The organism is Kitasatospora sp. NPDC034023, from assembly GCF_055575795.1.
This window is the reverse complement of the sequence record NZ_JBVIRY010000004.1, coordinates 113449-170406: the sequence shown is the minus strand read 5'-3', so window position 1 is coordinate 170406 and position 56958 is coordinate 113449. Positions and strand designations below refer to the sequence as shown.

47 protein-coding genes, 3 tRNA genes, 1 pseudogene and 1 riboswitch (2 of these 52 cut by a window edge) are annotated in these 56958 nt (G+C 72.9%); of the genes and pseudogenes, 34 read left to right on the top strand and 17 right to left on the bottom strand.

Annotated features, from left to right (window positions below; genetic code table 11):
• Nucleotides 1-616: the 3' portion of an MFS transporter gene (locus tag ACZ52R_RS07870; protein ID WP_465753097.1), read on the top strand. Its footprint begins 719 nt before the window's first position; only the last 616 of its 1335 coding nucleotides appear in the window; the start codon falls outside the window, past its left edge; the stop codon is at nt 614-616.
• Between the two features lie 54 nt (nt 617-670).
• Here the strand turns inward: ACZ52R_RS07870 and ACZ52R_RS07865 are convergent, their stop codons facing one another.
• Entirely contained in the window at nt 671-1267 is a 597-nt protein-coding gene (locus tag ACZ52R_RS07865; protein ID WP_465616700.1) for a flavodoxin family protein, read from the bottom strand.
• A 202-nt stretch (nt 1268-1469) separates the two neighbouring features.
• On the opposite strand from ACZ52R_RS07865, the gene ACZ52R_RS07860 reads away from it, so the two are divergent.
• The 5 genes from ACZ52R_RS07860 (at nt 1470) to ACZ52R_RS07840 (ending at nt 5582) form a co-directional block, all read left to right on the top strand.
• Nucleotides 1470-1931, top strand: coding sequence for a winged helix-turn-helix transcriptional regulator (locus ACZ52R_RS07860; protein WP_465753095.1), 462 nt, complete (start codon nt 1470-1472; stop codon nt 1929-1931).
• A 138-nt stretch (nt 1932-2069) separates the two neighbouring features.
• A tRNA-Thr gene (locus ACZ52R_RS07855) sits at nt 2070-2142 on the top strand.
• 163 nt (nt 2143-2305) lie between these two features.
• Nucleotides 2306-2974: a LuxR C-terminal-related transcriptional regulator gene (locus ACZ52R_RS07850; protein ID WP_465616704.1), complete on the top strand. Its 669-nt coding sequence runs from the start codon at nt 2306-2308 to the stop codon at nt 2972-2974.
• A 294-nt stretch (nt 2975-3268) separates the two neighbouring features.
• A complete protein-coding gene (gene galE / locus ACZ52R_RS07845) occupies nt 3269-4231 on the top strand; it encodes a UDP-glucose 4-epimerase GalE (RefSeq protein WP_360494225.1) in 963 nt (320 codons plus the stop codon).
• Between the two features lie 343 nt (nt 4232-4574).
• Nucleotides 4575-5582: a LuxR C-terminal-related transcriptional regulator gene (locus ACZ52R_RS07840; protein WP_465753093.1), complete on the top strand. Its 1008-nt coding sequence runs from the start codon at nt 4575-4577 to the stop codon at nt 5580-5582.
• A gap of 83 nt (nt 5583-5665) precedes the next feature.
• On the opposite strand, the gene ACZ52R_RS07835 is transcribed toward ACZ52R_RS07840, so the two are convergent.
• Nucleotides 5666-6163: a MarR family winged helix-turn-helix transcriptional regulator gene (locus ACZ52R_RS07835; protein WP_360494219.1), complete on the bottom strand. Its 498-nt coding sequence runs from the start codon at nt 6161-6163 to the stop codon at nt 5666-5668.
• A gap of 110 nt (nt 6164-6273) precedes the next feature.
• Between ACZ52R_RS07835 and ACZ52R_RS07830 the strand changes: the two genes are divergently transcribed.
• Nucleotides 6274-7065 carry a methyltransferase domain-containing protein gene (locus tag ACZ52R_RS07830; protein WP_465616708.1) on the top strand — a complete coding sequence of 264 codons (792 nt, stop codon included), beginning with the start codon at nt 6274-6276 and terminating at the stop codon, nt 7063-7065.
• 88 nt (nt 7066-7153) lie between these two features.
• On the opposite strand, the gene ACZ52R_RS07825 is transcribed toward ACZ52R_RS07830, so the two are convergent.
• Both ACZ52R_RS07825 and ACZ52R_RS07820 read right to left on the bottom strand, forming a co-directional pair.
• On the bottom strand, nt 7154-7756 hold the full coding sequence (locus ACZ52R_RS07825; RefSeq protein WP_045710789.1) for a TetR/AcrR family transcriptional regulator: 603 nt from the start codon (nt 7754-7756) through the stop codon (nt 7154-7156).
• Between the two features lie 188 nt (nt 7757-7944).
• On the bottom strand, nt 7945-8958 hold the full coding sequence (locus ACZ52R_RS07820; protein ID WP_465616710.1) for an acyl-CoA desaturase: 1014 nt from the start codon (nt 8956-8958) through the stop codon (nt 7945-7947).
• 250 nt (nt 8959-9208) lie between these two features.
• Between ACZ52R_RS07820 and ACZ52R_RS07815 the strand changes: the two genes are divergently transcribed.
• The 6 genes from ACZ52R_RS07815 (at nt 9209) to ACZ52R_RS07790 (ending at nt 14104) form a co-directional block, all read left to right on the top strand.
• A tRNA-Gln gene (locus tag ACZ52R_RS07815) sits at nt 9209-9279 on the top strand.
• 143 nt (nt 9280-9422) lie between these two features.
• Nucleotides 9423-10877 (top strand): bifunctional UDP-N-acetylglucosamine diphosphorylase/glucosamine-1-phosphate N-acetyltransferase GlmU, encoded by a 1455-nt coding sequence (gene glmU, locus ACZ52R_RS07810; RefSeq protein ID WP_465753091.1) that lies wholly within the window; start codon nt 9423-9425, stop codon nt 10875-10877.
• A 214-nt stretch (nt 10878-11091) separates the two neighbouring features.
• Nucleotides 11092-12069 (top strand): ribose-phosphate diphosphokinase, encoded by a 978-nt coding sequence (locus ACZ52R_RS07805; protein ID WP_465616714.1) that lies wholly within the window; start codon nt 11092-11094, stop codon nt 12067-12069.
• 283 nt (nt 12070-12352) lie between these two features.
• Nucleotides 12353-12940 (top strand): 50S ribosomal protein L25/general stress protein Ctc, encoded by a 588-nt coding sequence (locus tag ACZ52R_RS07800; protein WP_360494204.1) that lies wholly within the window; start codon nt 12353-12355, stop codon nt 12938-12940.
• A gap of 133 nt (nt 12941-13073) precedes the next feature.
• A complete protein-coding gene (pth, locus tag ACZ52R_RS07795; protein ID WP_363576128.1) occupies nt 13074-13652 on the top strand; it encodes an aminoacyl-tRNA hydrolase in 579 nt (192 codons plus the stop codon).
• 134 nt (nt 13653-13786) lie between these two features.
• Entirely contained in the window at nt 13787-14104 is a 318-nt protein-coding gene (locus tag ACZ52R_RS07790; protein WP_360494199.1) for a hypothetical protein, read from the top strand.
• A gap of 60 nt (nt 14105-14164) precedes the next feature.
• Here the strand turns inward: ACZ52R_RS07790 and ppc are convergent, their stop codons facing one another.
• Nucleotides 14165-16918 carry a phosphoenolpyruvate carboxylase gene (gene ppc / locus ACZ52R_RS07785; protein WP_465616893.1) on the bottom strand — a complete coding sequence of 918 codons (2754 nt, stop codon included), beginning with the start codon at nt 16916-16918 and terminating at the stop codon, nt 14165-14167.
• A 319-nt stretch (nt 16919-17237) separates the two neighbouring features.
• On the opposite strand from ppc, the gene ACZ52R_RS07780 reads away from it, so the two are divergent.
• Nucleotides 17238-18506, top strand: a complete 1269-nt coding sequence (locus ACZ52R_RS07780) for a sensor histidine kinase (RefSeq protein ID WP_360494196.1) — start codon at nt 17238-17240, stop codon at nt 18504-18506.
• 54 nt (nt 18507-18560) lie between these two features.
• Here ACZ52R_RS07780 and ACZ52R_RS07775 read toward each other — a convergent pair whose 3' ends face one another.
• Both ACZ52R_RS07775 and ACZ52R_RS07770 read right to left on the bottom strand, forming a co-directional pair.
• Complete coding sequence (locus ACZ52R_RS07775; protein WP_465753088.1) at nt 18561-19262, bottom strand: SUKH-3 domain-containing protein; 702 nt, start codon at nt 19260-19262, stop codon at nt 18561-18563.
• The gene (locus tag ACZ52R_RS07770; RefSeq protein ID WP_360494193.1) at nt 19190-19651 is read right to left on the bottom strand and encodes a YwqJ-related putative deaminase; all 462 of its coding nucleotides are present in this window, start codon (nt 19649-19651) and stop codon (nt 19190-19192) included. Before ACZ52R_RS07770 ends, ACZ52R_RS07775 begins: the two co-directional genes overlap by 73 nt.
• Before the next feature lie 330 nt (nt 19652-19981).
• Between ACZ52R_RS07770 and ACZ52R_RS07765 the strand changes: the two genes are divergently transcribed.
• The 5 genes from ACZ52R_RS07765 to mfd all read left to right on the top strand — a co-directional run bounded on the left by ACZ52R_RS07765 (nt 19982) and on the right by mfd (nt 30109).
• Nucleotides 19982-20185 (top strand): DegT/DnrJ/EryC1/StrS family aminotransferase, encoded by a 204-nt coding sequence (locus ACZ52R_RS07765; RefSeq protein WP_465616718.1) that lies wholly within the window; start codon nt 19982-19984, stop codon nt 20183-20185.
• 95 nt (nt 20186-20280) lie between these two features.
• Nucleotides 20281-21282, top strand: coding sequence for an HNH endonuclease (locus ACZ52R_RS07760; protein ID WP_360494187.1), 1002 nt, complete (start codon nt 20281-20283; stop codon nt 21280-21282).
• A gap of 94 nt (nt 21283-21376) precedes the next feature.
• Nucleotides 21377-24175, top strand: a complete 2799-nt coding sequence (locus ACZ52R_RS07755) for an SUKH-4 family immunity protein (protein WP_465753086.1) — start codon at nt 21377-21379, stop codon at nt 24173-24175.
• A 264-nt stretch (nt 24176-24439) separates the two neighbouring features.
• Nucleotides 24440-25894: a hypothetical protein gene (locus tag ACZ52R_RS07750; protein ID WP_465753084.1), complete on the top strand. Its 1455-nt coding sequence runs from the start codon at nt 24440-24442 to the stop codon at nt 25892-25894.
• A 585-nt stretch (nt 25895-26479) separates the two neighbouring features.
• Nucleotides 26480-30109 carry a transcription-repair coupling factor gene (gene mfd / locus ACZ52R_RS07745; protein ID WP_360509570.1) on the top strand — a complete coding sequence of 1210 codons (3630 nt, stop codon included), beginning with the start codon at nt 26480-26482 and terminating at the stop codon, nt 30107-30109.
• 96 nt (nt 30110-30205) lie between these two features.
• On the opposite strand, the gene ACZ52R_RS07740 is transcribed toward mfd, so the two are convergent.
• On the bottom strand, nt 30206-30454 hold the full coding sequence (locus ACZ52R_RS07740) for a hypothetical protein (protein ID WP_465616724.1): 249 nt from the start codon (nt 30452-30454) through the stop codon (nt 30206-30208).
• Between ACZ52R_RS07740 and ACZ52R_RS07735 the strand changes: the two genes are divergently transcribed.
• Nucleotides 30435-31058: a tetratricopeptide repeat protein gene (locus ACZ52R_RS07735; protein ID WP_465753081.1), complete on the top strand. Its 624-nt coding sequence runs from the start codon at nt 30435-30437 to the stop codon at nt 31056-31058. The genes ACZ52R_RS07740 and ACZ52R_RS07735 overlap by 20 nt on opposite strands.
• Before the next feature lie 171 nt (nt 31059-31229).
• Nucleotides 31230-32330, top strand: a complete 1101-nt coding sequence (locus ACZ52R_RS07730) for a nucleoside triphosphate pyrophosphohydrolase (RefSeq protein ID WP_465616728.1) — start codon at nt 31230-31232, stop codon at nt 32328-32330.
• Nucleotides 32331-32334: 4 nt separating this feature from the next.
• On the opposite strand, the gene ACZ52R_RS07725 is transcribed toward ACZ52R_RS07730, so the two are convergent.
• Entirely contained in the window at nt 32335-32760 is a 426-nt protein-coding gene (locus ACZ52R_RS07725) for an SDR family NAD(P)-dependent oxidoreductase (protein WP_360509565.1), read from the bottom strand.
• A gap of 266 nt (nt 32761-33026) precedes the next feature.
• On the opposite strand from ACZ52R_RS07725, the gene ACZ52R_RS07720 reads away from it, so the two are divergent.
• The 7 genes and pseudogenes from ACZ52R_RS07720 to ACZ52R_RS07690 all read left to right on the top strand — a co-directional run bounded on the left by ACZ52R_RS07720 (nt 33027) and on the right by ACZ52R_RS07690 (nt 41380).
• Nucleotides 33027-34433, top strand: a complete 1407-nt coding sequence (locus ACZ52R_RS07720) for a cytochrome P450 family protein (RefSeq protein WP_465616730.1) — start codon at nt 33027-33029, stop codon at nt 34431-34433.
• Between the two features lie 251 nt (nt 34434-34684).
• Nucleotides 34685-34852: riboswitch (cyclic di-AMP (ydaO/yuaA leader) on the top strand.
• Nucleotides 34853-34857: 5 nt separating this feature from the next.
• Nucleotides 34858-35790, top strand: a complete 933-nt coding sequence (locus ACZ52R_RS07715; RefSeq protein ID WP_465753079.1) for a LysM peptidoglycan-binding domain-containing protein — start codon at nt 34858-34860, stop codon at nt 35788-35790.
• Between the two features lie 256 nt (nt 35791-36046).
• Complete coding sequence (eno, locus tag ACZ52R_RS07710; protein WP_360509559.1) at nt 36047-37333, top strand: phosphopyruvate hydratase; 1287 nt, start codon at nt 36047-36049, stop codon at nt 37331-37333.
• Between the two features lie 175 nt (nt 37334-37508).
• A complete protein-coding gene (locus ACZ52R_RS07705; RefSeq protein WP_465616734.1) occupies nt 37509-37991 on the top strand; it encodes an FtsB family cell division protein in 483 nt (160 codons plus the stop codon).
• Nucleotides 37963-38496 (top strand): annotated as a pseudogene (locus tag ACZ52R_RS07700) (DUF501 domain-containing protein); the annotation flags it as partial. The gene ACZ52R_RS07705 and the pseudogene ACZ52R_RS07700, both read left to right, overlap by 29 nt.
• Before the next feature lie 152 nt (nt 38497-38648).
• On the top strand, nt 38649-39584 hold the full coding sequence (locus tag ACZ52R_RS07695; RefSeq protein ID WP_465661423.1) for a Ppx/GppA phosphatase family protein: 936 nt from the start codon (nt 38649-38651) through the stop codon (nt 39582-39584).
• 428 nt (nt 39585-40012) lie between these two features.
• Entirely contained in the window at nt 40013-41380 is a 1368-nt protein-coding gene (locus tag ACZ52R_RS07690) for an NAD(P)/FAD-dependent oxidoreductase (RefSeq protein WP_360509555.1), read from the top strand.
• 405 nt (nt 41381-41785) lie between these two features.
• Here the strand turns inward: ACZ52R_RS07690 and ACZ52R_RS07685 are convergent, their stop codons facing one another.
• Both ACZ52R_RS07685 and ACZ52R_RS07680 read right to left on the bottom strand, forming a co-directional pair.
• A complete protein-coding gene (locus ACZ52R_RS07685; protein WP_465616736.1) occupies nt 41786-44344 on the bottom strand; it encodes an ABC transporter permease in 2559 nt (852 codons plus the stop codon).
• Nucleotides 44345-44391: 47 nt separating this feature from the next.
• Nucleotides 44392-45201, bottom strand: a complete 810-nt coding sequence (locus ACZ52R_RS07680; protein WP_465661315.1) for an ABC transporter ATP-binding protein — start codon at nt 45199-45201, stop codon at nt 44392-44394.
• 257 nt (nt 45202-45458) lie between these two features.
• Here ACZ52R_RS07680 and ACZ52R_RS07675 point away from each other — a divergent pair.
• The 3 genes from ACZ52R_RS07675 (at nt 45459) to ACZ52R_RS07665 (ending at nt 47022) form a co-directional block, all read left to right on the top strand.
• Nucleotides 45459-45540: transfer RNA gene (locus ACZ52R_RS07675), tRNA-Leu, on the top strand.
• Nucleotides 45541-45680: 140 nt separating this feature from the next.
• On the top strand, nt 45681-46553 hold the full coding sequence (locus ACZ52R_RS07670; RefSeq protein ID WP_360506415.1) for a Bax inhibitor-1/YccA family protein: 873 nt from the start codon (nt 45681-45683) through the stop codon (nt 46551-46553).
• Nucleotides 46554-46638: 85 nt separating this feature from the next.
• The gene (locus tag ACZ52R_RS07665) at nt 46639-47022 is read left to right on the top strand and encodes a hypothetical protein (RefSeq protein ID WP_465616740.1); all 384 of its coding nucleotides are present in this window, start codon (nt 46639-46641) and stop codon (nt 47020-47022) included.
• Between the two features lie 120 nt (nt 47023-47142).
• On the opposite strand, the gene ACZ52R_RS07660 is transcribed toward ACZ52R_RS07665, so the two are convergent.
• From ACZ52R_RS07660 to ACZ52R_RS07650, 3 genes are all read right to left on the bottom strand, one after another.
• On the bottom strand, nt 47143-48084 hold the full coding sequence (locus ACZ52R_RS07660) for a hypothetical protein (RefSeq protein ID WP_465616744.1): 942 nt from the start codon (nt 48082-48084) through the stop codon (nt 47143-47145).
• 290 nt (nt 48085-48374) lie between these two features.
• Nucleotides 48375-49595, bottom strand: a complete 1221-nt coding sequence (locus tag ACZ52R_RS07655) for an acetyl-CoA C-acetyltransferase (RefSeq protein ID WP_465616746.1) — start codon at nt 49593-49595, stop codon at nt 48375-48377.
• Nucleotides 49596-49658: 63 nt separating this feature from the next.
• Nucleotides 49659-50729 carry an SGNH/GDSL hydrolase family protein gene (locus tag ACZ52R_RS07650; RefSeq protein WP_465616748.1) on the bottom strand — a complete coding sequence of 357 codons (1071 nt, stop codon included), beginning with the start codon at nt 50727-50729 and terminating at the stop codon, nt 49659-49661.
• A 227-nt stretch (nt 50730-50956) separates the two neighbouring features.
• Between ACZ52R_RS07650 and ACZ52R_RS07645 the strand changes: the two genes are divergently transcribed.
• The 3 genes from ACZ52R_RS07645 (at nt 50957) to ACZ52R_RS07635 (ending at nt 54663) form a co-directional block, all read left to right on the top strand.
• A complete protein-coding gene (locus tag ACZ52R_RS07645; RefSeq protein WP_465616750.1) occupies nt 50957-52357 on the top strand; it encodes a cystathionine beta-synthase in 1401 nt (466 codons plus the stop codon).
• A 511-nt stretch (nt 52358-52868) separates the two neighbouring features.
• Nucleotides 52869-53207, top strand: coding sequence for a hypothetical protein (locus tag ACZ52R_RS07640; protein ID WP_360506431.1), 339 nt, complete (start codon nt 52869-52871; stop codon nt 53205-53207).
• Between the two features lie 184 nt (nt 53208-53391).
• A complete protein-coding gene (locus ACZ52R_RS07635) occupies nt 53392-54663 on the top strand; it encodes a L,D-transpeptidase (RefSeq protein ID WP_360506434.1) in 1272 nt (423 codons plus the stop codon).
• A gap of 34 nt (nt 54664-54697) precedes the next feature.
• On the opposite strand, the gene ACZ52R_RS07630 is transcribed toward ACZ52R_RS07635, so the two are convergent.
• The 3 genes from ACZ52R_RS07630 to ACZ52R_RS07620 all read right to left on the bottom strand — a co-directional run.
• Nucleotides 54698-55060, bottom strand: coding sequence for a cupin domain-containing protein (locus tag ACZ52R_RS07630; protein ID WP_360506437.1), 363 nt, complete (start codon nt 55058-55060; stop codon nt 54698-54700).
• Nucleotides 55061-55180: 120 nt separating this feature from the next.
• Nucleotides 55181-55858 carry a peptide-methionine (S)-S-oxide reductase MsrA gene (gene msrA / locus ACZ52R_RS07625; RefSeq protein ID WP_396287768.1) on the bottom strand — a complete coding sequence of 226 codons (678 nt, stop codon included), beginning with the start codon at nt 55856-55858 and terminating at the stop codon, nt 55181-55183.
• A 127-nt stretch (nt 55859-55985) separates the two neighbouring features.
• Nucleotides 55986-56958 carry the 3' portion of a hypothetical protein gene (locus ACZ52R_RS07620; RefSeq protein ID WP_465616753.1) on the bottom strand. The gene runs 164 nt beyond the window's last position, so only the last 973 of its 1137 coding nucleotides appear in the window; the start codon falls outside the window, past its right edge; the stop codon is at nt 55986-55988.

Here is a 56958-nt window from a genome sequence, read left to right as displayed (position 1 = left end):
GGCGGGCGGCGGGGCGATCACGATGGGGTACGCGCTGTTCTACCTGACCACGACGTATTCGCTGGCGTACGCGACCTCGGGGCTCGGGGTGGCGAGCACGGTGGTGCTGACGATGCTGCTGGTCGGTGCGGTGGGCATGGCGGGGATGGTGTGGCTGAGTGCCTCGCGCAGTGACCGGTGGGGGCGGCGGCGGACGTTGGGGTGGGCGACGGGCCTTGCGGTGGGCTGGTCGCTGGTGCTGTTCCCGCTGTTGGAGACGGTGAGCCGGTCGCTGATGTTCGTCGGGCTGGCGGGTGCGATGGTGGTGTTGGGCTGCATGTTCGGGCCGGTGGCGGCGTTCCTGCCGGAGTTGTTTCCGACCCGGGTGCGGTACACGGGCGCCGCGTTGACGTACAACCTGGGTGGCGTGATCGGCGGTGCGGCGACGCCGCTGGTGGCGACGCGGTTGACCGGGGTGTACGGGACGGCGGAGCCGGTGGGCTGGTACCTGGCGGGGCTGGGCGCGCTGGCCCTGGGGTGTTTGCGGCTGCTGCCGGAGACGACCGGGGCCGAGCTCGGGGCGGTGGACGGCGGACGCCGCCGGGCGCCCCGGTGGGGGGCGGATCCGGCGGCGTAGGCCGTGGCGTTGGTGTTGGCGCGGTGCAGGTGTGGCGTGGGCGCGGCGGAAGGGTCAGCCGGCCAGGGCGGCCCGGCCGGCCAGGACCACGGCGGTGTGCTCGGTGACGCGGGCGCCCAGGTGCTCGGCGGTCGCGATGTCGGCCTTGTGGACGGCCTCCGGGCCGGCGTCGGACGGGGAGGAGGCGGCGGCGCCGCTGAAGAAGCCGAGGCGGTTGAGGTCGTTCTCGGAGGCGGTGGTGGCGTTCCAGCCGGGCTTGAGGCCGAGGTTGACCCAGCTCATGCCGTGCTGGGCGGCGAGGGTCTGGAAGAAGCCGAGGGTGCCCGCCTTGTCGCCGCTCTTGGAGGCGGAGTTGGTGAAGCCGGCCGCGACCTTGTCCTTCCAGGCGTCGGTGAACCAGCGCTTGCTGGTGGCCTCGGCGAAGACGTGGAAGGCGCCGGAGGCGGTGCCCATGTAGGTGGGGGAGCCGAAGACGATCGCGTCGGCGGCGTCCAGCTGGGCCCACTGCTCCTCGGTGATGGTGTCGACGGCGATCGAGACGACCTCGGCACCTGCGTCGGCGGCGCCGCGGGCGACGGCCTCGGCGATCACGGCGGTGTGGCCGTAGCCGGAGTGGTAGGCGAGGGCGATGGTCGGACGGATGGCGGTCATGCGGGCACTCCAGGGAGGGGTCGGGCGTGGGCCGGCGGGAGCCGGCCCGAAGGCGTGGGGACAGAAGTGGGGACAGGCGTGCGGACGGACGTGGGGCAGGTCGAGGTGAGGCGGCCCCGGGCCGTCTGCGGTCTCCAATATAGACCAGGTCTCTATTGGTTACCAAGGGTGGATTGGAGACCGCAGGGCTACCCTGGATGGCATGACGACCGAGGAAGCGACCCGGGCCCGGGCGGGGCAGCACGAGGAGCAGCGGGCGCGGCACGAGCCGGCGGGGCAGGACGGGTCGGCGGAGGAGGAGTACGACGTCTTCGGCCGGCTCTGCCCCAGCCGCGAGGTGTTCGCCGAGCTGGCCGACAAGTGGTCACTGCTGATCCTGATGAGCCTCGCCGCCTGCGGGCCGCAGCGCTTCTCCGAGCTCCAGCGCGGGGTCGGCGGGGTCAGTCGCAAGATGCTCACCCAGTCGCTGCGCAACCTGGAGCGCAGCGGCCTGCTGCTCCGCACGGTCTTCCCGGAGACGCCGCCGCGGGTGGTCTACGACCTGCTGCCGCTCGGCCGCGAACTGGCCGAGCTGGTCACGCCGCTCGGCCGGTGGACGGAGCACCGCACCGGGCAGATGATGGCGGCCCGCGAGGAGTTCGACGCGGCCCACGCCGACGGCTGAGGTCGCGGGAGGGGCGCGGAGGAGGTGGAGAGGGGCCCGGGTGCCGCCGGTCGGGGGCCGGCCGGGGCCGATTTCCCTTCCGGGCCGGCGGCCGTGTAATGTCTTCCTTGTTCGACCGGCCCGGTGAAAACCCGGCAAGCCCCTATAGCTCAGTCGGTAGAGCGTCTCCATGGTAAGGAGAAGGTCTGCGGTTCGATTCCGCATGGGGGCTCAACTGGAAGACCCTCGCCTCTGGCGGGGGTCTTTCGCGTTTCCGCTGACAGTCGATGCACGACGGGCTGGCGAGTCGGGCACGGAATGCGCTGTGATGGTGCGTCATCGGCCGCCCGCCCGACGGGTACGGGCGTGAGCCGGACCCCGACCGGGAGGGCGTCATGGGCGTTCGACTCGTGGTGGTGGACGACCATCGGCTGCTGGCCGAGGCGTTGGCGACCGCGCTGCAGCTGCGCGGTCACCGGGTGCTCGCGGTGGGCTCCCCGGCGGGTGTCGCCGCCGACCTGGTGGCCGGACGGCGGCCCGAGGTGTGTCTGCTGGGGGTGGCCGCGCCTGGGGAGCCGGGCGCCTTCGACGGGCTGCGCCGGATTCGCCGGGAGCGTCCCGAGGTGGCCGTGATCGTGCTCGGACCGGTGGGTGAACTGCGGGGCGTGGCCGGGGCGTTCGCGGCCGGCGCGGCGGGGTACGTACCCAGCGACGAGCGGATCGAGGTGGTCGAGCGGGCCATCGGACGGGCCCGGGCGGGCGAGGCCGCGGTCGGGGTGGACATCCTGCGCGGGGCCTTCGACCAACTGCTGCGTCCGGCGCCCGAACCGGACGACGAGGCCGTCCGGTTGCTGCGGCTGCTGACCCGGCGTGAGGTGCAGGTGCTGTCCCGGATCGCGGACGGTGAGGACACCGCCGCGATCGCCGCCGGGATGCGGATCGCCGCCAGCACCGCCCGGACGCACGTCCAGCGGGTGCTGATGAAGCTCGGCGCGCGGACCCGCCTGGAGGCGGCCGCGGTGGCGGCGCGTACCGGCCTGCTGGAGCGGATGTCCGGCGGCTGAGGGGGCGCGGGAAGGCAGCGGGGGGAGGCGGAGGCGCAAGCCCTCCGGGAAGCCGGAGGCGAAGACGTCGGGAAAGCCAGAGGGCAAGCCCCGAGGAAGCCGGAGCGCAAGCCGCCTTGGCAGCGACTGGGCGCGGCCGGGATGTCCGGCGGCTGAGGAGTTGGTGAAGAGCCTGCGAGCGGCCACCCGCGTGGTCGGGAGCACCCCGGCGGATTGGGAGAATGGCCTCAGTCCTACGCATTCCTTCGATGGCCCCGCCGACCGCGCGGACCATCGCCCGCTGGAGGTCTCAACATGAGTAAGTACCTGGTCACGGGTGGCGCCGGCTACGTCGGCAGCGTGGTGGCCGCCCACCTGCTGGAGGCGGGGCACCAGGTGACCGTCCTGGACGACCTCTCGACCGGCTTCCGCGAGGGCGTTCCGGCCGGTGCCGAGTTCGTCGAGGGCCGGATCCAGGAGGCCGGCAAGGTGCTGGACGGCTCCTTCGACGGCGTGCTGCACTTCGCCGCCTCCTCGCAGGTCGGCGAGTCGGTCGTGGACCCGGAGAAGTACTGGCGCAACAACGTGGCCGGCTCGCTGGAGCTGATCAGCGCGATGCGCGCGGCGGGCGTGCGCAAGCTCGTCTTCTCCTCCACCGCCGCCACCTACGGCGAGCCGGAGGCCGTGCCGATCGCCGAGACCGCCCGTACCGCGCCGACCAACACCTACGGCGCCACCAAGCTCGCCGTGGACCACCTGATCACCAGTGAGGCCGTCGCGCACGGCCTGGCCGCCGTCTCGCTGCGCTACTTCAACGTGGCCGGTGCGTACGGTGCGTACGGTGAGCGGCACGACCCCGAGTCGCACCTGATCCCGCTGGTCTTCCAGGCCGCGCTCGGGCAGCGCCCGCACATCGCGGTGTACGGCGACGACTACCCGACCCCGGACGGCACCTGCATCCGCGACTACATCCACGTCGCGGACCTGGCCGACGCCCACCTGCTGGCGCTGGACGCCGCCAAGCCGGGCGAGCACCTGATCTGCAACCTGGGCAACGGCAGCGGCTTCTCGGTGCGCGAGGTGATCGAGTCGGTCAAGCGTGTCACCGGCCGGGAGATCCCGGTGCAGGTCGCCGACCGTCGCGCCGGCGACCCGGCGGTGCTGGTGGCCTCGGCCGCCCGCGCCCACGAGGCGCTGGGCTGGACCCCGCGCCGCCCGAACCTGGACGACATCGTCGCTGACGCCTGGAAGTTCACCCTGGAGAAGAACGGCCGGTAGGCCTGCCGGCCCATCGGCCTCCCGCGAGGCCCGGCAGCCCGCCGGACACCAGCAGTAGCCGCCCGCCGCGGGCGCCGCACCCGGACCGTGCGGGAGCGGCGCCCGGAGTGGCGGAGCACCGGCCGGAGCGCAAGTCCAGTCACGTACGCACCTTCTGACGAAACTTCACCAAATCGCCACGAGGGCGTTTCCCGACCCCGTACGCTGAACGCGGTACCGGTGGGGGCCGGCGCCCTTTCGATCTCACCGGCCACCGGTGGGCGGGCGGAGCGGCGGGTCCGAACGCGGACGCCGGGCCGGTCCCCGCTTCCCGGCTCGGGCGGTCTGAGCAGGGGGAGGGACGATGGGTCGGATTCGCGTCCTGGTGGTCGACGACCACCGGATCTTCGCCGAAGCACTGGCCGCGGCGCTCGCCGCCGAGCCCGACGTGGAGGTGGGTGCGGCCGGCAGTGCGGCCGCCGCCGAGCGGGCGCTGGAGCGTGCCGCCGCCGAGGGCCGGGTCTACGACGTGGCGCTGATCGACGCCGACCTCGGGGCCGGCGGGGGCGGAGCGGTCGGGCCGCCCGGGGCGGCCCCGCCGACGGCCCGCCGACGGCCCGGCGCGGAGCCCGGCGAGGAGGCCCGGCGCCGGGCGGTCCCGCCCGTGCCGCCGCCACGACGGCCGCCCATACCGCCAGGGGTGCTCTCCCCGCTGGTGTCCCCGTTGTCATCCGCGGTGCCGGGCGCGCCACCGGCCGGCGCCCGCCAGTCGGCCGACCCGCTCCGCGCCGACCGCCTCCGGGCAGATCAGCTCCGGGCCGACCAGCTCAGACCCCCCGCCCCGCCGCCCGACGGCATCACCCTGCTCGCCCGCCTCCGCCGCGCCCACCCCGGGTTGCGCGCCGTCGTGCTGGCCACCGCCGACGATCCGCACCGCGCCGCCCGGGCCCTGCACGCGGGCGCCACCGGCTGGGTGGCCAAGGAGAGTTCACTGGCCCGGCTGCTCGCGGTGGTGCGGGGCGTGCTGCGGGACGAGACGCATCTGCCGCCCGCGCTGCTCACCGGGGTGATCCGCGAACTGACCACCGCCCGACGGGACCGCACCGAGAGCGAGCGGCTGGTGGACACCCTCACCCCGCGGGAGAAGCAGATCCTGCGCTGCATGGTCGCGGGCCTGGGTCGGCAGGCGGTCGCGGAGCGGCTCTACCTGTCGCCGCACACCGTCCGGACGCACATGCAGAACGTGCTCGGCAAGCTCGGGGTGCACTCCACGCTGGCCGCCGTCGCGGTCGCCCGCCGGGCCGGGGTCAGCCCCGCCGAGCCGGTCGCGCCGCCGCCGCCGTCCGTGGCGGCCACCGTCGAGCGGCCGTGACGCCAGGCCGTGACGCCAGGCCAGGACGCCTGGTCGTGACGCCTGGCCATGTCGCCTGGTCGTGACGCCCGCCCGGTCGCGGTTCAGCCCGGGATGTTGTCGAACGGGGAGATCAGCAGCCGCAGCAGCGTGGCGAGTTCGGTCTGCTGGCCGGAGGTGAGCTGGGCGAGCAGTTCGCGCTCGTGCGCGAGCAGTCCGGCGAGTGCCTGGTCGGCGCGGTCGCGGCCGTCGTCGGTGAGCCGGACCAGCACGCCGCGCCGGTCGTCCGGGTCGGGCAGTCGCTTGACCAGGCCCTTGCCGGTGAGCCGGTCGATCCGGTTGGTCATGGTGCCGGAGGTGACCAGGGTCTGGGTGAGCAGTTGCCCGGGGGAGAGCTGGTACGGGGAGCCGGCCCGCCGCAGGGCGGTCAGGACGTCGAACTCCCAGGGCTCCAGGCCGTGCTCGGCGAAGGCGGTGCGGCGGGCGCGGTCCAGGTGCCGGGCGAGCCGGCTGACCCGGCTGAGCACCTCGAGCGGTTCCACGTCGAGGTCGGGGCGCTCCCGGCGCCACGCTGCGACCAGCCTGTCGACCTCGTCCTCCATGACGATCAGTGTATCGGTGGATGTGTCGATGTGAAGTCTCTTGACATCGAGAAATGTGCCAGCGAGGCTACATCGAGATATCTTGATGTCGAGATACTTCGAGGTGAACCATGACCACCCCCGTCTGGGACCCGGCGCAGTACCTGCGCTTCGCCGACGAACGCACCCGCCCGCTGCGCGACCTGCTCGCCCGCGTCCCCGCCCTTCCGCACCCTGGTGAGGAGACGATCCTCGACATCGGCTGCGGCCCCGGCAACTCCACCGCCGCCCTGCGCGAACGCTGGCCGCACGCCCGCATCACCGGCGTCGACAACTCCGCCCCGATGCTCGCCACCGCCCGTACCGAGGGCGAACCCACCGCCGAGTACCTGCTCGCCGACGCCCGCGACTACGACCCGGCCCCGGCCGAGCCCGACCTCGTCGTCTCCAACGCCACCCTGCAGTGGGTCGACGGCCACCTCGACCTCGTCCCGCGCTGGGCCGGCGCCCTGCGCCCCGGCGCAGCCGTCGCCTTCCAGGTCCCCGGCAACTTCGACGCTCCCAGCCACACTCTGCTCGCCGACCTGCGCCGCAGCCCCCGCTGGCGCGCCCTGCTCGGCGAGGACGCCGTCCGACCCGGCGTCCACCCGCCCGAGCGCTACCTCGACGCCCTCGCCGCCGCCGGCTGCCACCCGGACGTCTGGGAGACCACCTACCTGACCGCGCTCCCGGGGCCGGACCCGGTCCTGGAGTGGGTCAAGGGCACCGCGCTGCGACCCGTGCTGACCCGGCTCGACGATCCGGCCGACCGGACCGCCTTCCTCGCCGACTACGGGCGGCTGCTGCGCGAGGCCTACCCGGCCGGGCCGTCCGGGACGGTCTTCCCGTTCCGGCGGATCTTCGCGGTGGGCGTCAAGCGGTAGGGGCAAGCGGGAGAGGCCAGGTAGGAGAGGTCAAACGGGGTAGGTCCGGCAGGAGAGGTCAAGCGGGAGAGGTCAGGCAGAGGGCTGCTCAGCCCGTGCGGTCGCCGACCAGCCTCGGGTGCCGCTCCAGGCCCTCCAGGCCGTGCCAGGCGAGGTTCACCAGGTGCGCCGCCACCGTCGCCTTGTCCGGCTTGCGGACCTCCAGCCACCACTGGCCGGTCAGCGCGACCATCCCGACCAGCATCTGCGAGTACATCGGGGCCAGTCGTGCGTCGAAGCCGCGCGACTTGAACTCCAGGCCCAGGATGTCCTCCACCTGTGTCGCGATGTCGCTGATCAGCGAGGCGAAGGTGCCGGTCGACTGGGCCACCGGCGAGTCCCGGACCAGGATCCGGAAGCCGTCCGTCGAGGTGTCGATGTAGTCCATCAGCGCGAAGGCGGCCTGCTCCAGCAGCTCGCGGGAGTGTCCGCCGGTCAGCGCCCCGGTCACCATGTCCAGCAGCAGCTGCATCTCGCGGTCCACCACCACCGCGTACAGGCCCTCCTTGCCGCCGAAGTGCTCGTACACGACGGGCTTCGAGACCCCGGCGCGTTCGGCGATCTCCTCCACCGAGGTGCCGTCGTAGCCGCGCTCCGCGAAGACCGTCCGGCCGATCTCCAGCAGCTGTTCGCGCCGCTGCTTGCCGGTCATCCGGACCCGGCGGCGCGGGGCGGGGGCGGCCGGGCCGCCGGCCCCGTCGGCGGTCCCGCCCGTCGGTGCAGCGGCCCGCGGACGGGCCGGCGCCGTAGCGGGCGCCGCGTCCGTCCGCGTGCTGTGGTGACCGCCTGTGCTGTCTGCGCTGCTCCCGTTCACCCCTACATCATGCTGGAAGCGCCGCCTCATGCGGCGCGGCGGGCGGCGATCCGCTGCGCGTCCGGCCAGCGGACGTCCCGCACCCAGCCGGCCAGCTCGAACCAGCGGATCAGCCGGGCCGAGGAGTCGATCTGCCCGCGCAGCACCCCGTGCCGGGCCGCGGTCGGGTCGGCGTGGTGCAGGTTGTGCCAGGACTCGCCGCAGGAGAGCACCGCGAGCCACCAGACGTTGCCGGAGCGGTCCCGGGAGCGGAACGGGCGCCGGCCGACGGCGTGGCAGATCGAGTTGATCGACCAGGTGACGTGGTGCAGCAGCCCCACCCGGACCAGCGAACCCCAGAAGAAGGCGGACAGCGCGCCGGTCCAGGAGAGCGTCACCAGGCCGCCGATCAGCGCGGGCAGCGCCAGCGAGATCGTGGTCCAGAGCCAGAACAGTCGGGAGATCCGCCTTATGGCCGGGTCGCGGACCAGGTCGGGGGCGTACTTGAGCTGGGAGGTCTGCTCCTCGTCGAACATCCAGCCCATGTGGGCCCACCACAGGCCCTTCATCAGCGCCGGGATGCTCTCCCCGTAGCGCCAGGGCGAGTGCGGGTCGCCCTCCTTGTCGCTGAACCGGTGGTGCTTGCGGTGGTCCGCGACCCAGCGCACCAGCGGGCCCTCGACCGCGAGGCTCCCGACGATCGCCAGGGCGAGGCGCATCGGGCGGTTGGCCTTGAACGCGCTGTGGGTGAAGTAGCGGTGGTAGCCGACGGTGATGCCGTGGCAGGTGAGGAAGTACATGGAGACGGTGATCGCGACGTCCGTCCACCCCAGCCCCCAGCCCCAGACCACCGGTACGGCGGCCAGCAGCGCGGCGAACGGCACGAGGATGAACAGGCCTAGTGCGGCCCGCTCGGCCAGGCCCTGCTTCTCCCCGCCACGGGTGGCGGACACCTGCGTGGCTGCGGTGCCGGGATCGGTGTCGGTGTCGGTGTCGGGATCGGGAAACGGAGTGCGGGACGCGGCGGTCCCTGCGCGCGCCTGGCCTGCCTGGATGGTCATGGGCGTCCCCTTGCGGCGTCCCGGAACGGGAGAGAAGCGGATCCTACGTTGGCGTAACTTACGGCATCGTAGGTTGCGCTTCGCGCCCAGGGGAACACGCAGCCGCGCGGCGCTTGAGTGAATTCACCCGACTGGATGGATGAACCCGGGGCCGGGGGCGTCCGGTCGGGAACCGCGCATCGGAGCCATACGGATCGGTGCAAGTCGATACCCAGGGTGGGGTCCACTCGGGTAGGGTCTGACACGACTGTCCGCCGTGGTGTAATGGCAGCACAGGGCCCTTTGGAGGCCTTTGTCTGGGTTCGAATCCTAGCGGCGGAGCCTCTGCACGCCTCCGGTTCGGGCGTCTTCCACCGCGCCGGTATTGTCGGTGCTGCTCGGCGGACTGTGCGTATGGCGACCGGCCTGGGTCCCGGCCGGGTCTGCTCTGCCCTCTCTGTGAACCTACCGAGGAGCCTCCCCGCATGGGTGCCAATTCGCTTGCCGCCGTTGTCGTGCTCGCCGCCGGTGGCGGGACCCGGATGAAGTCGAACAAGCTGCCCAAGGTGCTGCACGAGGTGTGCGGGCGGTCCCTGGTGGGCCACTCGGTGGCGGCGGCTCGGGAACTGACGCCCGCGCAGCTCGTGGTGGTCGTCGGGCACCAGCGCGAGCAGGTCCAGGCGCACCTGGCGGAGCACTACCCGGCGGTGCGGACCGCGGTCCAGGAGGAGCAGAACGGCACCGGGCACGCGGTGCGGACGGCGCTGGAGGTGCTGGCCGCCGACGGTGTGGTGCTGGACGGCACCGTGATCGTCACCGCCGGCGACTCGCCGCTGCTGACCGGGGCGACCCTGCGCCGACTGGCGGACGCGCACACGGCCCAGCAGAACGGCGTCACCGTGCTGACCGCCGTCGTCCCGGAGCCCTTCGGCTACGGCCGGATCCTGCGCGACGAGGACGGCACCGTCGCCTCGATCGTCGAGGAGCGGGACGCCAGCGACACCCAGCGCGCGATCGCCGAGATCAACTCGGGTGTCTTCGCCTTCGACGCCAAACTGCTGGTCGAAGCGCTGGCCGAGCTCACCACGGACAACTCGCAGGGCGAGGAGTACCTGACCGACACCCTGGAGATCCTGCGCAAGGCCGGCCACCGGGTGGGCGCCGTGGTCGCCGAGGACCACCGGGACATCCTGGGCATCAACGACCGGGTCCAGCTGGCGCAGGCCCGCCGGCTGCTGAACGACCGCCTGCTGGAGCGGGCGATGCGCGCGGGCGTCACCGTGGTGGACCCGGCGACCACCTGGTTCGACGTGCAGGTGACCTACGAGCCGGACGCCCTGGTGCTGCCCAACACCCAGCTGCAGGGCGCCACCCACCTGGCCGAGGGCTGCGAGGTCGGTCCGAACTCCACCCTGAAGGACACCCTGGTCGGCGCCGGCGCCCGCGTGAGCAACACCACGGCCGACCGCGCCGAGGTGGGCGAGCTGGCCACCGCGGGGCCGTACGCCTACCTGCGGCCGGGAGCGAAGCTGGCCCGCAAGGCGAAGGTCGGCACCTACGTCGAGATCAAGAACTCCGAGCTGGGCGAGGGCGCCAAGGTGCCGCACCTGTCGTACATCGGCGACGCCACGATCGGCGAGGGCACCAACGTCGGCGCGGCCTCGGTCACCGTGAACTACGACGGCGTGAACAAGCACCGCACGGTCATCGGCGCGCACTGCCGCACCGGTTCGGACAACATGTTCATCGCCCCGGTCACCGTCGGTGACGGCGCTTACACCGGCGCCGGCTCGGTGATCACCACCGACGTCCCGCCGGGCGCGCTCGGCGTGAACCGCGCCCACCAGCGCAACATCGAGGGCTGGGTCGAGCGCAAGCGCCCCGGAACCACGTCGGCGCAGGCGGCGAAGGCCGCGACGGACGGGGCCGCGGAGGCCTGACGCGACGGGCGGAAGTCCGGGCGGAAGTCCGAGGGGCGGTCCCGAGGCGGACGGTTTCTGTGCGGGCGCGTAACCTGGGGGACATACGTGCGCCACTGGGCTTTCCGCCCGTGTCCAGGCGTACCGACATTTCCCCGACCCCGTACCGCGCGTGGGCCTCGCCTGCCCGCATCGGGTCGAGGGATCAGCGTCCGCAACGCGAGGAGACGGTGCAGTGAGCGGGATCACGACGTCGGGTGAGAAGAAGCTCAAGCTCTTCTCCGGCCGTGCCCACCCGGAACTGGCGAGTGAGGTGGCCGCGGCGCTGGGGACCGAGCTGGTCCCCACCAAGGCCCTGGACTTCGCCAACGGCGAGATCTACGTCCGCTTCCTGGAGTCCGCCCGCGGCGCGGACTGCTTCGTGATGCAGAGCCACACGGCTCCCATCAACCAGTGGATCATGGAGCAGCTGATCATGATCGATGCTCTGAAGCGGGCCTCCGCCAAGAGCATCACCGCGATCCTGCCGTTCTACGGCTACGCCCGCCAGGACAAGAAGCACCTCGGCCGCGAGCCCATCTCGGCCCGGCTGGTCGCCGACCTGCTGCGCCAGGCCGGTGCCGACCGCCTGATGGCCGTGGACCTGCACACCGCGCAGATCCAGGGCTTCTTCGAGGGCCCGGTGGACCACCTCTTCGCGCTGCCGCTGCTGGCCGACTACATCGGCGGGAAGGTGGACCGCTCCAAGCTGACCGTCGTCTCGCCGGACGCCGGCCGGGTGAAGGTGGCCGACCAGTGGTGCGACCGCCTGGACGCCCCGCTGGCGATCATCCACAAGCGCCGCGACATCACCCGGGCCAACACCATCCTGTCGGCCGACGTCGTCGGTGACGTCAAGGACCGGGTCTGCGTCCTGGTCGACGACATGATCGACACCGCCGGCACGATCTGCGCCGCGGCCGACGCGCTGTTCGACAACGGCGCCGCGGACGTCCTGGTGGCGGCCACCCACGGTGTGCTCTCCGGCCCGGCCGCGGACCGGCTGAAGAACTCGCGGGTCAGCGAGTTCGTGTTCACCAACACGCTGCCCACCCCGGCGCAGCTCCAGCTGGACAAGATCACCACGCTGTCCATCGCCCCGTCGATCGCGGCCGCGATCCGCGAGGTGTTCGAGGAGGGTTCGGTCACGAGCCTCTTCGAGGGCGTGCACTGACGAAGCCCGCGCAGGCGGCCCCGGTCCCCCAGTGGGCCGGGGCCGCCGCCGATTTCGCGGGAAGCCGTAGATGCGGTTAGACTCGTGAAACTGCTCGGCGAGGGATGCCGTGCGCCTGCTCGACGGGCGCCCGATCCGTGATCGACGCGCTGCCGGTGCCGGATTCCGATCCCGCCGGCAGGCCGTTGCCGCCGAGTGACCCCCGAACGTACTGAGGGTGTGGTCCCGGCGGTTTTTCGCGTTGCCTGCACCCCCGCGCCAAGTCTTCACGAGGAGTGCAGTCGTGTCCGAGATCCGTATTGCTGCTGAGACCCGTACCGAGTTCGGCAAGGGTGCCGCCCGTCGCGCCCGCCGCGCCGGCTTCGTCCCGGGTGTCGTCTACGGCCACGGCCACGCCCCGGTTCACCTGAACCTGCCCGGCCACGACCTGATGATGGCCCTGAAGACCCCGAACGCCCTGCTGGTCGTGCCGATCGAGGGCAAGGACGAGTACGTGCTGCCGAAGGCCGTCCAGCGTGAGGCCATCAAGCGCACCATCGAGCACGTCGACCTGCTGCTGGTCAAGCGCGGCGAGAAGGTCACCGTCGAGATCCCGGTCCTCACCGAGGGCGAGCTGGCCCCCGGCGGCAACCTGCTCGAGCACGTGCTGAACGCCCTGCCGATCGAGGCCGAGGCCACCCACCTGCCCGAGTCCGTGACCGTCTCGGTCGAGGGCCTGGAGGCCGGTGCCTCCATCCACGCCAAGGACATCACCCTGCCGGCCGGCGTCACCCTGGCCGTCGAGGCCGACGCCGTCGTGCTGCAGGTCATCGGCGCCCAGGCCGCCCCGGCCGAGGACGAGGCCGTCGAGGCCGAGGGCGCCGAGGCCTGAGCCTCGCCGCAGTAGCCAGTTGAGACCGCTGCCCCGGTCGCTCCCGCTGGAGCGACCGGGGCAGCGGTGTGTCCGGGATGCGGCGTCTCCGGGGATGATGGCGTCGAGCGTGAAGGTGAGGAGTGAGGGCACGATGGCGGACGAGTACGAGGGCCCCTGGCTGGTGGTCGGGCTGGGCAACCCGGGCGAGCAGTACGCCCGGAACCGGCACAACATCGGGTTCATGGTGGTGGACCTGCTGGCGCAGCGGATGGGCGCCAAGTTCAAGGCGCACAAGAGTCGGGCGCAGGTGGCCGAGGGCCGGCTGGCGGGCAAGCGGGTGGTGCTGGCCAAGCCGATGTCCTTCATGAACCTGTCCGGCGGGCCGGTGACGGCGCTGCGCGACTTCTACAAGGTGCCGGCCGCCGCGCTGATCGCGGTCCACGACGAGCTGGACATCGACTACGCGGCGCTGCGGCTGAAGCTGGGCGGCGGGGACAACGGCCACAACGGGCTGAAGTCGATCACCAAGTCGCTGGGCCCCGAGTACCACCGGGTGCGCTGTGGGATCGGCCGCCCGCCGGGCCGGATGGAGGTCGCGGACTTCGTGCTGAAGGACTTCTCCTCGACCGAGCGCAAGGAGCTGGACTGGTTCGTGGACCGCTCGGCGGACGCGGTGGAGGCGCTGCTGTCCGAGGGGCTGGAGCGGGCACAGGGGACGTACAACTCCTGAACCTCCGTCAACAGGGCGGTGGGTACGCAACAGTCGTACAACGCTTGACCGGCCAAACCTGAATCCATGTGAGAAGCCTGTGCGGGATCGGATACCGTCGGCCCGGTACGCGAACGAGTCCTGGGGAGTTCTCGATGCGGGGATTGGGTCCGGTCCGCCCACTGCGGCGGATCCGGGTGGTCCGGCTGAAGCAGTTCGGACGACGGGTCGGTACGGCCGGTGCGCTGGGGGCGGCCGGAGTGCTGTTGTCCAGCGGCGCGGTGGCGCACGCGGACCCGGTGGCGGAGCCGGATCCGCTGATCGCCCCGGAGCCGGCGGCGGCGCAGCCGGTCCTCGGCGAGTCGATGGGCCCCGACGCGGGGCTGCTGGCCGTCGGCGGCGGCCTGGTGGTGGCGGCCGGCGGAGCGGCGCTGTGGTTGAAGCGCAGGCGCGCGGGCGAGCCCGCGGAGTAGTCACGAGCCCTCAGGGGCCGGTGCCTCCAGGGGAGGCACCGGCCCCTCGCCGTTCCCGGCTCAGCCGGTGTTGCGCAGGCCGGCGGCGATGCCGTTGACGGTCAGCAGCAGCGCGCGGGCGCGCAGCGGGTCGTCGTGGCGTCCGGCGTCGGTCTCCTCGCGCTGGCGGCGCAGCAGCGCGACCTGGAGGTAGGAGATCGGGTCGAGGTAGGCGTCGCGGACGGCGAAGGTCTGCTTCAGCACCGGGTTGTGCTCCAGCAGTTCGCTCTCGCCGGTGAGCCGGAGCACCTCGCGCAGGGTGAGGGCGTGCTCGGCCTTGATCTGGTCGAAGACGTGGCGCAGTTCGCCGGGCACCAGCTGCTCGACGTAGTGGCGGGCGATCCGCAGGTCGGTCTTGGCCAGCGTCATCGCGACGTTGGACAGGAAGTTGCGGAAGAAGTGCCACTCGCTGTTCATCTCGTCCAGCACGTGGCCCAGGCCGGCCGCGCGGGCGGCCGCGAGGCCGGAGCCGACGCCGTACCAGCCGGGGACGATCTGGCGGGACTGGGTCCAGCCGAAGACCCACGGGATGGCCCGCAGGCCGTCCAGGCCCGCGCCGGAGTCGGGGCGGCGGGACGGGCGGGAGCCCAGGTGCAGCGAGGCGAGCTGGTCGACCGGGGTGGAGGCGAAGAAGTACTTCGGCAGGTCCTCCTGCTCGACCAGGGCGCGGTAGGCGGTGTGGGCGGCCTCGGAGACCCGGTCCATCGCGGCGTCCCAGCGGGCCAGCTCCTCGGGGGCCTGGCGCGGTGCGGTGTGCAGCGCGGAGGCGGAGAGGGTGGCGGAGATGGTCAGCTCCAGGTTCTCCCGGGCGAGGGAGGGGAGCAGGTACTTGTCGGAGATGACCTCGCCCTGCTCGGTGACCTTGATCTCGCCTTCCAGGGTGCCCCAGGGCTGGGCCAGGATGGCCTCGTGCGAGGGGCCGCCGCCGCGGCCGACGGTGCCGCCGCGGCCGTGGAAGAGGCGCAGCCGGATGCCGTAGCGGTGGGCGACGTCGCGCAGGCGGCGCTGGGCGCGGTGGATCTCCCACTGGGAGGTGGTGATGCCGCCGAACTTGGAGGAGTCCGAGTAGCCGAGCATGACCTCCTGGATGTCGCCGCGCAGCGAGACGAGCAGCCGGTAGGAGGGGTCGGAGAGCATCTCGTCGAGGATGCGGTCGGCCTGCTGGAGTTCGTCGGTGGTCTCCAGCAGCGGCACGATGCCGATCTTGGCGATGCCGGAGTGCAGGTCGATCAGGCCGGCCTCGCGGGCCAGCACGGTGGCGGCGAAGACGTCGTCGGCGCCCTGGCACATCGAGATGATGTAGCTCTCGACGATCTCGTCGCCGAAGCGCTCGAAGCCCTCGCGGATGGTGTTGAAGACGCCGAGGGTCTTGGTGCCGGCCTCGTCCAGCGGGGCCGGGGTGGGGGCGAGCGGGCGGCGCGAGCGGAGCTCCTTGGCGAGCAGCTTCTGCCGGTACTCGCGGGGCATGTCGGCGTAGCGCCAGGCCTCCTCGCCGAGGCGGTCGAAGAGCTGGCCGAGGGCGTGGTGGTGGGCCTCGGCGTGCTCGCGCACGTCCATGGTGGCGAGTTGGAGGCCGAAGGCCTCGATGGTGCGGATGGCGCGGGCGAGGCGGCCGTCGGCGATGAGCTCGCCGCGGTGGGCGCGCAGCGAGCTCTGGATCAGCCGCAGGTCGGCGACGAGTTCGCGGGTGCCGAGGTAGTCGCGGCCCGCGATGTGCGGGGTGCCCCCGGCCAGGCGCTCGCGGGTGTTCTCCAGCTTGAGCCGGATGCAGGTGGCCTTGAGGCGGTAGGGCTCCTCGGCGTTCATCCGCTTGTAGCGCGGGCTGAGTTCGGGGAGCAGGTGCAGGTCGGTGTTGAGCGAGGCGAGCAGTTCGACCGAGGCGCCGGCCAGCCGCTCGGAGGTGGAGAGCGTGTTGCGCAGCTCGTCGATGGCGGCCAGGGCGTCCTTGATGCCGTACTCGTGCTGGAGGTTGAGGACGTCCCAGGTGACCTGCGGGGTGACGTTGGGGTTGCCGTCGCGGTCGCCGCCGATCCAGGTGCCGAAGGTGAGCGGGCGGACGCCGTCGGGCAGGTTGAGGCCGACCCGGGCGAGCTCCTCCTGAAGCTCCTCGAGGACCTCGGGGACGGCCTCGCGGTAGAGCTCGTCCAGGTAGTAGACGGCGTTGCGGGCCTCGTCGGTGGGCTCGGGACGGGCGATGCGCAGCTCGTCGGTCTGCCAGAGCAGGTCGATGACCTCGGCGAGGCGGCGGTCGGCGGAGCGCTTGGCGCTGCTGGTGCGGGCCGGGCCGGCGGCGACGAGGCCGGAGGCGACCTCCTCGCGGTGGATGCGGTCGAGGAGTTCGCCGATCCGGCGCAGCTTGTTGAGGACGCTGCGGCGGGCGGCCTCGGTGGGGTGCGCGGTGAAGACCGGGCGGACCGCGAGGTGGGCCAGGGTGTCCTCGAGGTGCTTGGGGTCGGCCTCGGCGAGCTGGTCGGCGGTCTGCGCGAGCAGCGAGCCCTCCCGGGCGCGGCGGGTGGCGAACTCGCGGCCGCGGTGCACCTGCTCGGTGACGTTGGCGAGGTGGAAGTAGGTGGAGAACGCCCGGACCAGCTTGGCGGCGGTGTCCAGGTCGATGTCGGAGAGGAGTTCGGCGGTGGCCTCGCCGTCGGTGCGGCTGAGCAGGCGGACCTGTTCGACCAGGCCCAGCAGCTGGGGACCCTCCTGGCGGACCAGCGTCTCGCCGAGCAGGTCGCCGAGGCGGCGGATGTCCGCCCGCAGGGCTGAGTTATCGGCGATCGCGCCGGCTGCGACGCCGGGGGTGGGGCTGTCCGCCGGGTTGGGGACCGGAGCGGTCACGGCTGGCTCCCTGTGGTGGTGGGGTTCGGCAACGGCTCATCGTCACAGGTCCACACGCGTGTGGCGGTTGTGACGCGTGCGGACCGCGCTGTCCGACGCGACCAGCATAGGTGTCGGGGCGTGTGGTGTCCGCGAGGTGGCCGGATGGCGGACAGTGCTGCCGAAAAGGACCTGTGGTCTGGACCACTTGGCGGAGCCGGGAGGTGTGCCGGACAATCCCGGTGGGGAGGGGTGGGGGTTGCCGCATAGTCTGTCGGGCATGAGCAAGTCGCCTGGGGAGCGCGCGCAGGACCGGTCGTTCTGGTGGTGGAAGCGGCCGCGCAGCGCCTTCCTGGACATCGGCCTGGCCCTGCTCGCCGCGCTGGAGTGCGCGGTCAGCACGATCGGCTTCGTGTCCGCCCGGGTGCACCTGACCACCACGGCCACGGTGGGGATCGCGCTGCTCGGCACGCTGGCCGGCGGCTCGCTGGTGCTGCGCCGGCGCTGGCCGGCCGTCCCGGTGCTGGTCACCCTGGTCGCGATGCCCGGAATGCTCGGCGTGCTGCTGCTGGTGGTGGCGCTGTACACGCTGGCGGAGACCTGGGAGTGGCCCTCGCGGCGCTGGCGGGTGGTGGCGCTGTCCGGGCTGGCCTTCGCCGAGGCGGTCGCCGTGATGATGGTGTCGATGCTGACCCCCGACGACCCGACGGTGGAGCAGCCGCCGCTGTGGGGCCAGGTCCTGATAGCGGTGCTGGTGGCGGTCGGACTGACCGTCCCCCCGGTGGTGACCGGCCTGTACGTGGGCGCCCGGCGGCGGCTGATCGAGTCGCTCAAGGACCGCGCGCACGGCCTGGAGACCGAGCTGGACCTGCTGGCCGAGCAGGCGCAGGAGCGCGCCCGCCGGGCCCGGCTGGAGGAGCGCACCCGGATCGCCCGGGAGATGCACGACGTGGTGGCGCACCGGGTGTCGCTGATGGTGGTGCACGCCGGGGCACTGGAACGCATCGCCGCCAAGGACCCGGAGAAGGCCGCGCAGAGCGCCAAACTGATGGGCGAGGTGGGCCGGCAGGCCCTGAACGAGCTGCGCGAGATCCTCGGCGTGCTGCGGATGGACGACGAGCGGCCGCCGGAGTCGGACACGCTGGTCGGGTTGCCGCGGCTGGTGGACCAGTCCCGGGCGGCCGGGATGGCGGTGACCCTGACGGTCAGCGGCAGCCGGCAGGAGTTCACCGCCGAGGCCGAGCAGACCGCCTACCGGGTCGTCCAGGAGGGGCTGACCAACGCGCACAAGCACGCGGGCGGCGCGCAGGTGTCCGTCCTGCTGGCGTACGCGCCGAACGGGGTACGGGTGAGCGTGGTGAACGCCTGCCCGGGCGGCGAGCGGGCCGCGGCCCAGCTGCCCAGCGGCGGCAACGGGCTGGTCGGGATGCGGGAGCGGGTGATCGCGCTGGGCGGCACCTTCTCGTCCGGGCCGGAGGCGGACGGCGGGTTCCGGGTCGAGGCGGTGCTGCCGTCCCGGCTGGCGGTGCGGGCCGAGCGGCTGGGGTAGCCGCCGGCCGTCAGCTCTCCGCCGTCAGCTGCCTGCCGTTCGCGGGTGCGGGGCTCACTCGTCCGCGGTGCGCAGCCGTTCCGGGGAGGTGCCCAGCACCAGGGCGGTGATCGCCTGGTCGATGCCGTGGCCGAGGAACCACTCGCCGGTGTGGTCCAGGCTGTAGACCCGGCCCTCCTCGTCGACGGCCAGCAGCGCCTGCCCGTACGCCTCCTCGCCGAGCGGCGCGACCTGGGTGCCCAGCGCCCGGCCGAGGTCGAGCAGGGTGCGCGGCTGGTGCAGGCCGCACAGCGGGTCGATCAGGAACGGGGTGCGGGCCAGCTGGCGGCCCGGGCCGGACAGGTCGAAGGCGAGGCCGCCGAACTCGGCCCAGGCCTCCACCGCCGCCGGGAACACCGAGTGCCCCGCGCCGGTCGGCGCGCCGAACCCGACCAGGGCGTCGGCCCACTCCTCGGCCTGCTGGATCTGCCAGCGGCCGGGGTGCCAGCCGACCGCCTTGAGCTCGGCGGCGACATCGGCGGGAAAGCGCGGGCGGGTGCGCCCGATGGTGCCGGTGGCGGCGCCGCCGGGGGTGGACAGGGTGGCCGGCGGGGGCGGGGGCGGGGGCGGGCTGGGCGGGTTCAGGGCGGACTCCGGGGTTCGGGGACAGGGACAGGGGACGGACCGGGGCGGCGCTCGGCCGGTCAGTGCGCGGGCGGCCCGACGGCGACGCTCTGCACGGTGAAGTGCTCCAGCATGGGGGCGCAGGAGCGGCACGGCGGGGCGTGGGTGCCGTGCGCCGGATCGCCTTCCTCGCGGATCCGGACGGTCGTCATCCGGGCGCCCTTGAGCGCCTTGCGGGCCTCGGGCAGGCTCATCGGCTTGCGGGCCGCGCGCTTGGAGCGCCGGCCGTCGACCGCGGTCAGGTACCGGGAGAGCAGGACGGCCTCCGGGCAGCGGCCGGTGAACCGCTCGCGGGCCTCCAGCGGCAGGGTGTCCAGGAAGCCGGTGACCAGGTGGTGCAGGACCGGGCGGCGGTCGTCCTTGCCGCCCGCCAGGGTGTGCACCTCGCCGGCCTTCAGCGACAGCGCGGCGGCGACGGCGGGCAGCAGGCTGTCGCGGTGGTGGCGCAGCACGGGCGGGTCCGCCGGCTCACCGGTGGTCATCCGTCGTCCTCCTCCTCGTTGCCCGGCGTCCGCCGGAGTGGCCCGGCCGGTCCTGGGCAAGCCTGTCAAACGACACCGACATCCGTACAACCGGGGTGCGGCGGTGCCGGATACCGGGGCGGACCGGACGGACGGTCACCCGATGCTGGCCGCACGCGCACCCCGTCGTCACGACATGTCCGCTGATTTACCGAAAACATCCCCGGGCCGGGGCGGCGCCCGGTACCGTTCCGGCAGCCGGCCGGGGGGATGCGGCCGGCCGCCCGGGCGGCCGCCGGCGGGGCCGACTCCGCTGCCCGCGCCGGACGTTGAGGCCTGCACGGCGCCGGGGTGCACCACCCCGTGCCGGTCCACCCGCAGCCCGCGTTCCGTCACCTCGGCCACCGGGCCGGATCGTTCCCGGTCGCCGAACGGGCCGCCCGCGAACTGCTCGGCCTGCCGCCGCACCCGCACCTCACCGAGGCGCGGCAGGAGCGGGTGGCGCGGGTGCCGACGCGGGCGCCGACCGGGCGGCGCCGAGCCGGTCCACGATGACGGGGGTTCTCCAAAGGCGGGGGGCCGGGCCTTGAGGGGACCCCCTAGGCTGGTGCCCAGCAAGCACCGAATTTGCAGCCAGTGGGGGCTCCCAGATGACGACAGGTCGGCCCGGCGTCGCCGCCGCACCGAACGCGGCGTACGCAGGTCAGGTGGTGCAGTTCCCGGATCCGGTCCGTGCCGAGCGGCACCCCGCCGGGGTCAGCGTGGACGAGTACGGCTACCCGGACTTCGGCCCGTACGCCGCCGCCGCGGCCGAGGTCGCCGACCCGCCGGAGGGCTTCGGCGTGGACGAACTGCGGCTGACCGACTACGTCTCGGCCAACGCCGCGCTCTACACCCAGGGCCACCCGCTCTGGGCCGACCTGGAGACCGCCGTGGCCACCCCGCCCGGCTGGACCTGGCACCACGCGGTCGGCCGCGCCGCCCCCGGCTGGCGCCGGATGGAGCTCGTCCCGGTCGAGGTCAAGGCCCTGATGCGGCACCACGGCGGCCTCGCCACCTCCGCCGCCGACCACACCCGCCGCGGCACCCGCCCGCTGCAGGAGCGCCGGCCCGTCCACTTCTCGCTGGCCAAGGACGGCGGCGACCCGATCGGCGTCCACGAGGACCTGGTGCAGCGCGCCGAGGAACGCCTCGGCTACCGGCTGCCCGGCGCCTACCGCACCTTCCTCAAGCTGGGCGGCGGCCGCGCCCCGGTCGGGGTGGCGCTGGACACCGACCTCGGCCTGCTGCTCGACCAGCCGTTCCTGACGCTCACCGAGGAGTACGGCACCGAGGACGTCGTGTACGCCAACAAGTGCCTGCGCGACCACCTCACCAAGGACTACCTGGGCATCGCCTACGCGCAGGGCGGCCTCCTCGCGCTCAAGGTGCGCGGCGAGCGGACCGGTTCGGTCTGGTTCCAGCTGTACGACGACGCCCGCGACTCCGGTGGCCCGGAGGCCCCGGAGGACCGCTGCGCCCGGCTGCTGCTGCCCTGCGGCGAGGACTTCGACGCCTTCCTGCTGCGGTTGGCGGGCAGCCCGCCGGAGCTGGAGACCGTCGCGGAGCTGATGGTGGACGGCGGGTTCGCCCGGGCCGTCCCGGTGGGCTGATGCACGGGGTCGCGGTGGGCGAGGTGGTCGCGGTGGTTGCGGCGGTGCTGGTGGAACGGGGGACGACGAGGATGCGGACAGGGGTGAACCGGGCGTGGTGACGTACGCGCAGGCGCAGGAGCTCGCCGAGGAGTGGATCAACGGCGGGGTGCCGCACTCGCAGCAGCGCGAGGTGCGGGTCCGGGAGTTCGACCTGGGCTTCGTCTGCTGGGCGATGCCGCCCGGCGACGGGGACGGGACCGCGGGCCCGGACGGCTCCGGCACCGGCACCGGCACCGGTGCGAGCGGTGCCGGCGGCTCGGGCTCGGGTGAGGCGCGGCTGGTGATCGCCCGGGACTCCGGCGCCAGCACGCTCTGGCCCGCGCTGCCCGTCAACGAGGTGGTCCGGCAGTACGAGGAGGTCTACGGGCGGCCGATCGCGGCCAACCCGGCCGGAGCGGCGAAGCCCGCGCCCGGACCGGTGGAGGCGACGTCCTTCCTGCTCAGCCCGCCGCAGTGGCTGCAGGAGGCGGGGGCCGCGGCGATCGCGGCGGAGGCGGAGCGGCTGGGGGCCGGTTCGGCTCCCGCGCCCGCGCCGACTGCTCAGCCTGCCCCCGCGCCCTCCCCGGCTCCCGCGCCCGTTCCTGCCGGGGCCCCGGTTCCGGCCGCCCTGCCCCCCGAGGAGTGGCCTGCTCCGACGGCGCCGCCGGTGGCCGCCGTACTGACCGAGCCGCCGGTCTCCGACCGGCCCGCCGGGGACGCGCCGACCATGCTCGCCCCGCCGCCGGACTTCCGCGAGCCGCCCGTCGCGCCGCAGCCGCAGGCCGTCGCGCCGACCGCCGCCCCTGTCGGGCCGCCCGCCGGGCCGCCCGCGCCGCCGGTCGGCGCCGAGGCGGCGACCGTCCTGATGCCCGACGGCCTGCGGACCACCGGCTCGGACCTGCCCGACACGCCGGCGCCGGCCGGCGCCGAGGCCGCGACCATGCTGATGCCGCCGGCGAGCGGTGGCTACGGCATGCCGCCGGTCCCGCCGCCCGCCGCGCAGCCGCCGACGGCCCAGCCCCCGGCCCAGGCACCCGCACCCGCCCCGGCGGCCGAGCCGGCGCCCACGCTGCTCGCGCCGCCGGACGCCATGCCCGGGCTGATGGGCCTGCCCGGTGCCCCGGCGACACCGCCCGGTGCACCGGTGGAGCACGCGCCGACGATGCTCGCCCCGCCCGGCGGAGTGCCCGGCCTCGGCGGTCTGCCCGGCGCCCCGGCGACACCGCCCGGTGCGCCGGTGCCGCCCGGTGCGCCGGTGGAGCAGGCACCGACCATGCTGGCCTCGCCCGGCGGGCTGTCCGGCCTGCCCGGCGCCCCCGGCACCCCGGCCGCCGGCACGCCCACCGGCGGCGCGCCGCAGGGCGGGCTCGGCCGTGCCCCGGCCTCGGCCCCGCCGCCGCCCCCGCCGGCCGCGCTGCGCGGCGGCCCCGCCGGGTCGCCCGGTGCGGGCGCCGCCCCCGGCGGGCTGGGCCGCGGTGGCGCCTCGACCCCGCCGCCGCCCCCGCCCGCCGGGCTGAAGCACACCTCGGGCTCCGGCACGCCTGGCGGCGCCCCGGGCGGCCGGGCGGCCGCTTCGACCCCGCCGCCTCCGCCGCCGGCGGGCCTGCGCGGCGGCGCCCCGGCGCCGCAGGGCACCCCGGCCGGCGGCACGCCCTCGGCCGGGGTGGCGTACGAGGCGACCCAGCTGGCGAGCGCGATCGACCCGGCGCTGCTGGGCGGCGCCCCGGCGGACCCGGGCACCCCGCCGTCCGGCGGTCCCGCCGTCCCGCCGCCGGGCGCGCCGACCCCGGCCGCCGCGCCCGCGGCCGGCTACGGCTACCCGAACGCGGGCGGCGCCGCCGGGGTCGTCCCCCCGGCGCCGGTGACCGGCGCGCCGCAGGCCGCGCCGGTGCCTCCCGGGGTGCCCGCGGTCGGCCCCGGCTACTTCGCCGCGCTCAGCTACCGGGGCCCGGACGGCTCGGAGCAGAAGCTGCTGCACCGCAGCGAGCCCGGCACCCCGCACCCGGAGTGGAAGATCCTTCAGGACCTGCGGCGGCTCAACGTGCCGCCGGAGCAGGTGCTGGAGCTCTACACCGAGCTGGAGTCCTGCGACCTGCCGGGCGGCTACTGCAACCGCATGATCGCCTCGTCCTGGCCGAACGTCCGGCTCACCCACACCGCCCCGTACGGCCGCGACCACGCCTCCCGGCAGGCCGGGATGGCCGAGCTGCTCGACCACCTGGACGAGCTGCACCAGCTGGCCTCCGGCGCCCAGCGGGTCCGCCCGTTCCGGGTGCCGCCGCCCGCGCCCGGCACGGTCCAGGCGCTGCCGCCGCTCCCGCCGCAGCAGCTGGCCCAGGAGGTCGGCGCGGCCTTCGGGCAGAACCTGTTCCGCTACGAGCAGCGCGCCGTCTCCCGCCAGGGCGTGCCCGAGCCGGTGTCCCAGACCCTGATGTGGGCCGGGCTGCCGCGCGACTTCGGGCCGTTCTTCTGGGCGCAGGCACAGGAGGGCCGCCCGATCCCGACGCTCGCAGAGCTGGCCGCCGAGCGCGGCCTGTCCAGCGGCCCGGACTTCGGCGGCTACCTGGTGCTCGGCAACGACTACGGCCGCCAGCTCTGCGTCCAGTACGGCACCGCGAACGTGGTCGCGGTGGACGTCGATGGAACCGGCCAGCCGCCCCGGTTCGTCAACACCGGTGTACCGGAGTTCGTCCGCGCGCTGGCCCTGCTGGGCCGGATGTGGCGGCTGCGGTACGGGCTGACACCGGACCAGGCCGGTCGCTGGACGACCGACTTCCAGGCTCAGCTCGCCGCGATCGACCCGGCGGCCCTGCAGAACGCGGACACCTGGTGGGCCGTGCTGCTGGAGCAGTTCTGGGACGGTCTGCTGTAGCGGACCGTCGCGGATCCTCGCAGGTGGGGAGGGGTCGTTCCGGGGTCCGGGACGGCCCCTCCGGCGTGCCGTCATGGCTGTGCCTCGTTGGGGTTTCGCCCAGATCTGCGCAAAATAGGTCAAGAGGATGGGTCTATACGGCCGTCCTCGACGTATTACGGTCCGCACGACGACCGAATCCGGCCCCGGGCTTCGAACCGGTTCCGGATCCGGCCGTTCCGTCCGATCATGGGCTCCGCAGCCCGCGAACGAGGGGAAGAGCCCATGAGCGACGCCGTCCCCCAGTACGGCTTCACCCAGGCCCGGCGCGGCTACGCGCCCGAGCAGGTCGAGCGAACGCTCGCCGCGCTCACGGCCCAACGCGACGAGGCCTGGGAACGACTCAGTGTCCTGGGAGCCGGGATCCGGCAGATGGAGGCCCGGCTGGAAGAGGTCCGCCGGGCCGCCGAGGACGCCCCGGAACCCGACTACCAGGTGCTCAGCGAGCAGGCCGCCGGCTTGGCCGTGATGGCCGGCAACGAGGCGCGCGCCGTCCGCGACAAGGCCGAGCGCTTCGCCGAGGACCTGCGGGACGAGGCCTACGAGGCCGGGCAGAGGCTCGAACGGGAGGCCAAGGAGTACGCCACCACCACCCGTGCCGAGGCCGACGCGGCCGCCCGCCGCACCGACGAGCGCACCCGCGCCGAGGCCGAGAGCCTCCGGGCCGACGCCGACCGGGAGAGCCGGGCCGCCCAGGACGCCGCCACCGCCTACGCCGCCAAGGTGCGGGTCGCCGCCGCCGAGGCCAGCGAGCAGGCCGAGGCCGAGCTGGCCACCCGGCGCCGCAAGGCCGACGAGACCTTCGCCATGGCCCAGGCCAAGGCCGACGCCGAGGAGGCCGAGGTCTCCGCCACCGCCGAGCGCCGGGTCAAGGAGGCCGAGCAGCACCGGGAGACCGTGCTGAACCAGATCAAGCAGCTGGAGACGGACGCCCAGGCCAAGGCCGACCAGCTGATCGAGCAGGCCCGTCGGGAGGCCGAGAAGACCAACGCGGCGAGCGAGCGCGAGCAGCGCGAGTTCGACACCCGGCTGGAGACGGTGCAGCAGCACCTGGACCACATCAAGGCCACGCTGGCCTCGCTCACCGGGTCGGCGGTCGGCCAGATCGAGTCCGCGGCGGTCGCGGCCGGCGCGGCTGCGGCTGCGGAGGCGGGTCCTGCGGACGCGGCCCCGGCTGAGGCTGCGGCTCCGGCGGACCCGGTTCCGGCCCCGACGGACGCGGTCGCCGACGCGGCGCCGGTGGACTCGGAGGCGGACACCGGGGAGATCCCGGTGACGAACCTGCGGAAGGCCTCGGCGAAGGTCACCGCCCCGGCGCGGGCGGCGGCTCCGGCTCCGACGCAGGCTCCGGCTCCGCTGGAGGAGAAGGAGAAGGAGAAGGCGACGGCGGTGCTGCGGCCGCCGGTGGTCGGTGGGGGTGCCGCCAAGGTGTCCGCCGAGGCCGTGGTGACCGGCCCGGTCACGCCGGTGGTGGTCCCGCCGAAGCCCGCCTCGCCGCCCGCCTCGCCGCCCGAGGCGGCGGCCGACCGGGACGGTGGCACGGGCGGGAGGGCCGCGGAGGCCGGTGCCGGTGCCGAGCGGGAGCCGGAGGACGAGACCCGGATCATCCCGAAGATCATCATCGTGGACGACGGCGCCGGCTACGCGACCCCCAACACCGTGAGCTACCGACGCCGTTGACGGCCGCGTCGGGCGGACGGGCGGGAAACGGAGTAGGCCGAGACCCGTGGCGCCCTCCAGGAAAGGGCGCCACGGTTCCCGGCGCTTGGGCGGGCGCCCCCACCCAGGGTCGCCCGGCCTCGCACCTCCGACCCCCATCGGTGGTGCGACAGTGCCACCGCAGCCATCCCCCACGGTTGGGTGCGGCGGGCACGTTCACCATGGTGCGCGATCTCCATGGACGGGCAGTGACAGGAGTATGTCCAGTTCGTGGCGGATAGCCGTGCCCGGTTCGGCACGGCCTCCGGTCGGTTCGTCCACGGGCCGGCCCGGTGTTCCGTCCAGTGGTTCGTCCCCGGTCGCGTCCTGGCCGTGTCCCGGTCGTCCCCCCGAGCCCGGGCGGGGCGCGGACGGGCCGGTGGAGGGGGTGCGGGCGGCGGTTCGCTGCCGCCCGGCCCCGCCGGGGCCGTACGCCGCGTGCGTGTCCGTGCCGCGGCGTAGGCTGGAGACCCCCGGCCGCTCGGCGCGCCGGGCCGTTCGCGTTGCCCTGGCGGGGCCTTGCCGCCCGGGGGCAGCTCCAGCCACGGCACGAAGAAGAGACCCCAGATGAGCCTGACCGGACTGCTCGATGTCGTCGCGCGGGACGCGGCGCTCGCCGAGGCGATCGAGGCGGCCACCGCCATCGGAGCCGCGGCCGGCGGCCGCCGCCACCTGGACCTGGTCGGACCGCCCGCCGCCCGGCCGTTCGCCATTGCCGCGCTGGCCCGGGCGCTCGCCGGGCAGGCCGCCGGGGAGCGGGGCCGTCCGGTGCTCGCCGTCACCGCGACCGGCCGGGAGGCCGAGGACCTGGCGGCCTCGCTGCGCTCGCTGCTGCCCCCCGACGCCGTCGCCGAGTTCCCGGCCTGGGAGACGCTGCCGCACGAGCGGCTGTCGCCCCGTTCGGACACCGTCGGCCGACGGCTGGCCGTGCTGCGCCGGATCCTGCACCCGCGGGCGGACGATCCGGCGGCCGGGCCGGTGCAGGTGGTCGTCGCCCCGGTCCGCTCGGTGCTGCAGCCGCAGGTCAAGGGGCTGGCCGAGCTGGAGCCGGTGGCTGTCCGGCGCGGAGAGTCGCACGACTTGGAGGAGGTGGCCCGCCGGCTCGCCGCGGCCGCCTACGCGCGCGTCGAACTGGTCGAGAAGCGCGGCGAGTTCGCCGTCCGCGGCGGCATCCTGGACGTCTTCCCGCCGACCGAGGAGCACCCCCTGCGGGTGGAGTTCTGGGGCGACGAGGTCGAGGAGATCCGGTACTTCAAGGTCGCCGACCAGCGCTCTCTGGAGATCGCCGAGCACGGCCTGTGGGCGCCGCCCTGTCGCGAGCTGCTGCTCACCGACGAGGTGCGGGCGCGGGCCGCCGAGCTGTCCGCGCAGCACCCCGGGCTGGCCGAGATCCTGGACAAGATCGCCGAGGGCATCGCGGTCGAGGGCATGGAGTCGCTGGCGCCGGTGCTGGTGGACGACATGGAGCTGCTGGTCGACGTGCTGCCGCTCGGCTCGGTCGCGGTGGTCTGCGACCCCGAGCGGGTCCGCACCCGGGCCGCCGACCTGGTGGCGACCAGTCAGGAGTTCCTGCACGCCTCCTGGGTCGCGGCCGCGTCGGGCGGGGACCGTCCGATCGACCTGGAGACGATCGACGTCTCCGCCGCCTCGCTGCGCTCGCTGGCCGAGGTGCGCGAGCACGCCGCCGAGATCGGGCTGCCCTGGTGGTCCGTCAGTCCGTTCGCGACCAGCGAGTCCTCGGTGAACGAGGTGCTGGAGTTCGACGCCAACACCCTGACCCTCGGAATGCACGCCGTCGAGGCCTACCGGGGTGACACGGCCCGGGCGATCGCCGACGCCAAGGAGCGGCTGGCCGCCGACTGGCGGGTCGTCATGGTGACCGAGGGGCACGGGCCGGCCTCGCGGCTCGCCGAGGTGCTGGGCAACGAGGGCATCCCGGCCCGCCTGGTCGCCGACCTCGCCGAGGCGCCCACCCGGGACGTCGTCCACGTCTCCTGCGGCTCGATCGAGCACGGCTTCGTGGACGAGGCGCTGAAGCTCACGGTCATCACCGAGACCGACCTGTCCGGCCAGCGGTCCTCCACCAAGGACATGCGCCGGATGCCCTCGCGCCGCCGCAACGCGATCGACCCGCTGGCGCTCGCCGCCGGCGACTACGTCGTCCACGAGGCGCACGGCGTCGGCAAGTACGTCGAGATGGTGCAGCGCACCGTCCAGGGCGCCACCCGCGAGTACCTGGTGCTGGAGTACGCCCCCGCCAAGCGCGGCCACCCCGGCGACCGGCTGTTCGTGCCGACCGACCAGCTCGACCAGGTCACCAAGTACGTCGGCGGCGAGGCCCCGACACTGCACCGGCTCGGCGGCGCGGACTGGGCGAAGACCAAGCAGCGGGCCAAGAAGGCGGTCAAGGAGATCGCCGCCGACCTGATCAAGCTGTACTCGGCCCGGATGGCCGCCCCCGGCCACACCTTCGGGCCGGACACCCCGTGGCAGCGCGAGCTGGAGGACGCCTTCCCGTACGCGGAGACGCCGGACCAGCTGACCACCATCGCCGAGGTCAAGTCCGACATGGAGAAGTCCGTCCCGATGGACCGGCTGATCTGCGGCGACGTCGGGTACGGCAAGACCGAGATCGCGGTGCGGGCCGCGTTCAAGGCGGTGCAGGACGGCAAGCAGGTGGCAGTGCTGGTGCCGACCACGCTGCTGGTGCAGCAGCACTTCTCGACCTTCGCCGAGCGGTACGCCAACTTCCCGGTGACGGTGAAGGCGCTGTCCCGCTTCCAGACCGACAGCGAGGCCAAGGCCGTCCTGGAAGGGCTGTTCGAGGGCTCGGTGGACGTCGTCATCGGCACCCACCGGCTGTTCTCCTCCGAGACCAGGTTCAAGGACCTCGGCCTGGTCATCGTCGACGAGGAGCAGCGGTTCGGCGTCGAGCACAAGGAACAGCTGAAGAAGCTGCGGGCCAACGTGGACGTGCTCACCATGTCCGCGACCCCGATCCCGCGCACCCTGGAGATGGCGGTCACCGGCATCCGCGAGATGTCCACCATCACCACCCCGCCGGAGGAGCGGCACCCGGTGCTGACCTTCGTCGGACCGTACGACGAGAAGCAGATCTCGGCCGCGATCCGGCGTGAACTCCTGCGCGAGGGCCAGGTGTTCTACATCCACAACCGGGTGGAGTCGATCGACAAGGCCGCCGCCCGGCTGAAGGACCTCGTGCCCGAGGCGCGGGTCGCCACCGCGCACGGGCAGATGGGGGAGACCCAGCTGGAGAAGGTCGTCGTCGACTTCTGGGAGAAGGAGTTCGACGTCCTGGTGTCGACCACGATCGTGGAGTCCGGCATCGACATCTCCAACGCCAACACCCTGATCGTCGAGCGTGGCGACACCTTCGGCCTCTCCCAGCTGCACCAGCTGCGCGGCCGGGTCGGACGCGGTCGCGAGCGCGGCTACGCGTACATGCTGTACCCGCCGGAGAAGCCGCTCACCGAGACCGCGCACGAGCGCCTGGCCACCATCGCCCAGCACACCGAGATGGGTGCCGGCATGTACGTCGCGATGAAGGACCTGGAGATCCGCGGCGCCGGCAACCTGCTCGGCGGCGAGCAGTCCGGGCACATCGCGGGCGTCGGCTTCGACCTCTACATGCGGATGGTCGGCGAGGCGGTGGCCGAGTTCCGCGAGTCGCTGGCGGGCGGCGGGGAACCGGAGGAGGAGCCGCTGGAGGTGAAGATCGAGCTGCCGGTCGACGCGCACGTGCCGCACGACTACGCGCCCGGCGAGCGGCTGCGGCTGCAGGCGTACCGCTCGATCGCGGCGGTCAACTCGGAGGACGACATCACGCACGTCCGGGACGAACTGGTGGACCGCTACGGCAAGTTGCCCGAGGCGGTGGAGAACCTGCTGATGGTCGCGGCGCTGCGGCTGTACGCCCGCCGGTGCGGCATCTCGGACATCACCCTGCAGGGCTCCAATGTCCGCTTCGGGCCGGTGGAGCTGCGGGAGTCCCAGCAGCTGCGGCTGAACCGGCTCTACCCGCGCAGCCAGGTCAAGGCGGCGGCCCAGCAGCTGCTGGTGCCGCGACCGAGCACCGGGCGGATCGGCGGCAAGCCGCTGGTCGGCCGGGAACTGCTCAGCTGGTGCAGCGAGTTCCTGTCGGCCATGTTCGACGACCTGGCGGGCGCGAAGAAGTAGCGCCTGCCGGGCGATGGTTCACGGCGGTCTCGGGTCTCGGCCCGGGGCCGCCGTTCTGTGTGCGGGCCTCGGCGGCGACGGCTGTGAACAGGGCTGTCAGCCGAGCTTCCACTGGCCGGTCTGCGGGGCGAAGCCGCTGTCGAGGCCGAACTGGGCCTTGTCGAGCTTGGCGTCCTTCGGCACCTCGAAGGTGACGAAGCCGAGAGCGTTCTCGCCGGGGGCGATGTTCGCGGCCGCCGCCGCTGCCCCGGCCGCGCCACCGGTCCGCTCGGAGCCCCGCCCCTTCCTGCGGACGCCCGTCCCGGCCGTCCCGCCCGCATCCGTCGTGCCGCCCGCCCCCGCCACTCCGCCGCCGTCGTTCCCCGACCTGGGTGCCCAGTGCGCCCGCCTCTCCGACCTCGTGGACGCCGGCCGCCACACCGAGGTCCTCGGCCTCGCGGCCGGCCTGCTGCCCCGTGCCGAGGCCGAACTCGGCGGCGCCGCACCCCTGGTGCGCACCATCCGCACCATCTACGCCCGCACCCTCCTCCACGAGGGCCACCCCCAGCAGGCCCTCCCCGAGTACCGCCGCCTCGCCGCCACCGCCGACGGCGGCCCGCACGGCCCCCAAGGCCTCGACCACCGCTACCGCGCCGCCATCTGCCTCGAACACCTCGGCCACGGCGCCGACGCCCTCGCCGAGTACCAGGCTCTTCTCACCGCCCACACCGCCCGCCTCGAATCCGGCCTCGACGGCGACCTGGAGCGCGCCTACGACCTCCGCGAACGCATCGGCCTCCACCTCGCCGCCACCGGCGACCCCCAGAACGCCCGGCAGTGGCTGCTCCCCCTCCTCCTCGACCGCGAACGTCGCGACGGCCCCCACCACCCCACCGTCCGCCGCCTCCGCCAGTCCCTCTCCACCCTCCACCCCCAGCACCCCGCCCCCTGGCCCCCAGCCACCCCCTGACCAGGTGCCGGCTGGGGGAGTGGGAAGTCGGCGGGTCCGACTTCCTGTGCGGGGGATGATCGGCGGTCTCGGGAGCAGGACATCGATGTCCGGGATGTGGTGGGGCAGGGTGTGGTGCGGCGGGTGGGGTGAGGGCCGCCGGGGGTGGGGGTGGGCGGGTAGGTTCGAGGTGTGACGACGAATGTTCCCGGCGCCAAGTTGATTCTGCTGACCACGACCCACCGGGTGGCTCCCGGGTTGCTGGCGTGGCCGGCGTGGGAGGCGTTGCGGTCGGCGGGGCGGGTGCTGGTGGCGGACGAGGGGCATCCGCAGGTGGCGGCGGTGCGGCAGGCCGGGGTGGCGGTGGAGGTGGTGGCGGCCGGGTCGGCGCCCGCGCTGGCGCGGCTGCTGACCGGGCAGCCCGCCGGGGCCGGGGCGACGGTGTGGCTGGGCAGCCCGGACGGGGATCCGGGGCTGACGGACGCGCTGGCGCGGCTGGCGGTGGAGCGGGCCGGTGAGGTGCCGGAGATCGAGGTGCTGCCGGGCTCGTACGACCTGCCGGGGGCGCGGCTGCTGGACCTGGTGACGGTGATGGACCGGCTCCGCTCGCCGGGCGGTTGCCCGTGGGACGCCGAGCAGACGCACGAGAGTCTGGTGAAGTACCTGGTCGAGGAAGCGTACGAGCTGGTCGAGGCGATCGAGGAGGGGGACCGGGGGACGCTGCGCGAGGAGCTGGGTGACGTGCTGCTCCAGGTGTTCTTCCATTCCCGGATCGCCGAGGAGCACCCGACCGATCCGTTCACCGTCGACGACGTGGCGGGCGACATCGTCGAGAAGCTGATGTACCGGCATCCGCACGTGTTCGGGGATGTCGAGGCCGAGGGCGCCGCCGAGGTGGAGGCGAACTGGGAGCAGCTGAAGGCCGCGGAGAAGGCGGACCGCGAGTCGGTGCTGGACGGTGTGCCGGCCGGGCTGCCCGCGCTGGCGTACGCGGCGAAGCTGGTGTCCCGGGTGCGCCGGGCGGGCGTCCGCACCGTGCCGGACGAGCCGTACGAGCTGCCGGCCGAGCTGACCGCGGAGTCGGCGGGCCGACTGCTGCTCGCGGTGGCGCAGCGGGCGCACGACGCCGGGGTGGACGTGGACGCGGCGCTGCGCTCGGCCGCGCGCGGTTACCGGGACGCGGTACGCGCGGCCGAGGGCCTCAAGCCTGGTGGAGAACCCATCGGAGAACCGGCCGGAGAACCGGGCGGAGAGCCTGGTGGAGAGCCCGACCGGGAGCCGGACGGGGAGTAGGCGCTCAGGCCGCCGTGGCGGTGCTCTCCATCGGGCGCCGCTGCGGCGGGACGAGTTCCCCGATGGCCTCGCCGACGAGGACGACGAGTTCGGCGAGGCGTTCCAGGTCGAGGTGGTCGGGCAGGTCGGCGAGGGAGACGATCCGCTCGCCGTCGGGGCCGGCGACGGCGAAGAGGTCGATCGGTCCGAGGTGCTTCTCCGCGGTGTCGACGAGGGCGGCGACGTCGCTGGGGCGGCGGATGTCGCCGGAGACGCCGACGACGGGGCAGCCCGGCCGGTCGAGTTCGGCGGCGAGGTCCTCGGCGATGCCGACGTGCTGGTCGGCGATCAGCATTCCGGCGGCGCCGGCCGCGGCGAACCGGCGGGCGAGGCCGGCGCCCGACCCGCCGTCGAGTACCGCGATGACGACGACTGACCCGCTGACCCGCATGGTCTGCTCCTCCCTGTGGGCGACACCGCACCGGCGCCCACGCGTACTGCGGAGGATCGTAGGCAGGTCCTGACCCTCCGCAACAGGGATTACCCCTCAGGTGACCAGGCTCACGCCCGGCGTCCGGCCAAGAGCTTTCCAAGAGCTGTCCACGGACCGTCCACGGGTCGTCCACGGAGCGTTGGCGCGCCCGTCGCACGCCGTTGACGCGGGGGTCGCGAGCCGTTGAGGAAGGGGGGCGCGCACCCACCGGATACGGTCGACCCATGCCAGCTCAGCCCGACTCCGCCCGGCCCGCCGCCGCGCCGTCCGACGACCCCGCCCAGCCCGCCGCCGCGCAGCCGGCCGCCGCGCCGTCCGACGATCCCGAGCAGCCCGACGCCGCCGCTCCGCAGCTGTTCACCTGGGAGTTCGCCACCGATCCGTACCCCGCCTACGCCTGGCTGCGCGAGCACGCCCCGGTGCACCGCACCAAGCTGCCGAGCGGTGTCGAGGCCTGGCTGGTGACCAGGTATGCGGACGCCCGGCAGGCGCTCGCGGACAGCCGGCTGTCGAAGAACCCGGCGCACCACAGCGAGCAGGCGCACCGCACCGGCCGGGTGGGCATCCCGGGGGAGCGGCAGGCGGACCTGATGACGCACCTGCTGAACATCGACCCGCCGGACCACACGCGGCTGCGCCGACTGGTGTCGAAGGCGTTCACCCCGCGCCGGGTGGCCGAGTTCGAGCCGCGGGTGCAGCAGCTCACGGACCGGCTGATCGACGGCTTCGCGCAGCGCGGTTCGGCGGACCTCATCCACGAGTTCGCCTTCCCGCTCCCCATCTACGCGATCTGCGACCTGCTGGGCGTGCCGGCCGAGGACCAGGACGACTTCCGCGACTGGGCCGGCATGATGATCCGCCACGGCGGCGGCCAACGCGGCGGCGTGGGGCGAGCGGTGAAGCGGATGCGGGCGTACCTGCTGGAGCTGATCCACCGCAAGCGGGCGGACCTCGGGGACGACCTGATCTCGGGTCTGATCCGGGCGAGCGACCACGGCGAGCACCTGACCGAGAACGAGGCCGCGGCAATGGCCTTCATCCTCCTCTTCGCCGGTTTCGAGACGACCGTGAACCTCATCGGCAACGGGATGTACGCGCTGCTGCGCAATCCGGGGCAGCGCCGGTCGCTGCAGGAGTCGGTGGCGCGCGGGGAGCACGCGCTGCTGGAGACGGGGATCGAGGAACTCCTGCGCTACGACGGGCCGGTGGAGATGGCGACCTGGCGGTTCGCGACGCGGCCGCTGACCATCGGCGGGGTGGACATCCCGGTCGGTGACCCGGTGCTGGTGGTGCTGGCCGCCGCGGACCGCGATCCGGCCCGGTTCGCGGACGAGAACACCCTGGACCTGGCCCGGACTGACAATCCCCACCTGGGGTTCGGGCACGGCATCCACTACTGCATCGGCGCCCCGCTGGCCCGCCTGGAAGGGCGTGCCGCCCTGGCCACACTGCTTTCCCGGCTGCCCGATCTGCGGCTCGCGGAAAGCCCGGAGAATCTGCGCTGGCGCGGCGGTCTGATCATGCGTGGACTGCGGGAACTTCCGGTCGAATTCAGTCCGGAGAGTCGCTCCCCGCATACGCCCCTGCATACGCCTCCGCATACGCCCCCGACACCCCTTATGCGCCCCTGACAAACTGACACAAGATGACGAAACGCCGGGCGACACGCTGACGGAACGTCGCCCGGGGTCTTCCGGTTCAGGTGTGAACGCCCATCAATCCGGACATAGCGGCGCCGTTGGTAGGCGATCGGGCACGCGCCGTAATTTCTGTGTGATATCGGTGATATGAGCTTGTGATTGGTCTGAGGATCTGTCTACTCTCCCTGGAGTTCGCAGCTGCGGACCTCGTGCGCGGAACGCCGAATCCTGCCCGCCGCGTCACGGGAAACCGACCAGAACCCTGGGCAGGGGCGGGGGAACCAGGTTTGTTGCCGTTTCCCACGGCTTGGGGTGAAGCCGCCTGAGCGGAATCGTTTCCGCGTACAGCGGCCGGGCCACCTCCCGGTCCGAACCCGACAGCTCACCTCGCAGGCGTGCGGAGAGGGACCTCTTCATGCTGTTCGTTGGAACCGGTCGTCACCGCCGTCGTACCCAGACCGAGAAGGCCATCGCCGTCGCCGGTGTGGCCGGCGTCGGACTCGCGATGCCGCTCCTCACCGCCACCGGCGCCTCCGCCGCACCGGCCTCCGCCTGGGACTCCGTCGCCCAGTGCGAGAGCGGCGGCAACTGGAGCATCAACACCGGCAACGGCTTCTACGGCGGCCTGCAGTTCACCTCCGGCACCTGGAAGGCGTACGGCGGCACCGCGTACGCGCCGCAGGCCAACCAGGCCAGCCGGGCGCAGCAGATCTCGGTCGCCGAGAAGGTGCTCGCCTCGCAGGGCCCGGGCGCCTGGCCGGTCTGCTCGAAGAAGGCGGGCCTGAGCAAGGGCGGTGCCCCGGCCGCGGTCGACACCTCCTCGGACGCCAAGCCGCAGTCCGCCCCCGCGCAGCAGGCCCAGAAGCCCGCCGCCAAGCCGGCTCAGAACCCGGCCGCCCAGAAGCCCGCCGCGCAGAAGCCTGCCCAGAAGCCGGTGCAGCAGGCCGCCCCGCAGCAGCAGGCGCAGCCGCAGGCCCACGGCCTCTCCGGCCAGGGCGGTTGGGACGCGGACGCGAAGGTGTACTGGTACCAGAACAACGGCGCCTGGTACTGGACCAGCCACCAGAGCGTCTACCAGCAGTACGCGGGCCACGCCGCCGCGCAGCAGTACGCGGGCCACGCCGCCGCGCAGCAGTACGCCCCGCAGGCCGCGCAGCAGCAGTACGCGCCGCAGGCCGCTCCGGCGTCCGGCCACGACTACACCGTCCGCGACGGTGACACCCTGTCGACCATCGCCGCCGCGCAGGGCGTGTCCGGCGGCTGGCACGCGCTGTACGAGCAGAACCACGGGACCGTCGGCGGCGACCCGAACCTGATCCTGCCCGGCCAGGTGCTGCACCTCGGCTGAGCCGACGCGTGAAGGCCGACGCGCGAAGGGGGTTGGGCCCGCCGGCCCCCTTCGTCCGCATTCGCCCGCTTCAGTGGGACAAGCTGGGACAAGCAGGTGAACTACTGGTGGGTAGCGGGGCCACACGCTGAGACGAGACCGAGGCGGACGTGGCCCCGGGAGCCTGGGCGGCTAGGCTCTGGTCCGTAACGACTCCGCAATCGTCCTGCTGACAGCACCACCGTCAGCCGGACCTGCTTCCGCAAGGAGATGCCTCGTGCCGTCCATCGATGTCGTCGTAGCCCGTGAGATCCTCGACTCGCGCGGCAACCCCACGGTCGAGGTCGAGGTCGGCCTCGACGACGGCAGCACGGGTCGTGCCGCTGTCCCGTCGGGTGCCTCCACCGGCGCCTTCGAGGCGCTGGAGCTGCGCGACGGTGACAAGAACCGCTACTTCGGCAAGGGCGTGGAGAAGGCCGTCCTGGCCGTCATCGAGCAGATCGGCCCGGAGCTGGTCGGCTACGACGCCACCGAGCAGCGCCTGATCGACCAGGCCATGCTGGACCTGGACGCCACCCCGGACAAGTCCTCGCTCGGCGCCAACGCCATCCTGGGCGTCTCGCTGGCCGTCGCCCACGCCGCCTCCGAGGCCAGCGACCTGCCGCTGTTCCGCTACCTGGGCGGCCCGAACGCGCACGTCCTGCCGGTCCCGATGATGAACATCCTCAACGGCGGCTCGCACGCGGACTCCAACGTCGACATCCAGGAGTTCATGATCGCTCCGATCGGCGCGGAGTCCTTCTCCGAGGCCGTCCGCTGGGGCGTCGAGGTCTACCACACCCTCAAGGGCGTGCTGAAGGAGCGTGGCCTGTCCACCGGCCTCGGCGACGAGGGCGGCTTCGCGCCGAACCTGGACAGCAACCGCGAGGCCCTGGACCTGATCACCGAGGCCATCCAGAAGGCCGGCTACGTGCCCGGCCGTGACGTCGCGCTGGCCCTGGACGTCGCCGCCTCCGAGTTCTACGAGGACGGCGCCTACCAGTTCGAGGGCAAGGCGCTCACCTCCACCGAGCTCATCGAGTACTACGCCGACCTGGTCGCGTCGTACCCGCTGGTCTCCATCGAGGACCCGCTGGACGAGTCGGACTGGGACGGCTGGAAGGCCATGACCGTCAAGCTGGGCGACAAGGTCCAGCTGGTCGGCGACGACCTGTTCGTCACCAACCCGGCCCGCCTGGCCAGGGGCATCGAGACCGGCACCGCCAACGCGCTGCTGGTGAAGGTGAACCAGATCGGCTCGCTGACCGAGACCCTGGACGCCGTCGAGCTGGCCCAGCGCAACGGCTACCGCTGCATGATGTCGCACCGCTCCGGCGAGACCGAGGACGTCACCATCGCCGACCTGGCCGTCGCCACCAACTGCGGTCAGATCAAGACCGGTGCCCCGGCCCGCTCCGAGCGCGTCGCCAAGTACAACCAGCTGCTGCGCATCGAGGAGATCCTCGACGACGCCGCCGAGTACGCCGGCCGCGGCGCCTTCCCGCGCTTCCGCTCCGCGGAGTAACAAACACAGTCGCTCCGCGGAGTGACGAGCGCAGTCGCTCCGCACACCAGTGAGCACGAGGGCTGCTGAGCGCCAGCCTGACCGGTGCCCCGCCTTTCACCCCGTAGGGTGGACGGCGGGGCACCGTCGCGACCAGGAGGGGATACGGGAGATGGCAGGCTGGAGGATCCCGGGCTTGGCGGCCCGGCCTCGGTTCACGAGCCGGGCGACCGTCCTCGTCCTGGTGCTCTGCTCGCTGGTGGCGATCCTCGCCTACCCGACGCGGCAGTTCATCTCCCAGCGCGCCGAGATCTCCGCCCAGCGGGCGAAGGCCGACCACGCGCGCCAGCAGGTCGAGCAGCTGCGCCGGGACAAGGCCCGCTGGCAGGACCCGGAGTTCGTCAAGGCGCAGGCGCGCGCCCGGCTGCACTACGCGGTGCCGGGGGAGACCCCGTACATCGCGGTGGACCCGGCGGGCCAGGCCTCGGCCAAGCCCTCCTCGTCCGCCGCCGGCGCCCCCGCCACCGGTGTGGCGGCCGGTCAGGCGATGGCCGCCAAGCCCTGGTACACCAGCATCTGGGACTCGGTCGACGCCGCCGACGCCGCCGCACCCGCCCCCGCCACCCCCCTTCCGCTCCCACCGTCCTCCGTTGGAGACACCTCCCCCCATGACCACTGAGAACCACCCCACCGTCTCCGACGCCGACGTCGCGGCCATCGCCGCCCAGCTCGGCCGGGTGCCGCGCGGCCTGCGCGGCGTGGCGCACCGCTGCCCCTGCGGCAACCCGGACGTCGTGGAGACGGCCCCCCGCCTGCCGGACGGCACGCCGTTCCCGACGCTGTACTACCTGACCTGCCCCAAGGCCGCCTCGCTGATCGGCACCCTGGAGGCGGACGGCGTGATGAAGGACCAGAGCGCCCGGCTCGCCGAGGACCCGGAGCTGGCCGCCGCCTACCAGAAGGCGCACGAGGACTACATCGCCCGGCGGGACGCGATCGAGGTGCTGGAGGGCTTCCCGAGCGCCGGCGGCATGCCGGACCGGGTGAAGTGCCTGCACGTGCTGGTCGGCCACTCGCTGGCGGCCGGCGAGGGCGTCAACCCGCTCGGCGACGAGGCGATCGGCATGCTGGAGGACTGGTGGGCCAAGGGCCCGTGCGTCTCCCCGGCCGAGGTCCAGGCCGCCGGTGAGCGGGTCGCCCGCAACCGCGCCAAGGAGCAGGACCACGAGGCCGTGATCGCCGCCAAGCAGCAGAAGACCGCCGAGCGCGCCGCCAAGAAGCGTGCCGCGGATGACGTCGCGCCGGACGCCGAGGGGCAGCAGGAGTCGCAGTGACCATGACCCGCGTGGCCGCGATCGACTGCGGCACCAACTCGATCCGGCTGCTGGTCGCCGACCTGGACCCGGAGACCGGTGAGATCACCGACCTCGACCGCCGGATGATGGTCAACCGGCTGGGCCAGGGCGTGGACCAGACGGGCCGGTTGCACCCGGACGCGCTGGCCCGCACCTTCGCGGCCTGCCGGGAGTACCAGGAGATCATCTCGGGCTTCGGCGTCGGCCCGGAGCGGGTCCGCTTCGTCGCCACCAGCGCCTCCCGGGACGCCGAGAACAGCGACGAGTACGTCAAGGGCGTGCGCGACATCCTGGGCGTCGAGCCCGAGGTGGTGAGCGGCGAGGAGGAGGCGCGACTCTCCTTCCTGGGCGCCACCAAGGAGCTGACCGGCGACCAGTTCCCGGCCCCGTACCTGGTGTTCGACCTCGGCGGCGGCTCGACCGAGTTCGTGCTCGGGACGGACGACGTGCAGGCGGCGCGCTCGGTGGACATCGGCTGCGTGCGGCTCACCGAGCGGCACTTCGGCGGCGCCGAGCTGCCCTCCGCGGAGCAGATCGCGGAGGCCCGGGCGCACGTGCGGGCCGAGTTGGACAAGGCCGAGGAGGTCGTCCCGCTGACCGGTGCGGCCACCCTGGTGGGCCTGGCCGGGACGGTCACCACGGTGTCCGCGATCGCCCAGGGTCTGTCGGACTACGACTCGGAGGTGATCCACCATTCGCGGGTCAGCCGGGAGCGGGTCGCCGGGATCGCCCGCGAGCTGCTGGCCGCGACCCACGCCGAGCGCGCGGCCATCCCGTCGATGCACCCGGGCCGGGTGGACGTGATCGCGGCCGGGGCGCTGGAGCTGCTGGAGATCATGGAGCGGACCGGTGCCGCCGAGGTGGTCGTGAGCGAGCACGACATCCTGGACGGGATCGCCTGGGGTATCGCCCGCTGACCTGCTGCGGGGCTTACCCGACCGGCCCCGGCGCCCCTTGCGGGGAGCCGGGGCCGGGGCGCGCCCGGGCCCGTGCGGAAAAGTTCGTGAATTTCTTCACATGGCGATCGGGTCATTCGGCGCACCGCCTCGCCCGCTACGTCCGAATTGTGGGACCGAAGGCCTACCGGGCGTGAGGCCCGCTGGATCGCAGGCCAGGGCTCGTTCACGGTTTGAAAATCGAAATCATGCGCGGGAACCCGGGCGCTGTACGGATCGTTGCTGCTCAGCAGGGTGGTGCTCCGGCGCACGTTCGCGAGGGGGCCCGAAGGGGTGTGAGCACACACGCTTGGGCGGGATTTGTGGCCGCGCAGTGTAGCACGGGGGGTCCATGAGCTTGTGACCGGGCTCACGAAGGCTGCTCCGGACGGTGCTGGATACTTTCGGATATGAGCACCACGGAGCGTCCTCGCATCCTCATTGTCGGCGGTGGTTACGTCGGCCTGTATGCCGCGATGCGCATCCTCAAGAAGATGCGCTACGGCGAAGCGACCGTCACGGTCGTGGACCCGCGGTCGTACATGACGTACCTGCCTTTCCTCCCCGAGGCGGCCGGCGGCAACGTCGCGCCCCGCAACCTCGTCGCGCCGCTGCGCAGCGCCCTCAAGCAGGCGGAGGTGCTGACCGGGTCCGTCACCGGCATCGACCACGCCCGCAAGGTCGCCACGATCCAGCCCGCGGCCGGCGACAGCTACGAGCTGCCCTTCGAGTACCTGGTCGTCGCGACCGGCTCGGTCTCCCGCACCTTCCCGATCCCGGGTCTGGCGGAGAACGGCATCGGCATGAAGACGGTCGAGGAGGCCATCGGCCTCCGCAACCACGTCATGGCCCAGCTCGACAAGGCCGAGTCCACCTCGGACGCGGAGGTCCGCCGCAAGGCCCTGACCTTCGTCGTCATCGGCGGCGGCTTCGCCGGCATCGAGACGATCGCCGAGATCGAGGACATGGCGCGCGACGCGTCCAAGCTGTACCGGACCGTCAGCCGCGACGACATGCGCTTCGTCGTGGTCGAGGCCGCCAACCGCATCCTCCCCGAGATGGGCCCGGACCTCGGTCTGTGGACCAAGGAGAAGCTCGAGGAGCGCAACATCGAGGTCTACATCGAGACCTCGATGGACTCCTGCGTCGACGGCCACGTCATGCTGAAGAACGGCATGGAGATGGACGCCTCCACCATCGTGTGGACGGCCGGCGTGAAGCCGAACCCGGTGCTGTCCGAGTTCGGCCTGCCGCTGGGCCCGCGCGGCCACGTCGACACCGCGCCGACTCTCCAGGTCCAGGGCTTCGACTACGTCTGGGCCGCCGGCGACAACGCCCAGGTCCCGGACCTCGCCTCCGGCGAGGGCGCCTGGTGCCCGCCGAACGCGCAGCACGCCTGCCGCCAGGCCGTCGTCCTCGGCGACAACGTGATCTCCGGCATGCGGGGCTTCCCGCAGAAGGAGTACAAGCACAAGAACCTGGGCGCGGTCGCCGGTCTCGGCCTGCACAAGGGCGTGGCGATCCTCTTCGGCAAGTACAAGCTGAAGGGCCGTCCGGCCTGGTGGTTCCACCGCCTGTACCACGGTGCGATGGTCCCGACCTTCAACCGCAAGGTCCGCGTCTTCACCGACTGGACGCTCGCGATGTTCCTGAAGCGCGAGATGGTCGGCCTCTCCCAGATGGAGAAGCCGCAGCTTCCGATCCAGGAGGTCACCCCGCCCACCAAGCCCGTCGAGGCCGCCAAGCCGGCCGCCGACAAGGAACTCGCGAGCAAGTAAGCGACTGAGACCCCGGTGTGGGAGCACCGGGGTATGAGTCGGAGGCCCTCCGCCCGGCAGCGTCGCCGGACCACGACCTCCGTGGTGCTCAGCCGGCCCTGTGACCGGGCGGAGTACAGCAGTAGAAGAGCCCCTGCCGGACCTCCGGCAGGGGCTCGCTCTGTTGTTTCGCCCGCTCGCCTCCGGGGCGCTCGGGATCCGGTGCCGACGGTCGGCGCTCCCTCGCTCGTGCCTCGCTCCCTCGCTTCTCCCTTTCGGCACCGGCGCGCCCCTTCGGCTCGGGGCGGGGTTCGCCCGCTCGCCCGTGACGCTGCTCGGGGCGGGGTTCGCCCGCTCGCCCGTGACGCCGCTCGGGGCGGGAGTTCGCCCGCTCGCCCGTGATGCCGCTCGGGTGGGGACTCGGGGTCAGTCGGTCTTGATGCTCGACAGGATGTCCAGCTTGGACGCCCGGCGGGCCGGCCAGATCGCGGCCACCAGGCCGACCACCCCGGCCAGCGCCAGGAACATCGCCAGCTGGCCGTACGGCAGGACGGTGGTCAGGCCGGCCAGGCTGGACTTCAGGGTGCCGTTGATCGCCCAGGCGATGAAGCAGCCGAGGGCCAGGCCGACGCCGGCGCCGAACATCGAGATCACCACGGACTCCAGACGGACCATCCGCTTGATGCCCCGGCGGTCCAGACCGATCGCCCGCAGCATCCCGATCTCGCGCTTGCGCTCGAAGACCGACATCGCCAGCGTGTTGATCACGCCCAGGATCGCGATCAGGACCGCCATCCCCAGCAGGCCGTACATCAGGTTCAGCGCGAAGGTGATGGTCTGGCTGAAGTCGTCGCGGACGTCCTGCCTGGACTTCACCTCGATCACCGGGTTGGCGCCGGTGGCGTCCTTGAGCGACTGCTTGAGCGAGTCGGTGGCGCCGTCCTTGCCCTTGACCAGGACGTCGGAGATGTACGGCTTCGGCTCGTGCTTGGCGATCTCGCTGTTGGCCACCACGACCGGGCCGAGCATGCCGCCCGTCTTGTACACGCCGCCGACGGTGAGCTGCCCCGTGGAGGCGTCCGGGTAGGAGACGGTCAGCGTGGAGCCGGTGGTGACGTTGAACTTCTTGGCGACGTCCTCGTCCACCAGGAGTCGGCCCTGGCCGAGCGCGGCGGCGGAGCCGCTGGTCAGCTTGATGTCGGCGACCTGGTCGAAGCTCGCCGCGTCCAGGCCGGCGATCGACTTGCTGGTGCCGTTGAGCTCCCAGTACGCGGCGGTCATCGGCGAGGAGGCCGCCACCCCGGGCGCCTTGGCGATCTGCCCGGGCACCTGGTCGGAGAGGCTCATGCCGTTGGCGGCCGAGACGACGTAGTCGGCCTTCATCGAGCTGGTGACGGCCCGGTCGACCGCGTCGCCCACCGAGGCGCCGATCACGGTGAGACCGCTGACCAGGGTCAGGCCGATGGTGAGCGCGGCCGCGGTGGCCGCGGTGCGGCGCGGGTTGCGCACCGCGTTCTGCTGGGCGAGCTTGCCGGGGGTGCCGCCGAGCCCGCGCAGCAGCGGGCCGAGCAGCGCGACCACCGGCCGGGAGAGCAGCGGCAGCAGGACGAACACGCCGATCAGGGCCAGGAAGGCGCCCAGGCCGACCGGCATCCGGCCGCTGTCGTCACCGGTGGAGGCGCCGTAGCCGATCAGGGCCAGACCGCCGGCGGCGAGCAGCGAGCCGATCGTGTTGCGGACCACCAGGCTCTTCTGGGAGGCCGGCTGGTCGCCGCTGCTCATCGCGGCCACCGGGGCGATCCGGGCGGCGCGCAGGGCGGGCAGCAGGGCCGACAGGACCGTCACCACGACGCCGACCACCAGGGTCACCGCGACGGTGAGCGGCTTGATCACCAGCGCGCCGCTCGGCATGTTCTCGTTCAGGCCGCCGATCAGGGACTGCATCCCCGCGCCGATCCCGACGCCCGCAGCCAGACCGGCCACCGCCGAGACGGTGCCGATCAGCAGGGCCTCGACCAGCACCGAGCGGGTGACCTGCTTGCGGCTGGCGCCGATGGCGCGGAGCAGGGCCAGCTCCTTGGTGCGCTGGGCGACCAGCATGGTGAAGGTGTTGGCGATGATGAAGATGCCGACGAAGAGCGAGATGAAGGCGAAGACCAGCAGCATGGTGCGCATGCTGTCGGTGCCCTTGGTGATCATCTCCTGCTCGTCGGCCTTGAGCTTGGCGCCGGTCTCGACGTCGAACTGGTGGCCGAACGGCACCTTGGGCTGGGCCTGGGCGAGCAGCGCGTCCTCGGAGGTGCCGGGCTTGGCGGTGAGGATGACGCTGCTGTAGCGGCCGGGCTCCAGGAGCAGCTGCTGGGCGGTGGTCCGGTCGAACAGGGTGAGCGTGCCGCCGGTGCTCACGACCGGGTCGTCGGTGGTGAAGATGCCGGTGAGCTTCGCCTCGACCACCGGGCCGTTCGCGGCCACCCGCACGGTGTCGCCGACCTTGTAGCCCGCCTTGTCGGCGGTCTTGCGGTCGAGCGCGATCTCCTTGCCGTTCTTCGGGCCCTGGCCCTCGGCCATCGGGTAGCGCGGGTCCTTGCCGTCCTGGCCGGGCGCGAAGTTGGCGCCCTTGGCGGCCCAGAACTGGCCGATCAGGTTGCCCTTGTGGTCGGCGACGCCGGTGAAGCCGCTCACCACGCCACGGGCGCCGGCGGTGCCCGGCAGGGCGGCCAGCTGCTGGACGGTGGCGTCGGTGAGCGCGGCGGAGCCGCTCTCGCTCTTCTGCTTGGCGCTGGCGGCGGAGCCGGCCGCGCGGTCCACCACCTGGACCGATATGTCCGAGTAGCTCTTGGAGTTGCTGTCCCGCATGGCCTTGCCGAAGGTGTCGGAGAAGACCATGGTGCCCGCCACGAAGGCGGTGCCGAGCATGACGGCCAGCGCCGTCATCAGCAGTCGGCCCTTGTGGGCCAGCACGTTGCGCAGTGCGGTGCGATACATGGGGTGTCCTGGGAGGGGTCGGAGGCGGGCTGCGGGCTGTCGCGGTGTCAGCTGGTGCGGCCCTTGGCGTCGAAGCGGCGCATGCGGTCCAGGACGGTGTCGGCGGTGGGGGTGTGGAGTTCGTCGACGATGCGCCCGTCGGCGAGGAAGACGACGCGGTCGGCGTAGGAGGCGGCGACGGGGTCGTGGGTGACCATGACGACGGTCTGGCCGAGTTCGCGGACGGAGTTGCGCAGGAAGGAGAGGATCTCGGCGCCGGAGCGGGAGTCGAGGTTGCCGGTGGGTTCGTCGGCGAAGATGATGTCGGGCTTGCCGGCGAGGGCGCGGGCGCAGGCGACGCGTTGCTGCTGGCCGCCGGAGAGCTGGGAGGGGCGGTGGCTGAGGCGGCCGGAGAGGCCGACGGTGTCGACGACGCGGTCGAGCCAGGGCTTGTCGACCTTGCGGCCGGCGATGTCCATGGGGAGGGTGATGTTCTCCAGGGCGGTCAGCGTCGGGAGGAGGTTGAAGGCCTGGAAGATGAAGCCGATGTGGTCGCGGCGCAGCTGGGTGAGCTGTTTGTCCTTGAGGCCCACGAGTTCGGTGTCGCCGATGGTGGAGGAGCCGGAGCTGACGGTGTCGAGGCCGGCCATGCAGTGCATGAGGGTGGACTTGCCGGAGCCGGAGGGGCCCATGATGGCGGTGAACTCGCCCTGGGGGAAGGTCACGCTGACGTCGTCGAGGGCGACGACGCGGGTCTCCCCCTCCCCGTAGACCTTGTTCAGGCCGGTGGCGCGGGCGGCCGCCAGGCCGGTACGGACGGCGGTTGCGGTCGACGTGGTCACGGGGGACTCCTTGTGCTCGTGGGCTTGTACCTCCATGCTCCGGGACGTGATCATGGTCTGGCGTCGCTCCGCCGGACGGTTGGCCCGACCATCGCTGGGCGTACGGGAGGGCTGATCCGTCCTCCTGCGGTATGACGGGAACCCTGAGGGAGGGGCGGTGGCCGGAACCACTATCCTTCGTGGCCGAAATCCCGGACAGTTCGTCAGATGGCAAGGAAACATGACAACTTCCGGGGCTGGGAACATGCGAAAGAGTGATCCGGGCGACTAGGCTCAGGGTGGTTTCGCAGGACGCCCGGATGGTGGAACGCAGACACGGGCAGCTTAAAACTGCTTGGCCGCGAGGCCGTGCCGGTTCGAGTCCGGCTCCGGGCACCGGTCGACCGGCGGGGGCGCCGACGGCGCCCCCGCCGGGAGTCGTTCACCAGATCCTCCTCGCGGCGTATCCCGGAATTTTTGCCAAGCCATTACCCTTATGCGTGGGCGGTGCAGTGCCGCCACGGAGGGAATGAGCAATGAGAAGCAGCAACCCGGTCTTCTCGCGGGAGGGGTCCTTCACCCGCGACTCCGGCTACGCGGGGTTCGGCAACACCGCGCAGCCCGGGAGCCCGTACGGCAACCCCTACGCGGGGACCCAGTACGCCCAGCAGCCGCAGGGTCAGGCCCCGCTGACCGACGAGCAGCTCTACCAGCTGTACAACGGCCCGTCGGCCGGTCCGGCGGCCACCGGGCGGATGACGCTGGACGACGTGGTCGCCCGCACCGCCATGACGCTGCTGACGCTGGTCGCCGCCGGTGCGGTGGCCTGGTTCGCGCTGCCGTTCGAGAACTACGGCTTCGCGATCGCCGCCAGCCTGGTGGCGATGGTCGTCGGCCTGGTGGCCTCCTTCAAGCGCAGCGTCAGCCCGCCGCTGATCCTGACGTACGCGGCCCTCCAGGGCTTCGCGATGGGCGCCTGGTCGCACGCGCTGAACACCATGCTGAACGGCATCGTGATCCAGGCGGTGCTGGGCACGGCGGCGGTCTTCGCGGCGATGCTGTTCGCCTACAAGAGCGGCAGGATCCGGGTCACCCCGCGCTACACCCGGATCGGCATCGCGATCGGCATGGGCTTCGTGCTGCTGATGCTGGTCAACCTGGTCGCGTCGCTGGCCTTCGGCGCCGAGATGGGCCTGCGCTCGGGTCCGCTGGGCATCGTGGTCGGCCTGGTCGGCATCGGCCTGGGTGCCTTCTTCCTGTCGCTGGACTTCGCGGAGATCGAGACCGCCATCGCCCAGGGCGCCCCGCAGCGCGAGTCCTGGCGGGCCGCCTTCGGGCTGACCCTGTCGCTGGTCTGGATCTACATGGAGATGATGCGGCTGATCGCGATCCTGCGCGGCGACGACTAACCGTCCCCCTGCCGTGAACCACTGCCGCCGGGCCCCGGAGCCACCCGCTCCGGGGCCCGGCGGCTTTTCGCCTAGGCTCGCTGGCATGCATGACGTACAGCCCCCGGACGTACAGCCCCTGGTCGAAGCCGTCGACTCCCTGGCGGATCGTTTCCGCTCGCTGCCGCAGAGCAAGCTGCTGGGCTCCGTGCCCGGGCACGCCTCGCGGGCGGCGGCCGCGCTCGACCTGGCCCGGCGACTGGCCGCACTGGCGCTGACGGTGGAGGGCGGGCCGGAGCGGGACTTCCCGGATGCCGGGGCGTTCGCGGTGGGGGACCAACTGGCCGTCGCCGGCCACGACCTGGCGGCCGCGCTCGCGGCGCTGCCCGAAGGCGCGGAGGTGGCCCTGCCGGACGGGCCCGCGGCCGTCACCGATGTGCTGGCCGGGGCGGTCGCGGCGGTGCGGGAGACGGCGGTGCTCTGCGCCTGAGGCGCTCTCGGCGCCGACGGGCCGGTCGGGGTGCTCCGGAGCCGGACATGCCGAAGGCCGGCCGGGTCGGTAACCCCTTGACCCGGCCGGCCTTCGGCGCGCCGTCCTGCTGAGGCTGCGTCAGATGCTGGCGACCACCCGGTCGGCGAGCACGTAGACGGCGTCCTCGTCGGTGGAGAAGGTCAGCGAGTACGAGCCGGAGAAGCGCGAGCCGCCGAGCAGTCGGACGTGCTCACCGGCGCGGACCGCGTCGATCAGCCGGTAGGCGGCCTCCCGGTCGCCCGGGGCCACGCAGAGGGTGGTGCCGTCGGCGAAGGCGTACACGTCCAGGGTGCCCAGCGGGCCCGGGCGGACGTCGACCAGGGCGACGCCCTCCTCGGCGAGGGTGGCCAGCCGGCCGTCGGTCCACTCGCGGGACGGCGCCTGGCTCGGCACGAAGTCGGGGTGCGAGGGGTGGCGGCGCGGGTCGGGCGCGGCGACCGGGGCCTCCTCGACGGCCGCTTCGGCATCCAGCAGCCCGGCCTCCAGGCCGGTGGCCAGCAGGTCGGCCTCGCGGCGGGCCCGGACGTCCTTGGTGGCCTCGCCCAGCGGGTGGCCGGGGCGCAGCGGCGCGCCGCCGTCGGTGCCGGGGTCGGCCGGGCCGGTGACGCCCTCGTCGATCAGGTCCTCCAGCGCGGAGCGCAGCGCCTCGCCGAACTCCGGGTCCATCGTCCCGGCGTTGTCGGCGGCGTCCTGCGGGCCGGTGGGGCGGGGGAAGAAGAGCGGCCACTCGTCGGTGCCGGAGAACACTCCGGTGAACGGGGAGTCGAACAGTGGCGCGTCCTCGGCCGCGCGGGCCTCCTGCTCGGCCCAGAACGCGCGGGCCTCGGTGATCTCCCGCTCGCGGTCGGCGGCGAGCGCCTCGGCGACGGCCCGGCGTATCGCGGCCTCGTCCACGGGTGCGGGCGTGGCAGGGGCCGCTGCCTGGGCGTCCAGTCGGCGGGAGATCCCGCGGAGCCGGAGCAGCACGGCGGTCGACACGGTGATTAGGATCAGCAGCAGGATGGTGTAGACGGCGCTCACGGAACGTACTCCTAGCGAGGAGCGGAACGGGGTTACGTGTCCACACTGCCCCATCCGGGGGTGTTACCGCAGTGGCGAATGTCTAATTCGTCCGGGACTTTCGCTCTTGTCCCCAAATTGTTAGGTAACACCGTTCTACGCAGTGGAGTTGATCCGCTCCGCAGTGTCGACTTCCGGGCCGAAAATGAACGGAAAGAGGGCCGGATCGACCTCGCGGTGTGATCCGGCCCTCAATTACGTAGCGTGACTCCAAATGGGTGGTCCAGACCCTTCGGAGGGTGCGGGGATGGTCAGCTGAGGCGCTCGATGACCATCGCCATGCCCTGGCCGCCGCCGACGCACATGGTCTCCAGACCGAACTGCTTGTCGTGCCACTGCAGGGAGTTGATCAGCGTGGTGGTGATCCGGGCGCCGGTCATGCCGAAGGGGTGGCCGACCGCGATGGCGCCGCCGTTGACGTTCAGCCTGTCCAGGTCGATGCCGAGGTCGCGGTAGGACGGGATCACCTGGGCCGCGAAGGCCTCGTTGATCTCGACCAGGTCGATGTCGTCGATGGTCAGGCCGGCCCGCTTGAGGGCCTGCTTGGAGGCCTCGACCGGGCCGTAGCCCATGATCTCGGGGGAGAGCGCGCTGACGCCGGTGGAGACCACCCGGGCGAGCGGGGTGATGCCGAGCTCGCGGGCCTTGGTGTCGGACATGATGACCAGCGCGGCCGCACCGTCGTTCAGCGGGCAGCAGTTACCGGCGGTCACGGTGCCGTCCGGGCGGAACACCGGCTTCAGGCCCGAGACGCCCTCCACGGTGACGCCGGCGCGCGGGCCGTCGTCCGTGCTGACCACGGTGCCGTCCGGGAGCGTCACCGGGGTGATCTCGCGCTCCCAGAAGCCGGCCTTGATGGCGGCCTCGGCGAGGTTCTGCGAGCGGACGCCGAACTCGTCCTGCTCGGCGCGGGTGATGCCCTTGAGTGCGGCCAGGTTCTCGGCGGTCTGGCCCATCGCGATGTAGGCGTCGGGCAGCAGCCCGTCCTCGCGCGGGTCGTGCCACTCGCCGCCGCCCTCCTCGGCGCGCTTGGCGGTGCGGGCCTGGGCCTCGCCGAAGAGCGGGTTCATGGTGCCCGGCATGCCGTCCGAGGTGCCGTGGATGCTGCGCGAGACGGTCTCCACGCCGGCCGAGATGAAGACGTCGCCCTCGCCCGCCTTGATCGCGTGCAGCGCCATCCGCGTGGTCTGCAGCGAGGAGGAGCAGTAGCGGGTGATGGTGGCGCCGGGCAGGTAGTCCATGCCCATCTGGACGGCCACGATGCGGGCCAGGTTGTGGCCCTGCTCGCCGCCGGGCAGGCCGCAGCCCAGCATCAGGTCGTCGATCTCGCGCGGGTCGAGCTGCGGCACCTTGGCCAGCGCGGCCTGGATGATGTGGGCGGTCAGGTCATCCGGGCGGACGTCCTTCAGGGAGCCCTTGAAAGCCCGGCCGATCGGCGAACGGGTGGCGCTGACGATGACGGCTTCGGGCATGAGGGGCTCCTCGCTGGGTGACGGCGGACCTGACGTCCGGGAGGAAAGTTACCGCTTGGTAGGTCAAGCGTCACCCGCCCCAGCGTGTGAGCTGGCCGACGTATTCCCGGGGCCCGGACGGGACTCTCCGGGCACGCCCGAGGGGGGCAGCCCGATCCGCAGGCGCTGGCGCAGCAGCGCCCAGCGGTGGCCGGCGCCCTCCGCCTCCACGGCCGCCACCTCGGTGCCCGCCTGCGCGGCCGCGGCGGCGGCGGCCACCGCGACCGGCAGCACCGTCTCACCCGGCACCGGCGCGGTCGGGCGCTCCTCCTCCGGCCAGAGGCCGAGCGCGGCGCAGACCGAGGGCAGTATGGCCATCGCGGCGGTCGCGTAGCCCTGGGCCGAGGGGTGGTAGCGGTCGGCGGCGAACATCTCCGGGCGGGCGGCGAACTCCGGGCCCAGCAGTGAGCCCACCGAGACCGTCCGGCCGCCCGCCTCCACCACCGCGATGGTCTGCGCGGCGGCCAGCTGTCGGCTCAGCCGGCGGGCCACCCAGCGCAGCGGCGGGCGCACCGGCTTGATCGTGCCGAGGTCCGGGCAGGTCCCGACGACCACCTCGCAGCCGTTGGCGCGCAGTGCGGCGACCGCCTCGCCGAGGTGGCGGACGGCCACCTGGGCCGGGCTGTGCCGGGTCACGTCGTTGGCGCCGATCATGATCACCGCGATGTCCGGGTGGTGCGGCAGCGCCTGCTCCAGCTGGCCGGAGAGGTCGGCGGAGCGGCCGCCGGAACGGGCCACGTTGACCAGCCGGACCGGGCGCTCGGCCACCGAGGCCAGACCGGCGGCGAGCAGGGCGCCGGGGGTCTCCCGGCCCCGTGCCACGCCGAGGCCGGCGCCGGTGGAGTCGCCGAGGACGGCCAGCACGAGCGGCTGCTGCGGGGCGGCGGCGCGGTCGGCGAAGGCCTCGCCGTAGACGCCGTCGGCCCTGGGCGGGACGGTCTCCAGGGCGCCGATGGCCTGGACGGCGAGCCTGCTCTCGGTCAGCAGCAGGCCCACCACCCCCACGCCGAGCAGCCCGAGCCCGCCGCCGCCGTACGCCGCCGCGGTGGCGATCCGCCGGGCCACCCGGGCCCGCGAGTCGTGTGCGCCTGGCATCCGGTGCCCCCTTCGCGTCCTCGTGCCGCCCCCGGCGGGGTCGTACACCCCTCCTACCCGCACGGAGGGCGCGAGTACCGGCGGGGGTGGTCCATTGGGGGAGGCAGGGGCCGCGGGGGATGTGGGGTCGTGCCTCCCGGGACGGACGGGCGGCCCGGGGTGCGTGCCACGCCCTAGGCTTTGCAGTACCGAAAGCACTCGCATGCCCATAGACCGGGAGGACCCCCGTGCGGTACCACAACTCGATCATCGACCTGGTCGGCAATACGCCACTGGTCAAGCTGAACAAGGTCACCGAGGGCATCAGCGCGACAGTGCTGGCGAAGGTCGAGTACTTCAACCCCGGCGGCTCGGTGAAGGACCGCATCGCGATGCGCATGATCGAGGCCGCCGAGGCCTCGGGCGCCCTGAAGCCGGGCGGCACCATCGTGGAGCCGACCTCCGGCAACACCGGTGTCGGTCTGGCGATCGTGGCCCAGCAGAAGGGCTACAAGTGCATCTTCGTCTGTCCGGACAAGGTCTCGACCGACAAGATCAACACCCTGCGCGCGTACGGCGCCGAGGTGGTCGTCTGCCCGACCGCCGTCGCCCCGGAGCACCCGGACTCCTACTACAACGTCTCCGACCGCCTCGTCCGTGAGACCCCGAACGCCTGGAAGCCGGACCAGTACTCGAACCCGGACAACCCGGCCTCGCACTACCACTCCACCGGCCCGGAGCTGTGGGAGCAGACCGACGGGAAGATCACCCACTTCGTGGCGGGCGTCGGCACCGGCGGCACCATCTCCGGCACCGGCAACTACCTGAAGGAGGTTTCGGGCGGCAAGGTCAAGGTGATCGGCGCCGACCCGGAGGGCTCGGTCTACTCGGGCGGCACCGGCCGGCCGTACCTGGTCGAGGGCGTCGGTGAGGACTTCTGGCCGACCGCCTACGACCGCGGCGTCGCGGACGGGATCGTCGCCGTCTCCGACAAGGACTCGTTCCAGATGACCCGCCGCCTGGCCAAGGAGGAGGGCCTGCTGGTCGGCGGCTCCTGCGGCATGGCCGTGGTGGCCGCGCTGGAGGTCGCCCGCGACCTCGGGCCGGACGACGTCGTGGTGGTGCTGCTGCCGGACGGCGGTCGCGGCTACCTGTCCAAGATCTTCAACGACGACTGGATGGCCGACTACGGCTTCCTGCCCTCGTCCACCGACGAGGCGCACATCAGCGAGGTGCTGGCCCGCAAGGAGGCCATCGAGCAGGGCGGCATCCCGCAGTTCGTCCACATGCACCCCAACGAGACGGTCGCCGAGGCGGTCCGGGTGCTGCGCGAGTACGGCGTCTCGCAGATGCCGGTGGTCTCCCCGGGCGCCGGGCACCCGGACATCATGGCCGGCGAGGTGATCGGCTCGGTGGTGGAGAAGCTGCTGCTGGAGGGCATCTTCGCCAAGGAGATCGAGCTGACCGACACCCTGGACAAGGTGATGTCCAAGCCGCTGCCGGTGGTCGGCTCGGGCGAGACCGTCACCAACCTGATGACCGTGCTGGAGAAGGCCGACGCGGCCGTCGTGCTGGTCGAGGGCAAGCCCCACGGCATCGTCACCCGCCAGGACCTGCTGGGCTACCTGACCGTCCGCGTCGCGCACTGACGCACGGTCACCGGCGCTTCGCCCGTGGACGGATCCGGAGGAATCGTCCACGGGCGAAGTGGTACACCGGCGTCACCTGCCCGCAGCATGTGGTTAACAAGCGTCCGGCATCGTAGTGGTCAACGGCAGCACGCCGAACGAGGCGACGGCAACCGTCCGGGAGCGGCTCCCCGGCGATCGCGGTCGACTCCGGACACATCGGGTGGCCCTGACACGGCCGCTGTGTCCTTCCTCCGCGGGAGGTGCCGTCGTCCCGCCCCTGTCCGGCTCCGGCCGATCGACAGGGTGTGGCGGCTCCCGCGGCCGCACCGCGCCGTACGGCGCGTCCCCGCGGCTCCCGGGTGGGGGAGCCGATGCGGGGGAACGGTGGGGCCGGTCCTTCTTCGAGGGACCGGCCCTTTCGTTCGGCTTCCTTCCGTCCGGCCTCCGTTCGCCGCCGGTCCCGGGTCCGCCGGCCCGCGGCTCCCGCCGTGTGCGCCGGGCGGCCCGCCGTTCCCGTACGCTCGCACGCATGACCAGCACTGAAACGACCGACCAGGACGCCCCGCGCTACGTCCGGGTCAAGATCGAGCTCATCGCGGAGATCACCGACGAGGGCGCCCTCAAGGCGGCGGCCCTGCAGGCGGTGACCGAGGACGAGTACCTCGACGACGAGGAGCGCGCCCAGTCCGTCGAGGCCATCGAGGTGGACCCGTCGGGTTCGCTCGCCCACTTCATCGACCCCGTCGCGCTGCTCGGCGACGTCCCCGGGGTGGAGCTCGCCTCGGCGACCTGGGAGTCGGCGCAGACCGAGTTCGACCCGGCCGACGAGGAGTGGGACGAGTACTCGGTGGACGAGTCCGCCGAGTAACGACGGCACTCCGTCACCGCTCGGAACGCCCGGTCTGCCACGGCAGATCGGGCGTTTTGTCCTTGTTCGGGGGCACGTTGGGTCATCTCATACGATCGCTTACCCTTCGGTGATGGAACCGTGAACGGGCGGATTGCGTTTTTGTATCCGTAAATGCCCGGGATGATCAGCAGGGAGACGCGACGTGACGGCACGGGACGGTCAGGGGCGGGCGGCCGGAGGAAGCTGGAGCCGACGCGGTGTTCTCGCAGGACTGATCGGGGCGCCCGTCCTGCTTCTCGCGGCCTGCAACGACAACAGCGGCAGTGGCGGTGGCAGCGGCTCCGGCGGCAGCGCGAGCGGCGCCCCGGGCTCGGGCGGCGGGAGCGGCACCCCGAAGACATCGGCCGCCGTGATCACCGTCACCCCCGCCGACGGGGCCACCGCCGCCAGCTTCAGCGAGCCGGTCAAGGTCACCGTGGGCAACGGCACGTTGAGCAGCGTCAAGGTCACCGACTCCACCGGCAAGGAGCTGGCCGGCCAGCTCTCCGCCGACAACACCGGCTGGACCTCGGCCGCGGCCCCGGCCAGCGGCACCAAGTACACCGTCGCAGCCGTCGCGGTGGACAAGGACAAGCTGGAGGCGGACTCCAACGCCGTCTTCACCACGGCGACCCCGGCCAACACCTTCGTCGGCTACTTCACCCCCGAGGACGGCTCGACGGTCGGCGTCGGCATGCCCGTCTCGATCAACTTCAGCAAGCCGATCACCGACCGCAAGGCCGTCCAGCAGGCGATCACCGTGACGGCGGAGCCGGGCGTCGAGATCGTCGGGCACTGGTTCTCCAGCACTCGCCTCGACTTCCGGCCGCAGGAGTACTGGGCCAAGGGCACCACCGTGACCCTCAAGCTCCGGCTCAAGGACGTCGAGGGCGCCAAGGGCGTGTACGGCACCCAGTCCAAGGACGTCCGCTTCACCATCGGCCGCGCCCAGACCACCGTCGCCGACCTCGGTGCCAAGAAGCTCACCGTCACCACCGACGGCCAGGTCAGCGCCGTCTACAAGATCTCCGGTGGGTCGCCCGAACACACCACCTGGGGCGGCAAGATGGTCATCTCCGAGCAGTACACGCAGACCCGGATGAACTCGCAGACCGTCAACCTGGGCAGCGAGTACGACATCGCGGACGTGCCGCACGCCCAGCGCCTCACCAGCTCGGGCACCTTCATCCACGGCAACTACTGGTCCCCGGCGTCGATCTTCGGCGGCCAGAACACCAGCCACGGCTGTGTCGGCCTGCAGGACGCCAAGGGCGCGCAGGACGCCGGTACCGACGGCTACAAGTTCTACAAGTCCTCGATGATCGGCGACGTGGTCGAGGTCGTGAACTCCGGTGACAAGACCGTCGCCCCGGACAACGGCCTGAACGGCTGGAACATGGGCTGGGCCGACTGGAAGGCCGGCAGCGCCGTCTGACATCCCGCCCGCACGCCCGGCAGGGGTGCGCGGATCAGCGCTTCGCGTAGTCCGTGAACCCCTGCCAGTCGATGACCACGCACGGCTCGTCGCCCAGGATCCAGGCGTCGTGCCCGGGCGGGCAGATCATGTAGTCGCCGGGGCCGAACTCCTCCGCCTGGCCGTCGTCCATGACGATCTTCATCCGGCCGGAGATCACGTACCCCGCGTGGGCCGCCTGGCAGCTGTCGGTCTTGGCGATCGGTTTCACGTGCTTGGACCACTGCCACCCCGGTTGGAACACGGCTCGGCCGACCGGGCCGGCGTCCAGGCTCACCAGGCGCAGTTCCCCTGTGCCCTCCTCGAAGGGGCGGACCTCCTCGGGATCGTCGAAGCTCTTGCGGACCAGACCGGACATGGCGGACTCCTCTCCACGAGGGGCGGCCCGGCCACCGGTGGGTGGCCGGGCCGCCCCTGCTGGCCCTTCCAGTCTGCGCCCGGAACCCGGCGCGGGTCACATGGAAGCGCCGACGCCCGGTCAGCCCTGGGTGCGGGCCACGCCGATCGGGCAGGAGGCGCCCGTACCGCCGAGACCGCAGTAGCCGTTGGGGTTCTTCGCCTCCGACAGGTACTGCTGGTGGTACGGCTCGGCCGGGAAGAACGGGCCGGCCGGGGCGATCTCGGTGGTGATCGGGCCGTAGCCGAGCGCGGTCAGGGCCGGCTGGAAGGCGTCCCGGGAGGCCGCGGCGGCCTCGGCCTGGGCGGGCGAGTGGGTGTAGACCGCGGAGCGGTACTGGGTGCCCACGTCGTTGCCCTGGCGGTTGCCCTGGGTCGGGTCGTGCGCCTCCCAGAACGTCTTCAGCAGCCGCTCGTAGGAGACCACCGCCGGGTCGTACACCACCCGGACCGCCTCGGTGTGCCCGGTCAGCCCGCTGCACACCTCCTCGTACGTCGGGTTGGCGGTGAAGCCGCCCTGGTAGCCGACCAGCGTCGTCCAGACGCCGGGCAGGCGCCAGAACGTCCGCTCGGCGCCCCAGAAGCAGCCCAGCCCGAAGTCGGCCACCTCCAGGCCCTCCGGGTACGGGCCGGACAGCGGGTGCCCGAGCACGGTGTGCGGTTCGCGCAGCTCGAAGGACGGGGCGGCCCGGCCGGGCAGCGCCTGGTCGGCGGGGACGAGCGAGGTCTTGTGGCGGTTGAACAGCACGGCCTGCTCCATCGGGTCGGGAAACCTGGTGCAGTGTGCAACGCGAACGGCCGCCCCCGGATTCCGGGAGCGGCCGTCGGGTTCCGTCCGTCGTGGCCCGCTGCGGCCGCGACCGCGGGCGCGGTCAGGCCTGCGGCGGTCAGGCCTGCTGTTCGGCTGCCGCGACCGCGCCCCGGACCGCGTCGATCCGCAGGTCGACGAAGGCCTGCCGGGGATCGTTGAAGATCACGGTGAACGGCTGCGGGATGTACCGGCCCAGCGCCCGGTACTGCTCCAGCGCCTCGGTCGACCGGCCGGCCCGGGTCAGGCCGTACGCGAGCCAGCCGCGCGCGTACCGGATCCGGTGGTGGTCCGGATCCGCGGCCGCCAGGTCGGCGAGCGCGGCGTCCAGGGCGGCGCCGACCTCCGGCCGCTCCCAGGCGGTGAGCTTCTCCCGGTCCTGGCCGAACTGCTCGTAGTACGCCTCCAGCTTCATCGGCGCGAGCAGGCTGCCGGCCGGCGCGGCGGCGACCGCCGCGTCGACGAACCCGTGCATCAGCTCGTGGCTGCCGTGCCACTTGTCGCACCAGTACTGCAGCGCCCGGTTGTGCGCCGCCCAGTGGTGCGGCTCGCGCTTGGCCAGCTCCGCCCAGAGCTCCCGGAACCGGTCGTTGGACCAGTTGAGGCCCATGGCGACGGAGATCTGCGCGGCCCACGGGTTGGGGTCGTCGTCGGCAGCGAGCTCGACGGCCGCCACACAGGCCTCCTCGGCCTCGGCCAGGACCCGGTGGAAGCCTGCGGCCTGCTCGCGGCTGACGTGCTGGGACCGGGCCGAGGTCCGGATGTTCCAGGCCAGGTACACCAGGGCGTCCGCGTGCACCAGCGCGGCGGCCGGGTCCTGCGGCCGCTCCGCGCGCCAGGCGCGCAGCCAGCCGTCGTCCTCGGCCGCCAGCCGGGCCAGCGCGCGCTGCCGCATCCAGCGGACGTCGGCGGTGGCCTCGGTGGTCAGGTAGGCGGCGGCCGGCCGCCAGTCGCCCGCCTTCGCGGCGGCGAGCGCGGCCGCCTCCTCGGGGCCGGGCTCGTCGTCCAGGACCAGCTCGCTGCCCGGCAGCAGCCCGTGGTCGGCCGGGGTG

Coding starts and splice junctions, on each gene's coding strand:
- ACZ52R_RS07865 (WP_465616700.1), bottom strand. CDS start 1,267: ATGACCGCCATCCGTCCGACCATCGCCCTCGCCTACCACTCCGGCTAC.
- ACZ52R_RS07860 (WP_465753095.1), top strand. CDS start 1,470: ATGACGACCGAGGAAGCGACCCGGGCCCGGGCGGGGCAGCACGAGGAG.
- ACZ52R_RS07850 (WP_465616704.1), top strand. CDS start 2,306: ATGGGCGTTCGACTCGTGGTGGTGGACGACCATCGGCTGCTGGCCGAG.
- galE (WP_360494225.1), top strand. CDS start 3,269: ATGAGTAAGTACCTGGTCACGGGTGGCGCCGGCTACGTCGGCAGCGTG.
- ACZ52R_RS07840 (WP_465753093.1), top strand. CDS start 4,575: ATGGGTCGGATTCGCGTCCTGGTGGTCGACGACCACCGGATCTTCGCC.
- ACZ52R_RS07835 (WP_360494219.1), bottom strand. CDS start 6,163: ATGGAGGACGAGGTCGACAGGCTGGTCGCAGCGTGGCGCCGGGAGCGC.
- ACZ52R_RS07830 (WP_465616708.1), top strand. CDS start 6,274: ATGACCACCCCCGTCTGGGACCCGGCGCAGTACCTGCGCTTCGCCGAC.
- ACZ52R_RS07825 (WP_045710789.1), bottom strand. CDS start 7,756: ATGACCGGCAAGCAGCGGCGCGAACAGCTGCTGGAGATCGGCCGGACG.
- ACZ52R_RS07820 (WP_465616710.1), bottom strand. CDS start 8,958: ATGACCATCCAGGCAGGCCAGGCGCGCGCAGGGACCGCCGCGTCCCGC.
- glmU (WP_465753091.1), top strand. CDS start 9,423: ATGGGTGCCAATTCGCTTGCCGCCGTTGTCGTGCTCGCCGCCGGTGGC.
- pth (WP_363576128.1), top strand. CDS start 13,074: ATGGCGGACGAGTACGAGGGCCCCTGGCTGGTGGTCGGGCTGGGCAAC.
- ACZ52R_RS07790 (WP_360494199.1), top strand. CDS start 13,787: ATGCGGGGATTGGGTCCGGTCCGCCCACTGCGGCGGATCCGGGTGGTC.
- ACZ52R_RS07780 (WP_360494196.1), top strand. CDS start 17,238: ATGAGCAAGTCGCCTGGGGAGCGCGCGCAGGACCGGTCGTTCTGGTGG.
- ACZ52R_RS07770 (WP_360494193.1), bottom strand. CDS start 19,651: ATGACCACCGGTGAGCCGGCGGACCCGCCCGTGCTGCGCCACCACCGC.
- ACZ52R_RS07760 (WP_360494187.1), top strand. CDS start 20,281: ATGACGACAGGTCGGCCCGGCGTCGCCGCCGCACCGAACGCGGCGTAC.
- ACZ52R_RS07750 (WP_465753084.1), top strand. CDS start 24,440: ATGAGCGACGCCGTCCCCCAGTACGGCTTCACCCAGGCCCGGCGCGGC.
- mfd (WP_360509570.1), top strand. CDS start 26,480: ATGAGCCTGACCGGACTGCTCGATGTCGTCGCGCGGGACGCGGCGCTC.
- ACZ52R_RS07725 (WP_360509565.1), bottom strand. CDS start 32,760: ATGCGGGTCAGCGGGTCAGTCGTCGTCATCGCGGTACTCGACGGCGGG.
- ACZ52R_RS07720 (WP_465616730.1), top strand. CDS start 33,027: ATGCCAGCTCAGCCCGACTCCGCCCGGCCCGCCGCCGCGCCGTCCGAC.
- ACZ52R_RS07715 (WP_465753079.1), top strand. CDS start 34,858: ATGCTGTTCGTTGGAACCGGTCGTCACCGCCGTCGTACCCAGACCGAG.
- ACZ52R_RS07695 (WP_465661423.1), top strand. CDS start 38,649: ATGACCCGCGTGGCCGCGATCGACTGCGGCACCAACTCGATCCGGCTG.
- ACZ52R_RS07690 (WP_360509555.1), top strand. CDS start 40,013: ATGAGCACCACGGAGCGTCCTCGCATCCTCATTGTCGGCGGTGGTTAC.
- ACZ52R_RS07685 (WP_465616736.1), bottom strand. CDS start 44,344: ATGTATCGCACCGCACTGCGCAACGTGCTGGCCCACAAGGGCCGACTG.
- ACZ52R_RS07680 (WP_465661315.1), bottom strand. CDS start 45,201: ATGGAGGTACAAGCCCACGAGCACAAGGAGTCCCCCGTGACCACGTCG.
- ACZ52R_RS07670 (WP_360506415.1), top strand. CDS start 45,681: ATGAGAAGCAGCAACCCGGTCTTCTCGCGGGAGGGGTCCTTCACCCGC.
- ACZ52R_RS07665 (WP_465616740.1), top strand. CDS start 46,639: ATGCATGACGTACAGCCCCCGGACGTACAGCCCCTGGTCGAAGCCGTC.
- ACZ52R_RS07655 (WP_465616746.1), bottom strand. CDS start 49,595: ATGCCCGAAGCCGTCATCGTCAGCGCCACCCGTTCGCCGATCGGCCGG.
- ACZ52R_RS07650 (WP_465616748.1), bottom strand. CDS start 50,729: ATGCCAGGCGCACACGACTCGCGGGCCCGGGTGGCCCGGCGGATCGCC.
- ACZ52R_RS07640 (WP_360506431.1), top strand. CDS start 52,869: ATGACCAGCACTGAAACGACCGACCAGGACGCCCCGCGCTACGTCCGG.
- ACZ52R_RS07630 (WP_360506437.1), bottom strand. CDS start 55,060: ATGTCCGGTCTGGTCCGCAAGAGCTTCGACGATCCCGAGGAGGTCCGC.
- msrA (WP_396287768.1), bottom strand. CDS start 55,858: ATGGAGCAGGCCGTGCTGTTCAACCGCCACAAGACCTCGCTCGTCCCC.